Source organism: Variovorax sp. LG9.2, from assembly GCF_035018885.1.
GTDB lineage: Bacteria > Pseudomonadota > Gammaproteobacteria > Burkholderiales > Burkholderiaceae_C > Variovorax.
In genome coordinates this window covers 1-42,959 of sequence record NZ_JASJXB010000038.1, presented here as the reverse complement: position 1 = coordinate 42,959, position 42,959 = coordinate 1, and the positions used below count along the sequence as shown (strand labels likewise).

Below are 42,959 nucleotides of genomic sequence, written 5' to 3'. Positions count from 1 at the left end.
GTCGTCTTCGTCATCTGCGTTCTCCTTGTCTGAATTGAAACACTCAGCAAGGGGTACGTTTTTCGGGGGCAAGGTCATTCCTTCGAGCACGCGTGTGATGCACCTTCCACAAACCCCCTGTTCACACGACGTCATCACGTTGACTCCGGCACGCGCAAGAACGTTGGTCACAGTGTCCCCCGCTGCCACGACGAGAACCTGTCCGGTGCTGGCCACTCGGACTTCAAACGCGCCATCCAAGTCGGTGTCGATGACGGCGCCGAAAAAGAATTCATAGTGCAAGGATTCTTCGCTCCAGTTCAATCGACGCGCGGTGGAAAGCACGATGTCCATGAAGCCTTTGGGTCCGCACACATAAAGATGCGTTCCAGGCGTCGGACTTTGCAACACGGTTTCAAGGTCGATGCGCTGGTCAGACGGCCCGGCGTCCACGTGCAACGTGGACCGGCCTTCAAACGATCGAACGCGTTCCAGGAAAGCCATACGCTCTTCGGAACGACCGCAGTAGTGCAAATCGAAGCTCTCTTGCGTCAGCGCCAAGCGCTCGGCCATGCAGAGGATCGGCGTGATACCAATGCCGCCAGCGAGGAGCAGATGGCGGTTCGCGTCATGCGCCAGAGCAAAGTGATTTCTGGGCGCCGAGATGACCAGCGTGTCGCCTTCGTGAACAGCGTTGTGCAAACCTTGCGAGCCACCCCGTGAAGCGGGCTCTTTCAGAACGGCGATGCAATACCGGTTTCGTTCTGCTGGCGGATTGCACAGCGAGTACTGCCGCGTGATGCCGGCTGGCAGCGTGACATCTATGTGCGATCCCGCCGCGAACGCGGGAAGTGACTGGCCGTCGATCGCGACCAGCTCGAAGCCGACGATGTCGGCGGCCTCGCGAGATTTTCGATCGACGCGGACAGTAAGCGATGCGGTCGTTGGCATGTAGACAAGGAGTGGTGTCGCAGGGCCGCGGCTGTCACACAGCCCGAGCGAATGCCTTGTGCCGCTTCAACGACAAGGTGAGCACAGCCGACAGCAGAGGGCCCAAAGCGATCAGGAGCAAGCCGCCGGCGTAGCCACCGAAATGGTCTTTGGCGAAGCCCAGCACCAACGGTCCGAGAAAAGCCCCCAGCGCGCCGATCGAACTGATCCATGCGATGCCGGCCGCGGCTCCCGCACCGCTCAGATACTTCGGCGGCAAATTCCAGAACGACGGCGTGGCAGGGTTCATGAGGATCGCGGACATGGCAAGCCAGACCACCGCCACGACCGGTATTTGGGAAAACGCAGCGGCGCCCACCAGGCATGCAACACCCAGCAGGCTGGCGCCAGCGACGTGCCAAATGCGTTCTCCCGTCTTGTCAGAATGCCGCGTCCAGAAGATCATCCACAAGGCCATCAGCACGTAGATGAACGACATCGCCCAGCCCGTGGCCGCGTAACTCAGACCGAGCCCCCGGATGATGAGTGGCATGAATGCCGACGTACCGAACAAACCGACACCGTTGCCAAGATAGATCAGGCCGAGCATCAGCACGATCGGTGACGCCAGCGCACTGGACAGCTTGCTGCGGCCTAGCAACGCAGCGCGCGCGTGTTCTCCGTCGAGTTCGCGCTGCAACCACACCTTGTTGGATGGCGTCAGCCAGGTCACGTCCGCTGGCTTTTCCGGCAGTACGTACAGGATTGAGATTCCTAGCAGGATCGACGGTACGGACTCCACGATGAACAGCCACTGCCAGCCATGCAACCCCAGCCAATTCTGACCGAGCAGCAAACCTGATATTGGCGATCCCACGATCGTTGCCATCGGCACGCCCAGCATGAAGATGCCGATCACCCGCCCCCGCTGCGCAGCGGGAATCCACCGGGTGAGGTAATAGAGGATGCCGGGAACAAAGCCCGCTTCGGCCGCGCCCACCAGAAAACGCAGTACATACAGGCTGGTCTCGGTTTGAATGAAGGCGGTGGCCAGCGACAGAACGCCCCAGCTGATCATGATCCGGGCAAGCCAGCGTCGCGCGCCGAACCGCCTCAGCATCAACGTGCTCGGGATCTCGAAGACAAAGTACCCGACCGAGAACATGCCGACTGCCAGCCCGAAGGCCGTCGCCGACAGCCCCAGCTGCTTGTTCATCTGCAGGGCCGCGAAGCTGATATTTGTGCGATCCAGAAAAAGGAACAGATAGAGCAGTGCCAGGTACGGCGCCAGCTTGGTTGTAAATCGGCTGACGACCGCTTCGCGATGGACAGCATCGGCGGCGGCCATGCTGCCGCCGGGCGGCGCAATGTCGTTGAGAGGGGTATGGATGGCACTCATGGGGGTTGTCTCCGTTTTTATTTTTGCAAACAAGTCCTGCGAGCGGTGCGGGTCCTTATAGGGTCACGCGCCCACGATGTGCTGCCCTGCTTCGAAGACGACGGGGGCTGCATCGGGATCGAAACTGACCCCGACAGGGTCACGGCCTTCAGCCACCGCCTTGACCTCACGTTCCAGCAAGCGGCGCAACATCACGATGCCGCGATCGCTGGTGGCCAGGTGTTCCTCGGAATGCAGCGTGATAGGACCCTGGCCGACCTGCGCTTCATAGTCGTTCGGCCGCGCGCGGCGTTCCTCGGGCGTCAACTCGTCCCAGCGCTTGAGCTTGGCCGCGTCTTTGCCCATGGGCAGCATCACGCCCTTCTCGGTAACCCGGCCGGCGGTGTAGATGCGGTAGTGGGTGTCGTCGATGGGCACAGTCCAGCCGATCGTCTCGACGCGACCGAACTTGCCGACACGCGGGTTCGGCACCACGCGCAACGTGGGCAGACAAACCTCCGTGACCCGACGAAATTTGCGGCCGTCCGGCAGGTCACGGTGCGACACCACTTTGACGCCCAGCGGCGTCGGCTCGAAGATGGCCTGCGGCATCATGTTCATCGTCGGCGTGAATTGGGTGCCCGAGAAGGTGCCGTGCAGGATCGGGACGTGGAAAGGATCCACCACGTTTTCGTAATGCTGCAGCCAGTTGCAAGGAGAGATCACCGGGCCGCCGCTGCCGATGCTGGTGTCGTCCACGTCGATGAACTCGCCCTCGTCCAGCACCTCCAGGCATTCATAGCGCGGCAGCGTCGGCTTGCGTTCGGGTGGCCCCATGTACACAAAGATGAGACCGTACAGTTCTTGTACCGGGTACCACGGCTGGCGCACTTTGTCCTTGGCACGCCCTCCTTCCGGCTCGCAAGGTTGGTCCAGGCAGTGCCCCTGAACGTCGAAGAGCCACCCGTGATAGCAGCACCGGATGCCCTCGTCCTCCACACGCCCGTTATAGAGCGTCGTGCCGCGATGGCAGCAACGCGAATGCACGAGACCCGGCCGTCCACGCTTGTCGCGAAACAGCACGAGGTCTTCGCCCAGCATGCGCACTTCGCGTGGCGTGTCCGTGGCGTGGTTGGCCAGGCCCACAGGATGCCAGTAGCGGCGCATCAGCTCACCCATCGGCGTGCCGCGACCGACCTCGGTCAGGTTGGCCCGGTAAGTGGGTTCGGGCAAGTCGTAGCCGCTACCGGTCGTATCGGCAGCCGCATCGGGTTGGAGCACAGCAGACATCGTGAATTCCTTGTTTGTTGGACACAGGCCGTCGCCTGCATTTAGTTGCCAAATCAACTTCTTTAATAATATCTGGTCTATCGTTGCTTCGGCAAGCACATAGCGTCGGTAATATCCCCAGTACCTATCGCACTCACGCGTCGCAAGACGCGTTGCACTGTCACTGTCGCCATGCCTAGAAAACCCAAAGCGCCCACGTATTCCGTTGATACGCCATTTGCCGACCTGCCGACGTTGGCGCTGGAGCGCCTTGCGAACACCTTGTCCAAGCATGGAGAGTTGATGTACTTGCGGTTGTTCGGCCGACATTTGAGCGAGTGCCGGGTCCTTGCGATCGTTGGAAGCCGCGAACCGACCAGCCTGAGCGAGGTATGCGAACAGCTTGATCTGGACAAGGGCCACGCCAGTCGCCTGGTCAGCAAGCTGGTCTCGGCGGGTCTTTTAGAGAGGCACACCGATTCGACCGATCAACGCTCCGCTTACCTGTTGCTCACCGGTGCAGGTCGCGATGTTGCGGCGCGCATTCATTCCGCCGCAGCAGAGCGCAATAGCGAATGGGTTGGCGGTTTGGGCAAAGACGACTCGGCCGCATTCATGGCGGCCATGGGAAAGATGACATCGCGAGCCAGAGAAATGCTGAACGAGGAGGTAGCGCGTTCAGGTCGGGAAACGCCCGTTTTGAAGAACGCAAGGGAAACCGGCGCGACGATCGCGAAGGCCAGCAAGTCGCTGGTGATCGAGCGCGTCGTCCTGGAAGACCTGCGTGGGCAGTTGGACCGGCTGCTCGGCAAGGAAATTGACATGCAGCGGTAATGCAAGCGCGGCTTCCCCGTCATTAGTGGGTTGCCTTCGCGAGTCTGCCGTTTATGTGTATGCGCCAAAGCCAGATCGACCCACGCTGCCGACAGTTCGCTGACCCTCCTTATGGACTTTAAACGGAGCAGCGGCTAGCGTTTCCGCGAGTTGTACCCGGGTCACTCCCAGTCCGGCAAAACAGGCTCAGGCGAGGCAACGCCCTGTCGGCGCCAACACAACGCTCGCAGCGAGACGTGGTTCGGGTCGCTGAAGGTGAAGCGACTGCACGGCAAACGATTCAAGACAAAGCGCGAGGCAAAGGACGAAACCATCGATTGGCGGCTCTAGTACGCGACCGGCTGCACTCGACGCTTGCCTATGTAGTCCGATGCAGTTCGAGCGAGACTGGCCTGCCAATCAACCGCAGCAAGCCAACTCATGAACCGGGCTAAGGATACGGATTCCAGGGGCAAGCTGACACGTAAGTCTTGACCGTACCGATCGGCATGCCGGTGTGCGACGCGACTTTGCAGTGCGTCATTTCTCTGAGGAACGCAAGGCTGAGCACACAGCGCTCGTGAAGGCAATTGTGGCGATTGAGCCGAACGGACCGCCGATTGAATCGTCCCCGGTTACTGGGAGCCGCCAGCAACTTGCTTGAGGCATCGCAGACATACCAATTTCGTATGCGCCGGCTATAGCGGACGCGGAGGAGCTGCAAATTGAAAAGCAAACCGCGCCCGAGACGCAGGGTCTCATTGCCCGCTGGGAGCAGAAAGCTCCCGCACGCCAACTCGTGAATCTTCAGGGAGTTCCGATCCTGATCCTCGTGGGCGAAGCCTCGTATCACGCACAGTACGACCATGGCACCTCACAGTGGCTGCGCCAGGCCGGCGTACAGCACGACTTCGTACGCCTGCAAGACATTGGTATCCGCGGCAACGGTCACATGATGATGCTGGAAAAAAACAATATCGAAATTGCCTCGGTGGTGAACGACTGGGTACAAGAGACCTGCCCGGCACAGACGGGACGAATTGCGAAGAGTTACCAGATTTGAGAACAAACCCGAAAGTCGCCTGCGCTTTAAAGGACAGCCACTTGCGCAATGGGTTTGGCTACCAGCCCAACGCCGTCAGGAGGCACATGTCTACTCAAAGCAGCGGCTACATCCAAGCGCGCTGGCAGCGTCGATCGGCCACGACACCGAGGTTTTGAAAGACTCGCGTACGTTGCGCGTTCATGATGTCTTCCGACAACGTTGTGCGCTATCTCCTGTATCACGTCGAGGTAATTTAACTACTGAAGCTACGATTCCCCTTGTCTAAAGGCAACCGCGCAAGCAAGGCCGCGATTTGCGGGACCGGTAGGCAGTAGTTCGGATGGTCGTTCCTGATCGCCGCAGAAGGCATTTCCGGGCTTCCTGCAGTCTCGGGCAGCTGCACGATGCCGACACCGCCGGCGGCCTCGATGTCTTCAAGCCCTTTGGTGCCATCGTGTGACCTGCCCGAGAGCACCACGCCTACAACCCGCCGCCCATAGACGGCTGCGGCAGAGGCGAACAGATGGTCTGCCGATGGAACCAGGTTGTCGCCCGAGCCTCCCGGTTCTAAGCTGAGCACATTGGGCGCCCTCATAAGCAAATGATGGCTCAAGGACGCCAGAAAAACCATCCTGGGCTTCAGATGAGTGCCATCACGCGCATAGCCCAAAGGAACGGACGAGTAGCTTTGAAGAATTTCAAGAACGATGTTGGGTGGCTGCCCTTCGAACCTCAGTGCGACCAGGATGGCGCCGTCGTAGTTCGGCGGAAGGTGTTGCAGCAGGCTGCCCAAGGCGGAAATACCACCCATCCCTGCGGCTACCACCACGATGCTGTATGTCTCACTCATTGGCTGGGCTCCTGAAATATCGGTTGTTTGGACCGCATTTGACAATCGACTGCGAGTGGTCAGAAACATTTTAAGCAACAGCGGTCGAGAGAGACGCTCATTTGGCGAGGACCATTGCAAAGTAGCCAAAGACCGTCAGCAGAATCCCGGAAACGGCGTACGCCAAGGGAAACCCGATCCAGGGCACGGTGCTGTCGATTTCCTTGGACGCCTCGCGAGCAGGGCCCGAGTGGCTGCGTGCACCCGCGACACCGCCCATGAGCACGGCCGGATTGATCTTGGAGATGTGAAATCCCACCGCCCAGACGATGAAGGGAGGGATGGTGCATGCAACGAAGCCCAGACCAAAGATCTGCAGTGCCCACCGTGCCGTTCAACTGGGACAGCAGATTGGCGCCCGCATTCACGCCGACAATAGCAACGGAGAAGATCAGTCCCATGTCTTCCAAAATGTTGCGCGCGGCGTTCGGGGTGTTCCCAAAGAAGCGCACTCTGGAGACCAGAGAGGACACGATGATCCCCGACACCAGCAAACCTCCGGCGTTGCCGAGTCCGACCGAGGCGCCGAAGGCGGGGACCTGGATCAATCCGATCAGGAAGCCGAGGATCATCCCCAGGGACAACGTGAGCAGGTCGGTGGCCGTGCTCGGCCTCGCGGCCTTTCCGAGCAGGGCGGTTGCCTTGTCGATGGCACTTCGCAGTCCGACGAGATGCAGGATGTCCATACATTGCAGCCTTGTCTCAAGGCCTACCGGCAGCGGTGCACCGCCGCGCTCCATGCTGACGAGTTGCACCTGTCCGGCGATAGGCGAGTGGCTGAAGTCCTTGAGCGCACGCCCGATCGCATCCTTGTGGGTCACCACGATCTCGGCCTGGTCCAGCGGAATGTTGAGCGCGCGAGCATCAGGCACTTCCGGTCCGATCACGCCCATATGTTCGGTGAGCGAGGCCAGGCTACCGCCCAGCGCGATCACGTCCCCTAACTGCAGCGTTAGCGTGGAATCGGCACCGAGCAGCTTGTCGCCGCGTTCCACATTTTCGATCTGGTATTCGGCAAAGCGCTCCCGCAGTTGCGCGATGGTGTGGCCGTCGAGTTCCGGATTGACCAGCCGGTAGGCCCGCAGATCGAAGGGCCGGTACCCGCTTAGCCCGGCATCGTCGACGTTTGGCACACCATGGGCGACCTCGTACTCTTTCGACGCCTTGCGCGCATCCACACGCCACCAGCGCGGCAGGTACTTGCAGATCAGGATGATGCTATGAAGTGAGGGTTTCATGCGCTCGGAAAAACGAAACGAAGCTCACGAATTCTCGCAATACAACGCGTAAGCGAACCGATTTGGCAATGGTGGCCGATACGCACACCTTGAGTGGTTGGTCTCGGCGTGCGTTGATCGTATGCACCAGGATTAACTTTGGACGGCCCGGCTACGAACGTGAGGCGATTGCTTTGACAATTCGCAAGAAACGCAAAGCTTCGCCCTCGCCTGAACTCACCGAGGTATTAGCTTTTGATGACGTTTAGACGGTCAATCGCGTCTTCCCATTTAAAGCGAACAAGAGATCGCCTTGGCTCCGGACTTCTTTAGTCGATACCCCTCGCACTGGTGCGGCAGCGCACAGACCCAGGAGTCGGTTCGACATAAAAGCGTTTTCTGGGCCCAGCAAGCTCCTGGCACGCGATGCCACATCGGCTCTGTAGTCAGCGCCGTGCGCGGGGTACCAGGCGGCGCACTGAGCTCGGAGCCATCGACGTCTTTCCCGTACAGCCAAGGAGCCCCAATGGAGTGTGAAGATGGTTTTCCTGACCTCGGTCACGTTCGGCCAAGCCCGGCCAACGCACCCGTCGCACGCCACCCTGAGGCTGTCGCACGGCGGCATCTGGTACCCACCCGCCTGGAAGTCCTACCTTTTCTTTGTTCACTGGCCGACATCCTGCGCCACTCGATGGACACGCGCATCTTCATTGACGTTCTCGTGGATCGGAAATGCCTTGCATGGGTGGTAGACCGGCGCAGGTTGGAAAGTGTGCTCCAGCGCTTGACGCAGACGTCGCACTGGGCTGCCATCCACGGCGGGCGGCTGGTCCTGAACGCCACGGTTGGGCCTGCCGGTGGCACCCTTCTCGATGTGTTCGGGACTGCGAAAATCACGAACAGTGCCTATGGCCCTGTGGTGCCCTCTCCCTTTTTCCCCGGCGCCGGAACGTCTGTGTTGACAAACCCCGAACTGGCCGCAGTGGTCAATTTCGCCGAAAGCTCGGGGGGCTTTGCACAGCTGGCAAAGGGACTGTGGGGAGGCACTTCGCTGGCATTGAGCTTGCCCACCTGCGTGGATGGGTAAGGAGGCGCGCACGACCCGTTGCATGGCTTGGCCTTGCAGTGTGGGCCAGCGCACAGTCCGGGGGACGGCAACTGCGTAAATTCGATTCAGAGCGTGCCGGAATGGTCCGGCGCGCCTCCGACATCCGGAAGGAACGCCATGAACCCGCAGCGCGCAAAAGGCCCTCCACCTAAACCAGGACAACACCACCCCTCTCCGCAGGTGGATGCGAGTCGACAGCGGGAGAAAGCCGAATCCACCGAAGTCGAAGGGCGGCACAAGAACTCCGGCCAGAAAGACCACAAGGGCGCGCGCTGAAAGCGTCGCAGCGTAGGCCGAGCGTGCCAAACGCTGGGCGACTTGGCCACCCTGTTCGAGCTTCCTTGCATGGCGTGAACCGCTAAAGATGCCACCGCCGATGTGGCAACAGGCGGCAGGTTCGGGGTTGAGCCCGTGGCGGAGTGTTGAAGTCGGCGGAAAACTGACCTGTTGGGGGTGCGGCGGAATTCCTAGACTGGTTATGCCGCGAGACCCATGCTCTTGCGATATTCAATAGGACTGAGAGAGGCGAGGGAGATCTTGATCCGTTTTTTGGTTGTACCAACGGATGTATGAGGCCAACGTTTGTGTGAATTTCTCAATGCTCATTGACTACCAGTTGCACAGATAGAACCTGTTTTCAGTCGGCCGAAGAAGCCTTCACAAGCCGCGTTGTCAAGTGAGCATCCTTTGCGCGACATCGAACGAATCACCTTCGCATCAGCGATGCGCGACCGCCATTCAGGTCAGCGGTAGTGGGCGAAATCAATCGGTCGTCGTAACACCTTCAATCATGGAGCTGTCGTGGGAAGACCTGCGGGGTGGATGCAGAAGTTAACCGTACGCATGGCGATGCGCCCGCCCGGCGCTCCTTCGCTTCGGCGTGAGGTGGAGCGGCAGTTCTGGAAGCAGATTGCCACCGGAATAACAAGCGAGAAGGCGGCCGAAGCCGTTGCGCAGTAGATTCACCGTGCCACTGTTGATGGACACGTTGTTCCTGTTGCCTGCCACGCCGAGCTAGTCACCGATTCCATCGAGTCCTAGATTGTTGCCGTCGCCGGCGAGGGTCAAGCCTGTGTAACCCCAGGTGTTGATGCTGTTGCCTGAGTCGCTCACGGAGTAGCCTGCGCCGCCCCGCAGGCCGAGGTAGTCGCCGGCACCCGTCAGGCTGATGTCATCATCGCCGCCCGCAACATTCGCTTGGGCGCCATTGTTGACGTAGATGCCGGTGCCCTAACCATTGGCGGTGGTGCCTCCCCATTTATCACCGGTCGCATTAACCCGGCCCAGGTTGCCCCCGGTGTTGCCCAACACGGTCAGCGCACCGGCAACGGTGTTGCTGTTGTTGCCCCCGCCATAAATGCCCATTCTGTCGCCGGCGTTTTCATTTACGCCATTGCCAGAGCCGCTGACGTTGGCATGGCTGTTGGTGTTCAGATAAATGCCGGTGCCCTGACCGTTGCCGTTGGTATTGCCTACGACAACGGCATCACCTGCGCCCGCCGTGATCGTGTCGCCGCCCCCGTAAGCGCCAAGCGTGGCGCCGGTACGAGGGCGGGCGCTCGCGCATTCAGCCGTTTCATCTGGCCATGAAGGTCAAGGTACATGTCTACGGCTATGCCACGGGCGTGTCCTACTCGCGCAAGACCGCCCACAAGCTGCATGAAGACGTGACGCTTCGGGTGATCGCAGCCAGCAACTTCTAAAAGCATCGCACGCCATGCGACTTTCGCGCCCTGCATCTGGAGGAACTGTTGCCATTGTTAGTGCCGGTCGTCAGGCTCGCAGGGGAATTCGGGCTGGTCAAACTGGCCCCTATGGCTGGGGACGGTACCGAGTTGCGCAACAATGCCAGCAAGCACGAGGCGACGCGCTACGAGCGGATGAAGGCCATCCAGGCAGCCAAGCACCGTTTGCAAACGCGCCAGCAAAAGCACGATGACGAAGTGCCTCCGGCACCGGTCCAAGCGGTCAAGTCAAACTCGACATTCATGCGTACCTTCGACAACCTGGCGCCCAGGGCGAAGGAAAACTTCGCCGATCCCGACTCCCCGATCATGATGATCAGCGCGGGCTTCGAGAAATGCTTCAACAACCGGACGACCTTCAACAGTCGCCAGCAGATCATCGTGGTCAGGCAGTGGGCCGCCGACAGTGGTGAGTTGCCCGCAATACTGGCATCGCTCACGTGCAGTACAGAGCAAGAACCCGCGAGCGCATTGGCTGACTCAGGCTAACGCAGCGAAGGGGTGTCGGCACAGCTGAGCGAGTGCGCAAGCTTTGTGGTTTTTCGGTTGACGTCGGTGCTGCTGCGCTGCAACAATGCGCCATCTTAATTTTTGGAGCCCTTTGCGTGGACAGTGCCTTAAGTCGCAGCGATAGAAAACGTGCCCTTGCGGGTGCGGCGCGCCAGGCTCCCTAACGCAAATGCTTTGCGCTGTGGGGCTCCGCGCCGCAGCAGTGAATCACGCCGATCGGCGTGCGTTCTGAACCCAATACACGGTCTCTTCCGATCGTCAGTCCAAGCCTGACATCGCGACATCGCAGACGCGGCTTAAGCTCTATTTCAGGCAAACGGCTCCTTCAAAGCAAAGGAGTTCCCGTGTGCTTCTCGAAGATTCCCAACGCCTTGACCGCAAGGCCGACCCACACTGCAGGCGCGGCGCTGAGTAGCGACAACCGGCTCGCCGTACCCGAGACAAACGTCTACGCGAGTCTGTGGTCCAGCCGGCGGGTGCGCGCGGCGAAGTCGGTCCAAAACACTGGTGTCCCCCAGCGGCGCTGAGCTGGACTTTCAACTTTCGACAGCCCGGAGATCGCCATGGACCCCGCCCCCAGTCCGCGCTTTGGCGCGACCACATCATTCGACCCGATGCCCCTGTACCCGGCGTCGCTCAAGGATTTCCTCAACGCTTGACCGCGCGAGGAGTTGGGCGCCGTGTGCGCTTGAACGAGACTCCTCATGACCCGCGAAGATTTCAAAACTCACCTGCGTTCCGCCCTCGCCGAACGCCGCCCCGTTGTCTTGCGACACCTGCTGGACCTGCACGGTGCGGCGGCGTTTGCCGATGGGCTTGCCGCTTGGTCTCCACGCCTGGTGGCCGACGCGCTTTCTCTATTGCTTCAAACGCAGCGCATGGCCGTGATGCGGCATCTCCCCTTTGCATTGCGCAACCATGAGTTATGCGTCCAAGTCGCGCACCGCCACTCGTCTGGCGGTGTAGCGCCGCTATGCCTGCCTCCGGCACGTTGGGTCGCCTCGTCCACCGCCAGGAGCATCCCATGAATTTCGTCGACAACATCTTTAAAAACTGGTTCGGTGGCTTCCTGTCGCGCCGTCGTGCCACTCAACTGTTCGGGCGCGGTGCGCTGCTGGACACCGTAGGCGGTCGAGGCGCTGCTGAGGCGGTGCCCGAGCATGTCTCGCGCGACATGCTCAAGGCCGCGACCGACGACATACCCGGTTCGCTGGTTCGTCTGGCGTCGCACGAAGACGGGCTGAGTGCCCCCGAAGCGGCCGAGAGGTTGATACGTTTCGGACCCAACGAAGTCGAGCACGAAAAGCCTTTGCCCTGGTGGCTTCACCTGTGGCATTGCTACAAAAATCCCTTCAACCTGCTGCTCACGGTGCTGGCCGGCGTGTCGTTCCTGACCAACGATCTGAAAGCGACGATCGTGATCGGCACGATGGTGGTGCTCAGCACGTTGATCCGGTTCATCCAGGAGGGCAAATCTAACCGTGCGGCTGAACGGCTCAAAGCGATGGTGACCAACACCGCCACTGTGATCCGTCGCGACCTCGGGACCGAAGCGACCGAGGTGGCTGAAAAATATTTTGATCTCCACCTTAACGCCCGGCGTCCGCCGTCCCGCGCCGAAGTGCCGATTCGCGAACTTGTACCGGGCGACCATGTGGCCCTGTCAGCCGGTGACATGATTCCCGCCGACTGCCGCTTGACGACGGCCAAGGATTTGTTCGTCGCGCAGGCTGCCATGACCGGGGAATCGCTGCCGGTAGAGAAGTTCGCTGATGAGAAGTCATCGTTTGCGACGGTTCTGGAGGCGCGCAACCTTGTCTTCATGGGCACGAACGTGGTGTCGGGCTCTGCGACCGCACTGGTCGTCGCCACGGGCAACCAGACCTATTTCGGCACGCTGGCGACACGCGTGACTGCCACCAGCCGGGCACCCACCGCGTTTCAGGCCGGAGTCAACAGCGTCAGCTGGCTTTTGATCCGCTTTGCCTTCGTGATGGTGCCGATCGTGCTGCTGGTGAATGGCTTCACCAAGGGCGACTGGACCGAGGCATTCCTGTTTGCGCTCGCCGTAGCCGTTGGGTTGACGCCCGAAATGCTGCCGATGATCGTGACGTCGACCCTGGCCAAGGGCGCGGTCGTGTTGTCGCGCAAAAAGGTGATCGTCAAGCGCCTGGATGCGATCCAAAACTTCGGCGCGATGGATGTGCTTTGCACCGACAAGACCGGGACACTGACGCAGGACAAGATTGCACTGGAGCGCCAGACCGATGTCTTTGGCAATCCGTCGGACGAAGTGCTGAAGTTCGCTTTTTTAAACAGTCACTATCAGACCGGACTGAAGAATTTGCTCGACAGGGCTGTGCTCGAACACGTTGAACTTCAGACCGAATTGAAGCTGGCGCAGGACTATCGAAAGGTCGACGAAATTCCCTTCGACTTCGAGCGCCGACGCATGTCGGTCATCGTCTCCGAGCGTGACGATCACCACGAGTTGATCTGCAAAGGGGCGGTGGAAGAGATGCTGGCGGTATGCACTCGCGTACGGATAGCCAGCGCCGAAGGACAGCAGGACGTGGCGCTCGATGCACACATGCTCGAGCGCGTGCACACGGTCACGCGTGAACTGAACGAAGACGGCCTGCGTGTGGTGGCGGTGGCGATGAAAGAAACCGTCGCGAGTCACCTGACCTATTCGGTGGCCGATGAATCCGAACTCATCTTGGTGGGATACATCGCGTTCCTCGATCCGCCCAAGGAATCCGCAGCGCCGGCATTGCGGGCCTTGGCCAACAACGGCGTCAACGTCAAGGTCTTGACCGGCGACAACGAGCTGGTCACTGCACGCGTCTGCGGCCAAGTCGGCCTGGCGGTCGGCACCATCTTGCTCGGGCCGCAAATCGAGCGCATGAGCGATGCCGCATTGGCGCATGCCGTGGAAGACCATCAGGTGTTCGCCAAGCTGACGCCCTTGCACAAGGAGCGGTTGGTCCGTGCGCTGCGCGCCAACGGACACGTCGTCGGCTTCATGGGCGACGGCATCAACGACGCGCCAGCGCTGCGGGCTGCTGACATCGGCATTTCGGTCGATTCGGCAGTCGATATCGCCAAGGAAGCGGCCGACATCATCCTGCTGGAAAAAAGCCTGATGGTGCTAGAGGAAGGTGTGATCGAAGGGCGGCGCACCTTCAGCAACATGCTGAAGTACATCCGCATGACGGCAAGCTCCAATTTTGGCAACGTGTTCTCGGTCCTGATTGCCAGCGCGTTCCTTCCATTCCTGCCAATGCTGCCACTTCAGTTGCTGGTGCAGAACCTGCTGTACGACATCTCACAGATAGCGATCCCGTTCGACAACGTCGACGAGGAGCTGGTGAAGAAACCGCTGAAATGGAACCCGGGCGATATCGGGCGCTTCATGGTGTTCTTTGGCCCGGTCAGCTCGATCTTCGACATCACGACGTTCGCGCTCATGTGGTTCGTGTTCCATGCGAACACGCCCGGGCAGGAAACCTTGTTCCAGTCGGGCTGGTTTATCGAGGGTCTTCTGACGCAGACGCTGATCGTGCACATGATTCGAACGCCCAAACTGCCCTTCATCGAAAGTCGAGCGGCCATGCCCTTGTTGGTCATGACCGTGGCAGTCATGGCCGCGGGTGTTCTGCTGCCGATGGGTCCATTGGCCGACTACTTCAAGTTGCAGGCGTTGCCTTTCGGTTATTTCCCTTGGCTGATCGCCACACTGGTGGGCTATGCCGTGCTGACCACTCTGATGAAGCGTTTTTACATTCGTCGCTTCGGGTGGCAGTGAGGCGCACGGGAAATTCGATGCAGGCCTTTGAACAATTCCATTTGCTCGCCCTGGTTGATTCGGCGATCAGCCTGACGGTGGCTTTCCTGCTCGGCGGCGTCATCGGATTCGAGCGACAGGTACGTCAGCGCACGGCTGGATTGCGCACGAACACACTGGTCGCGGTGGGTTCGGCTGCGTTCGTGGTGCTTGCCAACCGGCTCAATGGCCATGAAGGTGCGGTGCACGTGGTGGCTTACGTTGTGTCGGGCATCGGGTTCCTGGGTGCTGGAGCAATTATGAAGGAAGGTGCGAATGTGACCGGGTTGAACACAGCCGCGACGCTTTGGGGTTCGGCCGCTGTGGGTGCTTGTGCCGGCGCTGATCTGATTGGGGAGGCGGTGCTGGCCGCGATCTTTGTGTTGGCCAGCAACACCTTGCTTCGACCGGTGGTGAATCGCATCAACCGCCAACCGGTGAAGGAGGAGTTCGCCGAGGCCACCTACACCGTGTATGTCATCTGTGAGCGGGCGCGCCAGGCGGAGCTACGGGAAAGACTGGTCGAGTTGCTGGAAGGATCGAACTACCCGGTGCGGGACGTTAACCAGCACGCGTTCGGCCAAGGGGACGCCGAAATCGAAGCGACGTTGTATGCGACTGCAGTCGAGGCCTCAGAACTGGACCGCACTATGACGGCCATGGAGGCTGAGCCCGGGGTATCGCAAGCATTTTGGAATGCGCGTTCCGAGGATTGACGCGGCCGGCTGAAACTACCCCAGAAAACGGATCCTTCACCGTTGCAGCTTCAACCACAGATTGGCGCATGAATCTTGTCAACCCCGCGGTGACAGGGCGGAGCTCTGAAATGCGCCTGGACTGATCATCCGGGAAGTCGACCTTCAGACGGTTGGCAATCTGCTCCGGCGATCAGCCATTGACCCATTTGCGGTCACCACGGTGAGGCTTGTTGCGGCCGATGAACGGAGCTTGCCGAGGTCCGGCGACCTCGCGCCCCTGAGCATCGTGGATTCCCTCCAGACGATCCTGGACATATTGGCGCAGACGTGGGTTCATCACCAGCTTGGCTGGCTTGGGCCTTCTGGCCAACAGCTCGGACTTCCACGGCGCAACCGACGCCCGGTACTCGAGCTTGCCACCACGAGTTGCAGCGTTGAGAGTCAGCTCCCGTAAGACCGTTGAGGGACTTCGTCCGATAAGGCGAGCTATCTCCCGCAATCCAACGTCTTGGACCCGCAGTCTTAGGCCCGCACAAGAGCGATCCCTTCTCGCTCGGTGAATGACAAATACCGTCCCGATATGGGATTGGACATGAACAAGGGCATGCCACCACGATGACGGAACCAACGCCCGCCTAGTGGCTGCGACACGCCAACGGCTGCGGCCGCCTTCTCGCTCGTGACTCCGGTGGCAATCTGCTTCCAGAACTTCCGCTCCACCTCACGCCGAAGCGAAGGAGCACCAGGCGAGCGCATCGCCACGCGTCCCGTTAACTTCTGCATCCACCCCGCAGCTCTTCCCGTAACACCTCCTTGATTGAAGGTGTTGCGACGACCGGTTGAATCCGCCGTATGTCGCCCCCTCCGAATGGCGAATGAGATTGGTTACCAATCCAAATGGCCTTCGCATCACGGGATGGTCTTCTGTCGAAGAGCATCCAGAAGTAAAAACTCCGCACCGAGCACGACTGGATCATGAAAGAGAACCACAAAATCAAACATATCGGCTGGCTTCGGGCAGCCGTGCTTGGCGCCAACGATGGCATCGTCTCGACAGCGAGTCTTGTCATAGGCGTGGCCGCGGCAAACGCAAGTCATTCGAGCGTGCTACTTACCGCTGTAGCAGGCCTGGTGGCGGGCGCGATGTCAATGGCAACAGGCGAATATGTGTCGGTCTCGTCGCAGTCGGATACCGAAGCTGCCGCGCTGAATGAGGAGCGCGCCGAGATTCATCAGAACGAGGCCGCTGAGCGCCGGGAGCTGGCAGCAATCTATGTCAAACGCGGTCTTGGCCTCGCCTTGGCCCGACAGGTTGCCGACCAGTTGATGGACCACGACGCCCTGGGCGCTCACGCGCGAGACGAGCTGGGAATCAACGAGATAACGACAGCACGGCCATTGCAAGCCGCCGGAGCCTCCGCGCTCAGCTACGCGGTTGGCGCAGCATTGCCGCTTGCCGTCGTGGCATTCATGCCACCGCCTTCTTTGAGTGTTGCGGTCGCCGTGGCTGCGTTGATGGCGCTGGCAGTGCTTGGCGGCCTTGCCGCCAAGACGGGTGGTGCCAGCGTAGTTCGTGGTGTCGTGCGCGTCACATTCTGGAGCGCCTTAGCGATGGCAGTGACGTACGGAGTCGGCGCGCTGTTCGGCAACGTCATCAGTTAAGTCGTAACGACCGGAGACCCAAAATCCCGGCCTGTGCACCACAAGCATCGGATCTTCGCTCTAACATCGGTGAGTAACTATTAACCCGGGAACCTGCCATGCGATTTCAAACTTCCTCGACGTACCGTTTCTCCCAATGAGCAACCGCCCACTGTCCTCGGACAGATTGCCCACGGCTGCGACCTACGACGCGGCGGGCAAGGCGTTCCACTGGACGGTGGTGGCGCTGCTGGCATGCCAATTTGTGACTGCGTTGCTGCTGCCTCAAATTGAGCTCGATACGCCCCTCGACGCCATGATCAACTTGCATTTCAACTTTGGACTTGCGATTCTTGTGGTCATGGCGGTCAGGCTCATACACCGTCGGATGCGCCCGGTGTCCGTTGCGCCTGGGGCGGCCCCGGCTTGGGAGCGGATGCTGGCACTCGCCACGCACCGACTTTTCTACGCAATCTTGCTGATTGGCCCCTTCCTCGGCTGGATCGCGGCTTCGGCCCATAGTGTGTCGGTGCGGCTGTTGGGTGTTATTGCGCTCCCAGCCCTCGCGCCGCGTAAGGCCGAATGGGGCTTCATCGCCGGCGACATCCACGGATACGCGATGTGGGCGTTGCTTGCGCTGATCGTTATGCACGGCAGTGCGGCCCTGTACCACCATTACGTACTTCGGGACGGCGTTCTCCGGCGGATGCTTTTCAACGAATCCGAAATCCGTCGTTAGGAGAGGTTGCCCAGCGCGGCGCCCAACTGCACGCCGAAGTCTGGACACCACTTTGGATTCAGACCCGATTCTCACGACCTGCCTCTCATTTCTGGTAGCCGTTCAAAGGATTGGCCCACTGCAACATCGCGTCAACAGCGCCACGCGGAGGCATTCAACAAATACCTGCGTGATTGGTCGATCTCATCTCAGTTGGTTCCAGAGTTTGTTTGTGCGGCGCAGCTCGGCAATGCCCGATACCGCAGCTTAGTTGCTGTTGATAGGCGCGTTCGCTGGCCTCATCACCTTGCCGCACGACAGATCTATTGTTCAAAGATCGCTCTGCCCGTTGCCCCGTTCACGTTCATCTGGCTCACCCTCGCGATTCTCCTGGACTTTCTGAACAGCACGAGCTTCTCACGCCCCTGGACGGGAGGTAGCCTTTAGCGGAGGTCTTTTATGGGCACCTCCCGGATTGCAAGAGCATCGTTAGCCACCCTACCCCATCCTCGACCGGTAGATCAAATCCGTGCTCGGCGGCACACTCCGGGGTTCTGTCGCGAAAACAGACAAAGGCTGAAGAAGCTCAAAGTTTGGCTGCGATCACAAAAGCAAAGCGAGCTGGCCCCGCAACAACGAACAGTCTTATAGAGACGGTGACTGCTCCCAAGGCCGACGATATCGCCCGTGAGAACCGAAGAACGTATGAACCGAAGACTCCGGCCCACACCCTTGGCAGAATCCTTTCGCACTGATGGCGCTTTCCGCTGTTCGAGACGACAAGATGCTGGCCAAATTGCCGAACCAGCATAACGTCCATCCCAACCAGATTGGCGACTTGAACGACCAGTTGCTGACCCGCGCTGCCAATGTGCGCTGCGCGAACGACGTCCTGCAGTTCCAATCACGCTGAATCGTCGCAAGGTTCGCCTTTGACCGCATCCTGGTCTGCGGCGGAAGTGGTTCCAACCCTGCAGCGCTGCGTCGTCGATGATGATGCCGCCACGCGCCCACACGAAATGCGCTCTTTTGCGACAAGCAGCCCGAAGCGACCCGGCGCGCAGTTTAAACAACCAACGACCCGACTTTTTGGTTCATCCATGCCGAGTCTTGCCGCGAACCTAACAATGATTTCACACCTACGAACCTGCTCCAGATCATTGTTATTTCTCTCATACAAGGCGCAGCCAAACTGCTGCCCGTCTCCAGTTCCGCGCATGTAATCGTGGCACAGAAGATCATGGGTCTCGATCCAACTTCGCCTCAAATGAACCTGCTGCTGGTCATGCTCCAAACCGGCACGATGTTTGCCGTAGTTGCGCATTACTGGAGATCGTGGGAAACCACATACTTCAGTTTCGCTTCAGGCATTCCGGTCGAACGCGATCAACGTTGTGATTAGGACTGCGCTGACCAGCCTCGTCGGATTGCTACTTCTGCAGCTGCTCAAGCGAGTAGTGGGCTCAGAAATGGGTACCAACAATAAGCTTGACTAACCATTTATCGGCCTCTTTGGTGATGCCTTTGCCGATGCCTAGGTTCACGTCGAAGCCGGTGAATTCATGATCGACAACAGCAAACAAGGTCTTGCTGTTTTTGCTCAAGGAATCGAGGTGTCGAAGCGGCCCCAGTTCGTTGTAGGTTTCAAAACCGATCTGCGTTTTTGCATCGATCGCGTAGGCCACTTTGGCATCCACGTCGAACGTGACCGGGCCACCGCCTCGCGAAATGCTCCAGTCGAAGTTGGGATTGACGGCAAGTGTCCAAGGGCCGGTGCGATAGCCGAAGATGCCCTTGAGTTCGGCATTCCACGGCGTAGGCGACACCCGCAGGTCAGTTCGCCCGACTTCCAGATTCGCACCCCAGAAAAAGCCCTGCTCCTTGTCGTGTGGGGCGATGTACTTGATCCGGAATTTGCCGCCGACAACGCTCGTGTTGGAAGCAGCGGTTCGCGTACCCAACACGTACAGGCCGAGTTCCAATGTGTCGGTGAGCCCGTAGTAGAACTCCGGCGTCAGACGATAGACATGCGCCGGCGGTTGCTCACCGGGATAGCTGGGCTTTGAGTTTCCGGAAAAAACATAGTTGTTGTGAACATCGACGCCGAACTTGCCGGGCTCGCTTAGATCGTCGAGATAGACCTGAATTTCTTCGGGTGCCGCCATCGCTGGCGGGGCCAGCCCGACACCGGCAAAGAGACTCAACGCCCACGCAAAGCTTCGGGCCTTCGAGCGGCGCACGACGCCTGATTCGATGCGCCGCGGGCCGGGCGTGCGGCTTGGAAAAAACTTCATAGCGGGTGGTGACAGGTGAAAGAACTTTGAAAGCAGCTACAACGCCAATGAGTCGCGACGAGAACACCACGAGGCAATTGACTAGCCAAAAGACCTAATAGTCCATCCATGCAATTCAAATGTCACAGCGGAGGTCATAAGACGCGTTTCTAGCAGAGTCTAGTGATGAGCGTGTGTCGCAACTTTAATATGCCCGGAAACGACAGGGCGCACACAGAATATTCGCTCGACAGAATAAAAACAGGACTCATTCATTTAGCCTTGGTTCCGAAACACCAGGTTTTTTTGACTTCTGCACTTCTCGCAGGCATTGAGTTGAAGAAACACTATTGTTGGCGCCGGCGCGTATTTGATCCAGATGCCGACGGTAGGCATGACCCATGCCATCACCTCTCAAACTCAATGATGGCAATGATTTCCATTGCCAGTCTTTGATTCAACGAAACTCCAGCATCCGAGTCAATTACCGACCGGCCGCAACACCGGTTGCTGTCAGGGAAGCCAGCGGCGAGCTAACTCTAGAAGCAGAGAATCTGAAGAATATCTTTGTTCCTCATTTCTGTGGGCAACCCTGTGGACGAAGCAATTTTGAACGCGCACAGCGCCTGGCCCGCCTGCATTTCCTGTCGATTGCACGGTTTTTAAGCAATGCCGCGTTGTTGTCGCTGGGCATGGACGACGGGTAGCAAAGCGGCCATGCAACGAATTGCAAATCCGTGTAGCCCGGTCCGCTCTGATGCTGCGAACCGCTGGTGGCGCGTCTGGTCTAAAAAAGGAAGGTGAGCAGCCTTCACCAAGTCAGGGCCATGCCTAGTTTTTCAAACGCATGTCGGAGTTTTAACGCGATGTTCAAGCGTGCGCACGGCCACTCCAGCGAGGGCAACGGAAATTCAGCGTGACCGCCGTTTGCCGTGTCATTCCGCAGCCGGGCGGTGTGCAGATGGCATCGGTCTTGGGCGCACTGCAACAGTGAACCGACTCAAGGCGTTGTGTCCACGCTCGAGCGGGGATCCGTGCTGCTTGGACTGATCGATTGGTAGGCCAGCCCCGCGAGCGCCACAAGGCAAAAAACGGCGCTGGTATGGAACGTGACCGTCGCGCCGAATCGATCCCACAACAATCCGGCAACGACGCTGGCCACGAGCAAAGCCACGCCACTGACCAAATTGAAGACCCCGTAGGCAGTGCCTCGCAAGTCGGCAGGGGCAGTGTCCGCCACCATCGTGGCGAGCAAGCCCTGAGTGATGCCCATGTGAACGCCCCACAGCGCGACGCCAATCAGCACGACGGCCCAATGATCGCTGGCCGCGAGCACCACATCTGCCACGATCAAGACAACGAGGCCGGTCGCCAGCAACTTGCGATGGCTCATGCGGTCGGAGAGTTTGCCAAACGGATACGCGGCCAATGCGTAGACCAGATTCATCGCCACCATCACCAGCGGCACCAACGCGACGGGCACCCCACTCTGATGGGCCCGCAACACCAGGAACGCTTCGCTGAACCGGGCCAGCGTGAACACCGCGCCAATACACACCACCCACCAGTAAGAGGAGCCAAGGCGCCGGAGATTCTCGCGACCGATCGGATTGATCCGCTTCGCGACTGGCTTGGACGCAGGCTCCCGAAGACCGAATGACAGCAGCGCGACGGACATCAACCCGGGGATCACCGCAACCCAGAAAACGGCTCGGAAATCGTTGGCCCAGAGCAGCATCAAGGTAACGGCCAGCAGCGGGCCCAAAAACGCCCCGACGGTGTCAAGCGACTGGCGTAAGCCAAAGGCCGCGCCCCGCAGGTGCGGTGGCGAGACGTCGGCCACCAAAGCGTCTCGCGGCGCACCGCGTATCCCCTTGCCTACGCGATCCAGAAGCCTGGCCGTCAGCACGAGCCCAATGGACGGAGCGAGTGCAAACAGCGGCTTGGTCAGTGCGCCCAGGGCATACCCAAATACGGCCAGCCCCTTGCGCTTGCCGAGGTAGTCGCTCAGTGTCCCAGAGAAGATCTTGACGATGAGCGCGATTGATTCGGCCAGCCCTTCGATCAAGCCGACCGTAAGTGCGCTAGCACCCAGGGTTGAAACCATGAACAGCGGCAGCAAGCTGTGGATCATCTCGGAGGAAATATCCATCAACATGCTGACGAACCCGAGCACCCATATGCCGGCTGGGATTTGGCGCAGTGTCGCGCCCCGACGGGTTGAGTTCACATGATCCTCAGGTTTCGTTCGTTGTTTTTTACACCCTCAGGGTTGATAGGTGCGGAGGAATATGGGAAGTCGCGCCGACTATGGCTCGCAATGAAATCGTCTCGTCGGGGCAGATAGGGCAAATTTAACGAGCAGTGTGGCCGGCAAAGTGTCTTCACTTGCGTCTAAAGGTGAACTTGACGAACGCGGACGATGACCAATCACCCCGAGGCGATTCAAAACGTCTTGCAGGTGACGCGATGCGTTGGTTCGCCGCGCGCCCACCCTGATCATGACGCTCGGTCAATCCAGGATGACTTGAACGTTGAGCGTTTCGGTTCTTAAGGATTCCATAAGCCGTTGTGCACCAAGCTGGATGGGGCGTTTCAAGAATCACCATCCCGAAAATCAAGTTCCTTCATGCACTTCGGCCCATACGATCAATACCCATTTGGTTTTTCACCGCCTTGCGCCCGACCAGCTGGTCCGAATCGGAGCGGCTGCTGTATTGACTTTGAGCACCATCGGTTTTGCTGCCGAGGCCATTGGCGTGTGCGCGAACGGGTTGGCAATTGCCCTGGACGGCTCCATTCAGATATGGATGCGCGCCTATCGGCGCGTCGGCTTCTGAACAGGTTTTTAACCTGATAACCCAAGCACACAACACTGTCGAGGTGCTACTCCTTGCGCTGACGCTCAGCCGGTACTTCCACCGCGCGCATGAGCGATTTTGGTCAGCTCTAGCTACTATGGTGGTTCCCAGCGGAATGCTGCTGAACCTGCACATGAAGCATATATTTCAACGTGATCGGCCCGAGGGTACAGTGCTTGATGGGTTGTCGAGGGTGCTTAGTTTCCCAAGCGGACACACTATGGCAGCAACGATTGTCTATGGCGCAGTAATCGCTGACCGCCTCTCAATGCAAAAGCAAGACCGCGGACGCGCCAACGCTGTAACTGCATTCCTCACCAAGATCGTGGCAGTGGCCCTGAGTCGCGTGTATCTCGGCGTGCACTATGCGAGTGACGTGTTGACTGCAATGTTCGAAGGCGTCGCCTGGCTGGCTGTCTGCTCTCTTTTCATTCCCGCGCATGCCGCTGCGCCCAATGTCAAAACTCTGTGCAAATGAGATGCAGACTTCTTTTGTGGCTGGCCCTCGCATCGATCCAGGGATGCAGCTTCTACAAGGCCGAAACGCTGCCCAATGCGCCGGAATTTCCTTTGGATGTCGCCGCGGTTGGCGCGCCTTCTTTGTCACCGTTAACCGCGACATTGCTTCCGCCACATCCATTCGATGCATCAGACGGATTGGACATCACCGAGGTCGCGACGCTTGCGGTCCTCAATAATCCCGATCTTCGTGCAGCGCGATTGGCGCTTCGGGTTTCCAAGGCACAAAGCTTTGCTGCCGGCCTTTTGCCCGACCCTCAGATCAATTTCAGTCATGACTTTCCGAAAATCACAGGCCCGGGCATCAGCACAGCATTTCTCGTTGGTCTGAGCTATTCGGTCAATACGCTTTTGGCGCACTCGACCGTGAGAGCTGCCGGAGACAGTGACGATAAGCAGGCCGAGCTGAACTTGGCTTGGCAGGAATGGCAGACGATTGCGCAGTCACGGATGCTGTTTGTACGTCTGAAAGGTGCGGAAGCGAGAGACACTCTGCTCACGCAGACACGCGCTGTCCTGGCCGATCGCGTCGATCGCATGCAGCGTGCACTGACCCAGGGACTGCTGAGCCTTGATGCGGTGACCCCTCACCTGGCCGCGTTGCAGGACATCGAGCGGCAGGTAAGCGATCTGCGACGCCAAACGAATCAGGGCCGCTATGAACTGATTGCGCTGCTCGGGCTGGGACCTGACACCGTGCTCGTCTTGCAAGACAGCCCGGCGCTGCCTTTGATCGAAAGCACATCAATCGACCTCGAATTGCCTGCCCTGCTTGCGGCGCGGCCAGACATCAGGGCATTGCGCGCTGGGTACCAAGCGCAGGACGCCAGATACCGCGCAGCGCTTCTCAACCAGTTTCCGGCGTTCACTTTCGGGGTCCAGCGAGCACGCGATACCAGCAATGCTTACACGCGGGGCTTTTCCATCAACCTAAGCTTGCCGCTCTTCAATGGCGGCCGCGGGGATATACGCGTTCAGGACGCTACGCGCGACAAACTGCGCGCGGACTACCAGCAACGGCTCAACTCCGGCAGTACTGATGTCCACCGGCTGCTCAGTGAACAGGCGATCAGTCAACACCAGCTCGTGGGTGTTGAGCGCGCACTACAAACCTTGCACTCAGCCAGAGACCGCATGCGCGAGGCCTTACTCGCCCACAACGTCGATGCGCTGGCACTTGCAACTCTTGAGACCGCCACGCTGGCCAAGGAAACCGAACGCATCGACGCGTTACAGGCGCTGCAGGAACAACGCATCGCCCTTTTGACCCTCACCGGGAACAGCGGAAATTTGACGCCATGACCCCTTCAAAAAACGACCGCTCTTGCCGAGGAATTTCGTTTTGAACCGTACGACCTTCAACAAGACGACGGTCGCAGTCGTGCTGGTCGCGCTGTGCGGCGCCGCATTGCTTTGGGCTCGAGCAAAAACGCCGTCGACGACGACCACAGCCGATGCAGCCGTACCCAGTGCGGGCGGCGTTGCAAGCGTCGTCACCGCCCTGCCGGCCAAGATGCGCGCGCCTGTGACGACCATTGCGTGGGGCGAAGTGTCGCCCGCGCAAACTCAAACGATCAGTTTTGCGAGGCCGGGCCAGATCGCAGCATTGAATGTCGTCATCGGACAGCGAGCAGCCAAAGGCACGGTACTGGCGCGCCTGACGGCGGATCCACTTGCCGCGGCAACCCTGGAGCAAGCGCGAAGCGCTTCGACTTTGGCGGAGGGCGAAGTCAAGAGAATGCAGGCGCTGTTTGCTCTTCAGCTTGCCACAACATCCCAGGTAGACACCGCCAAACGAGTGGCCCAGGATGCCCGCAGCGCGCTCGACGCACAGCAGGCTTTGGCAGGAGGCCGTGACGCGACCGAAGCCACAGCACCATATGACGGCGTTGTGATGGGCCTGACCGCTGCTCTAGGTGACAGGCTGGCCGCCGGCGCGCCCATTTTGCAGTTCGGACGATCCGACCGGTTACGCGCGCTGCTTGGAATCGAACCTGCGGACGTCGCCAAAATCCATGTCGGTGACCTTGTGACCCTTAACCCATCAAGTTCACCAGGGCCGGACGCGCCCGGCGTTCTCAGCATGGAGGGCAAAGTGAGCAGTCTTCAAGGCCTGCTCGACCCAAAGACTCAGCTTGTGAATGCACAAGTCACGCTCTCGCCTGACGTCTCGCCAATGATCGTGGCGGGAACCCGAGTGAAGGCTCAGATAGTGACGGGAAGCCAGGACGGATGGGCCCTGCCTCGGCAAGCCGTTTTGACGGACGATCGCAGCGCTTACGTGTTTGCCGTGATGAACGATATGGCCCATCGGGTCGACGTGCGCCGCCTGTCCCAGTCGCAAAACGTGATCGTCGTAAGCGGACCGATCACCGAGCAAATGCGAATCGTCTCACTGGGAAATTACGAAATTGTGGATGGCATGAAGACGCAGGAGAAAAAGCCGTGAGAACAGCCGCGTGGTTGCACGGTCACCGCCGCTCTGTTTTCTTCTTTTTGGCGCTTCTGACTTTTATCGGTGCGTTTTCCGCCACACAGCTGCCAGTTTCCCTGTTTCCGACAGTCCAGTTCCCGCGCATCGCGCTGTCCCTGGATGCGGGCGACCGGCCAGCCACGCAAATGGAGCTCCAGGTCACTCGCCCGGTGGAAGAAGCCGTGCGCAGCATTCCGGGCGTACTGAATGTGCGGTCAAGTACCAGCCGCGGCGCAGCCGAAGTGTCCCTGAATTTCGCATGGGGCACCGAAATGGTGGGTGCCACGCTTCAGGTCAATGCGGCGCTGGCTCAGATCCAGACAGGGCTGCCGGCAGGCACACGAATCACCGCTCGGCGAATGGATCCCACGATCTTTCCCATCATCGCCTACAGCCTGACGTCGGAGAGCATCAGTGCCGCAGCGTTACGCGATCTGGCGACATACCAACTCGGCCCCCTCCTTTCGAGCATCAACGGCGTCGCGACAGTGCAGGTGCAAGGAGGCGCGATCGAAGAAGTCCGAGTCACCGCGGACCCCCGTCGGCTCGGGAACTTCGGCTTGTCTATGGATGATCTGGCTAAGGCATTGACCGCCGGCAATGTACTGACGGCTACCGGCCGCCTCGAAGACCACTACAAACTGTTCCTGGTTCTGGCGGACACGCGGTTCAAGGGTCTGGATGAAGTGCGTCAGACTGTTGTTGCCAGCGGTTCGAACGGCGTGGTGCGGGTCAGCGACGTGGCCGACATATCCAACATGCCTCGGCCGGAATATGTGCGGGTGACTGCCGACGGCAAGGACGCCGTGCTGGTGTCCATCCGCCAGCAACCCGGAAGTAACAGCGTCCAAATCGCAACCGATGTGTCTGCAGCCTTGTCCGCCTACGCGCCCAAGATGCCCAAGGGGGTGCACGTAGCAAACTGGTACGACCAAAGCAAGCTTGTCACAGCTGCGGCGACGAGTGTTCGCGATGCCATCCTGATTGGCGTCTGCCTGGCAGCCATCGTGCTGCTTGTGTTCCTGCGCAATCTTCGCCTCACAGCCATCGCCGTCGTTGTCGTGCCTGCAGTCCTCGCAATCACGGTCGTCGTGCTGTATCTGCTTGGCATGAGCTTTGACATCATGACGCTGGGTGGAATGGCCGCGGCTGTGGGCTTGATCATTGACGACGCGATCGTGATGATCGAACACATCGAGCGGCGCATAGAAAGGTTCAAGGCAGGCAACGAAGGGGAACTGGCAGACCGGATCGGCAGCGCGGCCGTCGAGTTCCTGCGTCCGCTGGCAGGGTCGAGCGCCGCGACGCTGGTGATCTTTGCGCCGCTAGCATTTCTGTCCGGCGTGACAGGCGCGTTCTTCAAGGCGCTGTCGCTCACTATGGCAGCCGCACTCGCCATCTCGTTCGTCGTGACATGGCTGGCAGTGCCCCTGCTTGCCCAACGATTGCTGCATGCACGCCCCGCTGCTAAGCAGGATCGTTTGACCCGTCGGTTTCGCATCGTTTATCGACGCTGGTTGCCGAAAGTCCTCGCGCGCCCCTGGTGGGCAGTGCTCTGCGCCTTTGTGCTGATAGCGGTCGGTGGGCTAGCATTTCAACGTGTTGGCTCAGGGTTCATGCCCTCGATGGACGAGGGCGGTTTTATCCTGGACTTTCGCATGGCTCCCGGCACCTCGCTGACGGAAACAGACCGCGTCGCCAAGCAGGCGGAGGAGTTGCTCATGACGATTCCAGAAGTCGATACGTATTCGAGACGCACGGCCACGGGCTTGGGCGGCGGGCTGAGCGAGAGCAACCAGGGGGACTTCTTCGTTCGTCTCAAGGACGGCCCTCGAAGACCGGTGCAGGATGTCATGCAAGACGTGCGCGCAAAGTTCGAGGCCCAGATCCCAGGGCTCAACATCGAGCTTGCTCAGCTAATGGAAGACTTGATCGGTGACCTGACCGCGGTACCTCAGCCTGTCGAGGTCAAGCTCTTTGGAGTAGACAGGGCGGCCCTTGAACAGACCGCTAAGCGAGTTGCTGCACGCGTGGCAAAAATCCCAGGCCTGGTAGCCGTGCGCGATGGCATCAATCCAGCAGGCGACGCGATCAACGTCACTGTCGACCGCACCAAGGCCGCAGCAGAGGGGCTCGATCCCGATGCAGTCGGCAAGACGCTTCAAACCTACCTGACGGGTGCCGTGACAACGTCGTTTGCACGCGGTTCCAACATCACCGACGTGCGTCTGTGGATTCCGGCGGAGCAACGCACAACAGATGACCAACTTGCGCAATTGCCCATCAGGGCGCCGGATGGTCACATGGTGCCTCTTGGCCGGATTGCCGCGTTCGAGACGCAAATCGGCCAGGCACAGATCGCACGCGAAAACCTGAAAGCCATGGTCGCTGTCACTGGACGCATCGAGGGACGAGACCTCGGCTCGGCCGTCGCCGACGTCAAGACCGCAATGCTCGAGGCCAACATTCTCCCCGTGGGGGCCTACTACGAACTCGGCGGCCTGTACCAGCAGCAGCAGGTGGCATTCAAAGGTCTGATGCAGGTCTTTGCCGCGGCCACAGCGCTGGTCTTTCTCCTACTGCTCTTTCTGTTTGAAAGTTTCACTCTCACCCTTTCGATCCTCATTACTTCCCTGGTGTCTGTCTCTGCCGTCTTTATCGGCCTTTGGATAACCGGCACTGAACTCAACATCTCCGCCATGATGGGGATGACCATGATCATCGGAATAGTGACAGAAGTGGGAATTTTCTACTTTTCCGAGCAGCAAGAGCGCATCGACCAAGGCTGGAGTCATCGCCGCAGCCTCGTCGCGGCCGGCCAATTCCGCGCGCGTCCTATCGCCATGACAACGCTCGCAGCCATCTTGACACTTATGCCACTTGCGCTTGCGATCGGAGCCGGCTCTGAAATGCAGCAACCCCTAGCCATTGCAATTATTTCGGGACTCGTCGTGCAATTGCCATTGGTGCTGTTCTTCATGCCGGCGCTTTACCACATCTTTCAGCCCCTGCGGTCTCGACCGGCATCACTCCAAGAACGGCCGCTCGCTGCCACCGTCTCGTGATGAGCAGATCAATGGCCAGCGGCACCCGGTACTTACGCGAATGACGGCGTCGGAGTTGGAATGTCGTTTTACCGCTTATGTCCTCTCATTTCGACCCAGTCCCACTGATCTATTCGCCGCGCAAGTCAGAACGGTTACGGGCAAAACATGCCTCTTTCCAAAGGTAGGCGCAGCATGACAGCTCCACACTCTGCTTTTCCCCCTATGTCAGATGACTACGATCCGTGGTACCAGTGGCTTCGGCATTCTCGACATGGCGATGACGCCGCATTGCAGCAGATTGTTCAAGGAGAGGTGGTCGAGTATGTGAATCGTCTACTGGATGCGATATCGTGGCGTTCAGACATGACGCTGTTGGACGTGGGCACTGGAGAGGGTGCAGTGGCATTTCGTGCCATCGAACGCGTCGGATCCGCACTGCATGCGGTGTTCACCGACATTTCTCCAAAGCTTCTTCGCTATGCCAAGGACAAAGCTTTACAGACTGGTGTAGCTGAGCAGTGTTCCTTTCTGCTGCGGAGTGCGGATGCGCTCACCGACATACCCAGCGGATCGATTGACGTGGTGACCAGTCGCGCCGCACTGGCCTATGTTTCTAATAAATCTGGTGCACTAGACGAGTTCTTTCGGGTGCTAAAACCTGGGGGCCAGATATCCATTGCGGAGCCCATATTTCAGGACGAGGCCCTTGAGCTGGTATTTGCGACGGACTGGCTGGCGCGCCATGCAGAGGCTGGTTCCTCCCCGCTGCCCCTTTTGCTGCGCTGGAGAGCGGCGCAATGGCCCGACACACTGGAGAAGCTCCAGGTCAATGCGCTGATGAACTACTCCGAGCGTGATCTATGGAAGCTCTTCGATGCGTGTGGATTCGTAGGGCTTCACATGGAACTCCACTTTGACATGCGTGCCATGCCCGCAATCAGCTGGGAGTCATTTTTGCGTAGCTCGCCGCACCCTTTGTCTCCGCCTGCCGGGGTCATCCTTGCCGAGAGGTTTTCGCCGGGCGAAAGCGCTTGCATCGAAGCTATCCTCCGTCCGGTGATCGAAGCCGGCAATAGCAAGGCGACCGTCCGACTTGCCTACCTAAGCGCGACCAAGCCAGAATTCCAATTAAACCGCTGAGCAGGTGCTGCTGAAGATCAGGAAAATTTGCAGACGCCTTGAGCGTTAACTGGGACTTAATTGATTCTTAAGCCGGACAGTCATATGGTCCAGCCATGAACGATCAACCCCGTCCGCTGTCTGCGTTATCCAATGCGGTGGCAGACAACAGCGCAACGGAGGGTTTCATCCTGCTTCAAGAAGTAGGATGGTTTCGACCCACGCGTGCTTCTGGGAGCGTCGCCGCGCAGCGACGCCGCACTGGGTCAGAAGAATTGGCGGTATCGTCATTTCGGCCTGTCGTACTTCCACTTGATTGCCTTGGGGTCCTTGGAATGAGCTTTGATGTAGCGCGAAAGCTTCTTGTCGAGATCCCTGACCGGGACGAAGATGCATTGGCTAATCACGTCTCGCTGGATGCGCGAGAACCAGTTCTTTACCTGGTTGAGCCACGAGAAATACGTCGGCGTGCAAGAAATCCGGACCCGGTTGTGTTCTACAAGAAAGGTATGCGGCAGCACAGTCTTGTTGCTGCTGACGTCTTCGCAGATCGTGAATCCCTCGTCGGGCGGGCTGACTGGCGAGCACGTCCTGCAGGTATCCTCAAAAGTGTGCAGCCACCAATCCCGGGATTGTTTCCGGACCGCAACGGCTCTATGGCAGATTCGAAGAATTAGCGGCTTTGGCAGCTCGTCGATGTACATGCGGCGATCACGCGCTGTCGCGGTGACTTGATTGAATGCGGCGTCATGGCAATCATGGAGGTTTTTCATTGGCGTCACAACGACATAGAGCTGCAACATGTACGGGACGACTATGGGCGCCGACGCACCGACCCGCGCGTCCTGGCCTGTGCGATACCGCGACAATCTTACCGACGTCACCCTGGCGGCGTCCTTACAATTCAGACTATGACGAGAGGTCCGTCGCAGTGGAATCATGAGGACGATGCGCATCCTTCTCGTCGAACACGGCTCTGCCGCCAGCGCCTTTTTGCTGACCAGTTTGATCCATTCGGGGCATGAGGTAATCCGAGCGACGAATGTTGAGGAAGCCGATCGAAAGTGGCGCACAGCAAACGTAGATGTGGTCGTGCTCGATCAACTGCCGACGCACACCACCAGTGCGAGTGATCTCGCACGCGAACTGGAGGCGCTGCGTCTGGAGCGCGGCCGCGGCAGTCGCAGGCCAGTGCTTGTACTGAGCGCGCGCAATACGACCGAGGATCGAATCGCGGGGCTCGATGCTGGAGCCGACGACTATCTTGGAAAGCCGTTTGACGTTCGCGAGGTAGAGGCCAGGTTGCGCGCTTTGGTGCGATGTTCGCAAGGCGCCGAAGACGCCGTCGAAGTCGGGCAGCTGAAACTCGATCGTAGAGCGCGCCGCTTCGCCCTCGCAGGCAGGCCGCTCGATCTTCCGGTCCGGGAGTTTCAGGTCCTTTGGGAACTTATGGATTCGCCCGGGAAAGCCATTGCCAAGAACGTATTGTCGGCAGCGCTTTCTTCCAGCGCGAAGGCACTTAGCGACAACGCGATCGAAACTTTTCTCCATCGATTGCGCAAGCGACTACAGGGCAGCGACGTCGCCATCCTTACTATACGACGCGCCGGCTACATGCTGCTCGCACGGACGGCCAGCTCCGACGATCGTCATCGATAAAGTGAGAGGATTTGTCGCGCTAACGGCGGACCGCCCGTCTCCCGCTGCGCAAAGGGAAAAGCTCGTGCGCGATCGAAGCTTTGAGGACGTGATTGCGCGGCAGTGGTTAGGCGGTGGTGCAGCAACCCCTTGCTGACATCGTCACCGTACCGGAACGACGGACGTTCTGCTGGTTTCGGATGTCGCTTGACACCTGGACTGAACAGGCTAAATCTGTCGAGTGAGAACAGTTGTTTCGGCTCGCCGTTGCGGCGTGGGAGCCGTTGTTTTGCGTCGTTCGCCTGTTTGAGTGCGTATTTCGGCGAAGGTGACCGAAGATCTCGGCATGGTAGTCTTCACTCGCGCCTCCAATAATAACTTTTCGCGGTCTGCCGCTGCGTGCGGTGGTAGGGTGATTGGGTTATCGCCTTTGCCGTGCCGTGTCATGCGGAGGTCGTTGCAGCCCGCATTGAACGACTGAGTGGAGCGTTCCAGGACTGCGCATCATCGAACGAACCTGAGAAGCTTGCCCTGTCCTCCGGCTGGGCGTTTTCTGCGAGCACATCAAAGGCCATCCAACGATCCTTGCATTCAAGGCGACTCAAAGAAAATGGAGAGCGGTGTACCACTTTTGCACTTCTGGCGCCTCACCACGCGCTTGGGTGAAGCGCAAATCTTGCTCCCCGCAGCTCTGTTCGCTGCACTGACGCTGTCGGCGCGACCGGCCTCTCGCCCGTTTGTTTACCGGTGGGTCGCATTGCTAAGTGCGGGTGTTGTTGTCACGATAGCGAGCAAAGTCGCCTTCATAGGTTGGGGTGCGGGCTGGGCAGCGGTGAACTTCACCGGAATGTCAGGACACGCGATGCTTTCAACGGCCGTTTATCCTGTGCTTCTCGGAACGTTTGCGAGCTCAGGAGCCGGCACGAGGCGGAACGTTGCGATCGGCGCCGGTTGTTTGCTCAGTATTTTAATTTGTGTCTCGCGCCTGCTGTTAGGCGCGCACTCCTTTGCGGAGGTTCTTGCCGGTGGTTTGGTCGGCGCGCTGATCACTGGCCTCCTCTTCAGCAAGAATCACCAGCCTCTCGAAGCCGTCACTCCGGTCATTCTTATTTTGTTGGTGACGTGGCTCGCTCTCATGTCGGCATTTGCTCCTTCTTCGAGAACATTCTCAGCCGTAACCGAACTGTCGCTCTATATTTCAGGCCAGGAGAGGCCCTACACGAGGAGCCGGATGATGCGAGATTTCCGACGCCAGCAAAGTCGCTGAAAACCTGTTTGCTTTGCGCAATCATGGGTCAAGTGTCCTGGTCAAATGAATTCGCACACTCGGATGGGGGGAAATCAGTTGGACAGTAAACGTGACGAAATCAACCCGAAGAGTATTTGACGCGAGCTTCAAGCTGCAAGTCGTTCAGATGATCCGCGTCCAAGGGCTCCATATCGGCCAAGTATGCCGGGACATGCGATTGGGCGAGACGGCTGTGAGGCGTTGGCTGGCACAGGCCGGTGCCGAACAACTCGGTCAGCCTGGAATAGGCAAGCCCTTGACAGCCGGGCATCAGCGCATCCGTCAGCTCCAAGCCGAGAACGAGCAACTGCGAGGCGATGTGGATACGTTAAAAAAAGCCTCGGCCTTCTTTGCCCGGGAACTGCGATGAGCTTCCAACTCATCGAGCGGCTGCAACACAAGGACAACGCCGTGCCGGTGGAGCAACTCTGCCGGGTGCTGGAGGTCAGCCGCTGAGGCTACTACGCCGCACGCAAACGCAGGCAGATCCCGCCTGCAGTATGCCAAGCCAGCGTGCATTTGAAAGCTGCATTCGCCGCCAGTGGTGGTGCTTACGCAAGCCGTCGTCTCCGGGCGGCAGTGGCCTTGCGAGGCGTCGTAACGGGCCGCTATCGCATGCGCAGTTTGATGCGCCCGCATGGCTTGCGCTCGGCGTGGAAGCGCAAGTTCGTACACACCACCGACAGCCGACATGCATTGCCGATCTGACCCAACGTGCTCGATCGTCAGTTCAATCCGATGCGGTCCAACCCAGCGTGGGTCGCTGACATCACCTACATCAGAACGCGCAGCGGCTGGCTGTATCTGGCTGTATCTCGCAGTGGTGCCAGACCTGTTTGCGCGCAAGGTCGTGGGCTGGGCAATGGCCCCGGACATGCGGGCGATGCTGTTGTGTCAGGCGCTGCAGCTGGCCATCGCACAGCGTCAACCGGCGAGCGGCTTGATCGTACCTTCGGACCGTGGAAGTCAATATGCAAGCAACGCGCATGGAGCCCTGCTCACCAAGCACGGGCTGGTGGGCAGCATGAGTCACAAGGGAAATTGTTGGGACAATTCAGTCATGGAACGCTTCTTCCTGAACTTGAACTTGAACTTGAACCTGAAGATGCAGCGGATCTGGCAGCGAGATTACGCCAATCATGACGAAGCCATGAGCGACATTGCCGACTACATCGTCAGCTTCTACAACAGTGTGCGGCTGCACTCCGCACTGGGCAACTTGCCACCCAATGCCTTCGAGCAGAAATCGGCAATCAATCAACCTATTGATGTGTCAGAAATAACTTGACCGGGGCACGGTGGTGCGGGACATCGTGAAGGCTAGACGCGCACTTGCCGGAGTTGAGGGAGATTTCAGCGCGCATTCGCTGAGAGCCGGCTTCGTGATGGAGGCCGGGCGTCAGAACATGTCGCTGCCCGAGACCATGGCCATGACGGGACACCAGAGCGTCACCGTGGCGATGGGGTATTTTAGGGCAGCGCGCGCGCTGGGGAGCAAGGTCGGGCGGATGATGGACGAGAGTTAACGTCACATGGTGACGCTTCGGGACTTCACTGCCTCACACACGCCATTCAACAGGAATGTACATGATGGTAATATACAAATCATGGTAGACCTGAGCCGTGTGACGGGGTTTGATTGGGACAAAGGCAATGCCCGCAAGAATGAAAAGCATGGTGTTTCCATGGCTGAATCAGAGCAAGTGTTCTTCAATGCGCCCCTGCTGCTCTTGGAAGATGGCGCTCACAGCCGTCAGGAACTCCGCCTCCGCGCCTTGGGCAGAACCGATGAAGGACGCACATTGCATATCACGTTCACTTTGCGCCAGGCCAACTTGTTGATTCGCGTGATTTCAGTCAGGGACATGCACCGAAAGGAGCGAGCCATCTATGACCAAGCAGACTAAAGCGATCCCGAAGTTTGCTACCGAGGCGCAGGAGCGTGCGTACTGGGAAAAGCACGACTCTGCGGACTATCTTGACTGGTCGAAAGCCAAGAAGGTGACGCTGCCCAACTTGAAACCAACGACCAAGACGATTTCGCTGCGCTTGCCCCAGCACCTGCTGGACTCGATCAAGGTCGCGGCGAACGCCCGCGATGTACCCTACCAGTCGCTGATCAAGGTCTGGCTGCAAGAAAAACTTCGCACTCACTGAGCAGACGGCCGGTTATTTTGGGCGTTAGCGCACTCGAACGGTCTGGGGCCTGATCAGCGGCGGACATGCGGACGCTCGACCGAAGAGTTGTCAGGTGATGCGGGGGGTGAGGTGGAATTCTTGGACTACCCGAAAGTAGTTCGGGGATGCGGACGAAATCTTGGATTACCAGGAGGTAGTTCATATATTCGTACGAAGACAGGATATTCGAGGAGTCGAGCTGTGCATCAAGCTCGCAAACGGGTCAGGGCGATCATTCGTCAGTTCGGTTATCCAACCAAGAATGCCCTGAAAGGGCTGTGCCGGGAATTTGAGCGGCGCCTCGATTTGCCTGTGGGCTATGCGGGCCGATGCCCCAAGTATTCACACGCTCTGTGGGCGCCGAAGCCGGATTGACCCACCGTGTCGACATTTCGCTGACCCTCCTCATGGACTTTGAACAGAGCAGCGGCTAGCGATTCCGCTAGTTGTCCCGGGTCACCCATAGTCCGGCAAAACCGGCTTAGGGGGCCAACGCTCGGTCGGCGCCAACAGGCCAAGGTGGTCGGTCTGATGCGCCAGATGATGGTGCGAGGACGCTTTGCATCCGCTACCGGCCAGATCGACCGATGCCATGCAGGGTGGCACTCGGCTTAGCCTTGATTGACCAGCAGGCGTTGCCCGCTGTCGCCGGCCTCGATGACATCGCCAAACGGAGCGAACGCGGCGGCTGACAAGGCGTCAAGCCTCAGCGTGATCGTGCGCATGGTTAGCAGTCCACGTCTTCGAGACCGGATCGAAATGTTTCGGCCGCATCCGGGCTCTGCTTGCCGCGCTTGCTGAAGGCCACGCCCATGGCCAGCGTCTGCGCCAGGCTCATGGCGGCGCACAGCGAGCGAAAGCCAAGCAGTTCGGCATCGTTAACCTCCAGCACCAGGTCGGCGCCCTGCGCAATCGGGCTGAAGATCGAATTTGTCAGCGCAAGTCGCTTCACGCCGCGCCGGCTGAGCTGCTCGCAGACCTGCAGGGTATCGCCGGCGTAGGGCGGAAAGCTCACGGCAATCAGCAGATGGCCGACGCCAGCAATTGAGGCCTGCTCGCTGATGCCGCCGCCCAGGCCGTTGATGTGCACCGTCGGGCAACCGACCCGGTTCAGCGCATAGGCAAGGTAGGCGGCTACAGCATACGACCTGCGCAGCCCCACCACATGCACCAGCGGGCTCTGCTCGATCAGCTCGATGGCGGCCCGCAGTGGCAGTCTGTCGGCGTCGGCGCACAGGTGCTCCAGCGACACCATGTTGGCTTGGCTGAAGGCACGCAGCACCTGCGAAGGATCGTCGGGATTATCCAGCGTCTCCTCGCCACCGAAGTGCCGGATGCGCTCGGGAAAGCTCGGCTGCCCTGCATGCTGAAGCGGCTCGCGAAAAAGCCGCTGCAGGTCGCTGTAGCCTTCGCATCCTAGGGACTGGGCGAGGCGAATGAAGGTCGCGGCTGCCACATTGGAGTTGCGCGCCAGTGTGGCAACCGGGTTGAGCGCCACCTCGTTCGGATGGTCCAGCGCGTAGCGCGCGGCGGCGCGCACGCGGGGCGTGAGCCGCTCACCCTCGCGGCCAATCAGTTCGCGCAGCTCGGCCAAGTTGGCGGGCCGCGCGGGGCGGTCCGGTCTGACGCGGCTGGCCGGTGTTACGGACTGAACGTATGGCGTCACGGGGCGGGCCGGGGCAAGTTCAAAACGCCTGCACGGTACCACGCGGCACAAAGCGCCCCATGCCTTCGCGACCCAGCCATTGCTCGCCGTCTACGATCAACTCACCGCGCAGGAAAACCTTTTTCACCTGGCCGCGCAGCAGCCGCCCTTCAAGCAGCGTGTAGTCGCACTGGCTGTGCAGGTGTTCGGCATGGATCACCTGCGTGGCCGCCGGGTCGAACAACACCAAGTCGGCATCGCTGCCGACGGCAACCGTGCCTTTTTTTGGGAACAGGCCGAACAGCTTCGCCGGCGTGGTCGAAGTCAGTTGCACAAAGCGGTTCAGCGACAGCTTGCCCTGCATCACTCCGATGTCGAACAGGCTGACCAGCCGGGTTTCAATGCCGGGCGCTCCGTTGGGGATTTTCGAGAAGTCATGCCGGCCGCTCATCTTCTGGCGCTGGTAGCCCAAGTGGCCTTCCTTCATGCAAAAAGGACAATGGTCGGTGGCGATGACCTGCAGGTCGTCATAACGTAGCGCGCGCCAAAGGTGCTTCTGGTCGTCCGCTGTGCGCAGCGGCGGCGTCATCACATATTTGGCAATTTGAAACTCGTCGCTGTCGTAGACCGAATCGTCGAACAGCAGGTAGTGCGGGCAGGTTTCGGCAAACACCGGAATACCCTCAGCGCGAGCGGTGACGATGTGCTTGAGCGCCTGGTTCGACGAGACGTGGACGAAGTAGATCTGCGCCTCGGCGAGCTCTGCCAGCCGTATGCCGCGGTGCGTGGCTTCACCCTCCAGGATCGCCGGCCGGGTCAGCGCGTGGTAGCGCGGCGAGGTGTGACCTGCCTCTAACGCTTCCCTGATCAAAAGGTCAATCACAGTGCCGTTTTCGGCATGCAGAGCCACCATGCCGCCCTCGGCGCCCACCTGGCGCAGCATTTGGAAGATGGCCGCATCGTCGGCCATCATCACGCCAGGGTAGGCCATGAACATTTTGAAGCTGGTCACGCCTTCGTGCCGCATGGCATGGCGCACGTCGGCCAGCACCTGCGGATCAACCCGCGTGACGATGACGTGCAGGCTGTAGTCGATGTTCACCTGCGGGTCAGCCAGGCGCTGCGCCCGCGCAATCGCCTCGAGCGGCGAGTCTTCGGCGGTCTGCAAGGCAAAGTCCACCACCGTGGTGGTGCCACCGAAAGCCGCTGCCCGCGTGCCGCTGGCAAAGGTGTCGCAGGTAACCGTCGGGCCGATGATGTTTTGAAGGTGGACGTGGGTGTCCACGCCGCCCGGCAGCACATAAAGGCCACTGGCATCAATGATCCGGACGTCTTCGCCCACGACCAGGTTCCTGCCGATGGCATGGATTACGCCGTCTTGCATCAGGACATCGGCAACATAGTCGTCGGTGGCCGTTATGACGCGGCCGTTTCGGATTAGCGTGATGCTCATGGTGCTTCAGCCCAGGGCTTCGTCAAGATGGCGGATCAACCGGTCGATCTCTTCCAGGGTGTTGTAGTGCGCCATCGATACCCGTACCACGCCGCCCTCACCCTGCAGCCCGAGCGCTTCAATCAGGCGCTTGGCATAAAAGTCCCCAAAGCGGATGCCGATGTTGAACCGGTCCAGGTGGTGGACGATGGATTCCGAGGCGCGGCCTTTGATCATGAAACTGATAGTCGGAACGCGCTCGCCGGGCGTCTGCACCGGCAGGCCCACGATACGAACGCTCGCCTTGCCGCGCAGGTAGGACAGCAGCCGCTCGGCCAGCCGGTCTTCATGTTGCTCAAACAGGTCGAACGCCGCCTGCATCAATTGGCGTTGGCTGCCGGTGGCGCCGTGCGCCGCGCCCATGGCGCAAAAATAGTCCGAAATGCCGATGCAGCCGTATGACAGCTCGTAGTTCACATTCCCGGGCTGCAGCTTGTAGGGCAGCACCTCGGACCCGATGAAGTAATGGTTGAGGCTGGGCAGCGCCAGCAGCATGTCGCGTTTGCCCCAGAGCACGGCAAAGTGCGGACCGAACACCTTGTAGAAGCTGAAGACATAGGCATCCGCACCGCTGGCCTGCACATCGACCAGGCGATGCGGCGCGTAGGCCACGGCATCGACCAGAAGCTTCGCGCCCGCCGCGTGTACCAGTTTGGCCACCTGGGCCACAGGATTGACAGTGCCCAGGATGTTGGAGGCATGCGTCATGGCCACCCAGCGGGTGCGCGGACTCAGGAGTTTTTGCAGCTCGTCCAGATCCAGCGCCAGCGTATCAAGGTTCACGTTCCAGAACCTGATGACTGCACCCGCTTTTTCCAGCCGAGTCCAGCCGCCGATGTTGGCTTCATGGTCGGTGTTGGTAACGATGATCTCGTCGCCCGGCTTTATGCCCGGCAGCAACGCCTGGGTGAATAGGAACATTAGGCTGGTGGAGGCGCCGCCCATCACGACCTCGTCCTCGTGCGCTGCATTAATCAGCTGAGCGACCGAACGCCGCGCCGCAATAACGCGCTCTCCGGCCGCAACCGATTCGGAATAGCTCGCGCCTAGCTGCACCGCGCTGGTCAGCAGGTAGTCACGCACCCGGTCGGCCACGCGGGCGAGCACCTGCGAGCCGCCGGCGTTGTCCAAAAAGGTATAGCCACTGGCCAGCGCCGGAAACTCAGCGCGCACCAAGTCAAGGTTCAGTTTGGTTTGCAACGTGCTCATAAAGAAATTCTCTGGTTTCAATGGCTAACGATGGCCCGCAAGAACGCCTTTGTGCGCTCCTCGTGGGGGTTGCTAAAAAATTCCATAGGCCGGCCCTCCTCAATGACACGCCCCGCTTCCATAAAGATCACGCGGTTGGCGACGCGGCGGGCAAAGCCCATCTCATGGGTGACGACGACCATGGTCACGCCGGACTTGGCCAGGTTCTGCATCACGTCCAGCACCTCACCGACCATTTCCGGATCGAGCGCAGAAGTGGGCTCGTCGAACAGCAACACCTTGGGCTCCAGCGCCAGCGCGCGTGCAATCGCCACACGCTGTTGTTGGCCGCCCGAGAGTTGTGCCGGCAATTTGTGCGCATGATCGGCCAAGCCGACCTTGGCAAGCAGTTCGGCCGCCCGAAGGTCGGCCTGCCGCCGACTCAATCCGCGCACGCGCAGCGGCCCCAGCGCCACATTGCGCAAGGCCGTCAGGTGCGGAAAGAGGTTGAAACTTTGAAATACCATGCCAACCTCGGCTCGAACCAGCGCCAGCGACTTCCCGCGCACCACCGGCTGGCCATCCACGCAAATCTCGCCTTGCTGGTAGTCCTCCAGCAAATTGATGCAGCGGATCAAGGTGGACTTGCCCGAGCCCGACGGGCCGACGACGACGACCACCTCGCCCTCAGCAATGTCGAGATTAATGTCGTGCAGCGCAATGAAGTCGCCGTAGCGCTTTTGTAGCTGACTGATGCGGATCAGCGGCGCAGCGACACGTGCATGCGGCAAGGTTTCGGGTCGCAATGAAGTCTTTGTGGTCATCGGGTCGCTGCTCGGTGGCGCGCTTCAAAGTAGCCGACCAGCCGCACCAGTGGCAGCAGCAGCAGCAGGTAGAGCACAGCGGCGCCGATCAGCGGCGTTGGGTTGGCCGCCAGGGCCTGCGCCTGAGTGGCCTGCTTGAGTAAGTCGGGCATGGCCACAACCGATGCCAGCGCCGTGTCCTTCAGCACATTGATGCAGTTGCTGGTCAGCGGCGGCACCACGATGCGAAAGGCCTGCGGCAGTACCACGTCACGCATGGTGTCCAGGAAACTCAGCCCCATGGCTTCGGACGCCTCGAACTGCCCCTTGGGCAGCGCTTCGATGCCCGAGCGGAAAATCTCGGCGGCATACGCGGCCGACACAAGGGACAGCGTCAGCACCGTCGATGCGAACGACGACAGGCGCACACCGACAAATGGAAAGGCGTAGTAAACCAGCACCAAAAGCACCAAGATCGGAATCGAGCGGAACACGTCGATGTAGATGCGAGCCGTGGCACGCAAGGGCGCCGGGCCGTACAGCCTGACTAGCGCCAGCAGCAGACCGCCGGCCAGGCCCAGCAAAATGCTCAGCGCGCCCAGCATCACGGTTATGCCCAGGCCCTGCATCAACATGGGCAGCGCGCCGCGCAGCACGCTCCAGTTGAAAAAGGTGTCGATTAGATCCATGCGGAAGGGCCCGTCCTCTGGCTTACGTCGTTGCCGGATTCAGGTACGAGGGGCGACAAAGAAGCCCCCCGCCCTGGCCTTGCTGCTGTGCGGATTGACCTGCACCGGCTCGTCGAGCCGACCAGGCAATGGCTTACTGTCTGGGGACGTCCATGACCTTGGCGCTGGACGACTCGGCAGAAGGCAGGGTGCCGAACCATTTCTGGTGGGTTTTTGAAACGAAACCATCCTTTTTCATTTCCGTCAGGATGTCGTTGAGCCGGGTGCCTTCAGGCCAGTTCTTCGCCGTCATGAAGGAATAGCGCTCGCCGGTGGGAATGCGCGCGGCAATGCGGTACTGCGGCTTGTCCTTGATGTAGTACTCAACCGCCGGAATGTCGCTGATGTAGCCGTCGATGCGGTGCGCGGCAAGGTCCAGCATGGCGGGCGCCAGGCCTTCATAGCGGGTAATAGTGGCGATCTTGAACTTGGCGGTATTTTGCGTTGCGTACATGTCGCCGGTGGAGCCGGTGTCCACGCCGATCGTCTTGTCGGCGATATCTCCCAGGCTGTTGATTTTGGTGGCTTTCAGCACCGACAGCGACTGGTCGCTGTCGTAATAAGGCTGGGCAAAGGCCACCGACTCCAAGCGCTTGGGCGTAATGGTGATGGAAGAGACACCAATTTGGATGCGGCCCGATTGCACTGCCGAGAACAGGCCATTGAACGGAATATTTTCAATCTGCACCGTTTTGCCAGCGCGTTTGGCGGCTTCGTTAACCAAGTCGATTTCAAAGCCGACGATCTTGCCGCTCGCGTCCTGGAATTCCCAGGGCACGTTGCCGACGTTGGCGCCCACCGTCCAGTCGGCTGCCATCGCAGGCAGCGCCGAGCAAGCCGCTAGGCTGAACATCGTGACGTAGTGTTTGAATTTCATATTTTCTGACTCCAGTGACGTGAAAACGATTGAAAAGCCGACCTTTTGCGATGTGTTGGGTGTGTCGTGTTTGAAACTTTAGCAGGATAGAGTATTTGATTCAATATAAAATTCGGATGAATTATTTGAACCAAATTGGTGCGGATTAACTTCGATGCACTAGTTGGGCGCAAGCCAGCCCTCCCCACCTTCGGTCTGAACATCAAGTCCGTGCCGGTCAGTGAACTTGGGCACTGTCATACGATCGAGCGTTGCCAGACGCCCGATCCAGCCACCGAGCACCTCGGCATCGAACGCTCGGGGTGCCACTGGCAAAGGACGAAGCTCAGCGGCCAGCACGGGCGACATGCTTCAGGTGCTCCAGCGTGATGTTCTCGGTGCCGTCCGTGATTGCCAATGCAGCGGCTTCCTTGCGAAGTCGCGAGATCTCTTCGGTCACGCCGTCGCTTGCATAGAGGACGAGCTGAGCGATCGAACGCTGCATCATGTCCGAGGGCTTTCGCAGCGGCAGTACTCGCTCGAAAGCGCCCAGCAGCCGACGGAGGTCATCGCTCTCGCGCCCACCGCAGGATCTCGACCGGCGTGAAGCAGCTGATCATCTGCTGGTTGATGATCAGCGCCACCGGCGCATCGGCGGTGCCGACCAGCACGTTGCTGAGCTTCAGGACATTGGCGAGGAACTTCAGCAGGCTCAGGGAGGCGCGCTGTTGTCGGTAGTTTCAGGCCAGCAGGTGATGCACTTCGTCGAAGACCAGCCGAGTCGATGCTTAGAGATGCGTAATGACGGAAGTGGTCATGCCTTGTTCCAGACTTCGACCGCGAAGCGCCGCACGGTCTTTTCGTAACCAACCTCGGTGGTCGGCGCACTTTTCACGGCCGGTACCCAGGGGTGCGGGGGCGCCTTGAGGTGCTTGCGTGGACTCTCATGGGTCCGGAATCAGCAAATCACATGCCGAACCCACTAGAGCCGAAAGCATGTTGCCGCCGGCTGGCCAGCATCGTGCAGATGGTGTTGCAGGCACAACGCTCCAGGGCGCCGATGCAGCGCATGGCGGATCAGGTCG

General features: G+C 59.6%; 43 protein-coding genes and 6 pseudogenes. 29 read left to right on the top strand and 20 right to left on the bottom strand.

Annotated elements, in window-relative coordinates; genetic code table 11:
• From QN413_RS24270 to QN413_RS24260, 3 genes are all read right to left on the bottom strand, one after another.
• On the bottom strand, positions 1-681 hold a 681-nt coding region (locus tag QN413_RS24270; RefSeq protein ID WP_323499173.1), incomplete at its 3' end, for a PDR/VanB family oxidoreductase.
• A gap of 283 nt (positions 682-964) precedes the next feature.
• Positions 965-2,308, bottom strand: a complete 1,344-nt coding sequence (locus QN413_RS24265) for an MFS transporter (RefSeq protein ID WP_323499172.1) — start codon at positions 2,306-2,308, stop codon at positions 965-967.
• 63 nt (positions 2,309-2,371) lie between these two features.
• Positions 2,372-3,577, bottom strand: coding sequence for an aromatic ring-hydroxylating dioxygenase subunit alpha (locus QN413_RS24260; protein ID WP_323499171.1), 1,206 nt, complete (start codon positions 3,575-3,577; stop codon positions 2,372-2,374).
• Between the two features lie 234 nt (positions 3,578-3,811).
• Between QN413_RS24260 and QN413_RS24255 the strand changes: the two genes are divergently transcribed.
• From QN413_RS24255 to QN413_RS24245, 3 genes and pseudogenes are all read left to right on the top strand, one after another.
• Positions 3,812-4,390, top strand: a complete 579-nt coding sequence (locus QN413_RS24255) for a MarR family winged helix-turn-helix transcriptional regulator (protein WP_323499170.1) — start codon at positions 3,812-3,814, stop codon at positions 4,388-4,390.
• Positions 4,391-4,609: 219 nt separating this feature from the next.
• A pseudogene (locus QN413_RS24250) lies at positions 4,610-4,814 on the top strand (IS3 family transposase); the annotation flags it as partial.
• A 354-nt stretch (positions 4,815-5,168) separates the two neighbouring features.
• A complete protein-coding gene (locus tag QN413_RS24245; protein ID WP_323499169.1) occupies positions 5,169-5,432 on the top strand; it encodes a hypothetical protein in 264 nt (87 codons plus the stop codon).
• Positions 5,433-5,667: 235 nt separating this feature from the next.
• On the opposite strand, the gene QN413_RS24240 is transcribed toward QN413_RS24245, so the two are convergent.
• The 3 genes and pseudogenes from QN413_RS24240 to QN413_RS24230 all read right to left on the bottom strand — a co-directional run.
• Positions 5,668-6,264 carry a chemotaxis protein CheB gene (locus QN413_RS24240; protein WP_323499168.1) on the bottom strand — a complete coding sequence of 199 codons (597 nt, stop codon included), beginning with the start codon at positions 6,262-6,264 and terminating at the stop codon, positions 5,668-5,670.
• Between the two features lie 97 nt (positions 6,265-6,361).
• Positions 6,362-6,574: a hypothetical protein gene (locus QN413_RS24235; RefSeq protein WP_323499177.1), complete on the bottom strand. Its 213-nt coding sequence runs from the start codon at positions 6,572-6,574 to the stop codon at positions 6,362-6,364.
• Positions 6,575-6,686: 112 nt separating this feature from the next.
• A pseudogene (locus QN413_RS24230) lies at positions 6,687-6,875 on the bottom strand (transporter); the annotation flags it as partial.
• A gap of 1,336 nt (positions 6,876-8,211) precedes the next feature.
• On the opposite strand from QN413_RS24230, the gene QN413_RS24225 reads away from it, so the two are divergent.
• On the top strand, positions 8,212-8,607 hold the full coding sequence (locus QN413_RS24225) for a hypothetical protein (RefSeq protein ID WP_323499167.1): 396 nt from the start codon (positions 8,212-8,214) through the stop codon (positions 8,605-8,607).
• A gap of 497 nt (positions 8,608-9,104) precedes the next feature.
• Here the strand turns inward: QN413_RS24225 and QN413_RS24220 are convergent.
• Positions 9,105-9,386, bottom strand: a pseudogene (locus QN413_RS24220) (IS3 family transposase); the annotation flags it as partial.
• A gap of 439 nt (positions 9,387-9,825) precedes the next feature.
• Here QN413_RS24220 and QN413_RS24215 point away from each other — a divergent pair.
• From QN413_RS24215 to QN413_RS24195, 5 genes are all read left to right on the top strand, one after another.
• Complete coding sequence (locus QN413_RS24215) at positions 9,826-10,218, top strand: hypothetical protein (protein WP_323499166.1); 393 nt, start codon at positions 9,826-9,828, stop codon at positions 10,216-10,218.
• A 161-nt stretch (positions 10,219-10,379) separates the two neighbouring features.
• A complete protein-coding gene (locus QN413_RS24210) occupies positions 10,380-10,862 on the top strand; it encodes a hypothetical protein (protein ID WP_323499165.1) in 483 nt (160 codons plus the stop codon).
• A 725-nt stretch (positions 10,863-11,587) separates the two neighbouring features.
• Entirely contained in the window at positions 11,588-11,911 is a 324-nt protein-coding gene (locus QN413_RS24205; RefSeq protein WP_323499164.1) for a hypothetical protein, read from the top strand.
• Positions 11,908-14,691, top strand: coding sequence for a magnesium-translocating P-type ATPase (gene mgtA / locus QN413_RS24200; RefSeq protein WP_323499163.1), 2,784 nt, complete (start codon positions 11,908-11,910; stop codon positions 14,689-14,691). The genes QN413_RS24205 and mgtA overlap by 4 nt, the downstream gene beginning before the upstream one ends.
• 17 nt (positions 14,692-14,708) lie before the next feature.
• Positions 14,709-15,425 (top strand): MgtC/SapB family protein, encoded by a 717-nt coding sequence (locus QN413_RS24195; protein ID WP_187051859.1) that lies wholly within the window; start codon positions 14,709-14,711, stop codon positions 15,423-15,425.
• Between the two features lie 106 nt (positions 15,426-15,531).
• On the opposite strand, the pseudogene QN413_RS24190 reads toward QN413_RS24195, so the two are convergent.
• Positions 15,532-16,190: pseudogene (locus QN413_RS24190) on the bottom strand (helix-turn-helix domain-containing protein); the annotation flags it as partial.
• Positions 16,191-16,382: 192 nt separating this feature from the next.
• On the opposite strand from QN413_RS24190, the gene QN413_RS24185 reads away from it, so the two are divergent.
• The 4 genes from QN413_RS24185 to QN413_RS24170 all read left to right on the top strand — a co-directional run bounded on the left by QN413_RS24185 (position 16,383) and on the right by QN413_RS24170 (position 19,168).
• The gene (locus QN413_RS24185; protein ID WP_323499162.1) at positions 16,383-17,069 is read left to right on the top strand and encodes a VIT family protein; all 687 of its coding nucleotides are present in this window, start codon (positions 16,383-16,385) and stop codon (positions 17,067-17,069) included.
• 136 nt (positions 17,070-17,205) lie between these two features.
• On the top strand, positions 17,206-17,787 hold the full coding sequence (locus tag QN413_RS24180) for a cytochrome b (protein ID WP_323499161.1): 582 nt from the start codon (positions 17,206-17,208) through the stop codon (positions 17,785-17,787).
• A 733-nt stretch (positions 17,788-18,520) separates the two neighbouring features.
• Positions 18,521-18,679 (top strand): hypothetical protein, encoded by a 159-nt coding sequence (locus tag QN413_RS24175; protein ID WP_323499160.1) that lies wholly within the window; start codon positions 18,521-18,523, stop codon positions 18,677-18,679.
• A 183-nt stretch (positions 18,680-18,862) separates the two neighbouring features.
• Positions 18,863-19,168, top strand: coding sequence for an undecaprenyl-diphosphate phosphatase (locus QN413_RS24170; RefSeq protein ID WP_323499175.1), 306 nt, complete (start codon positions 18,863-18,865; stop codon positions 19,166-19,168).
• 61 nt (positions 19,169-19,229) lie between these two features.
• Here QN413_RS24170 and QN413_RS24165 read toward each other — a convergent pair whose 3' ends face one another.
• Positions 19,230-20,060, bottom strand: a complete 831-nt coding sequence (locus QN413_RS24165; RefSeq protein ID WP_323499159.1) for a hypothetical protein — start codon at positions 20,058-20,060, stop codon at positions 19,230-19,232.
• A gap of 380 nt (positions 20,061-20,440) precedes the next feature.
• Between QN413_RS24165 and QN413_RS24160 the strand changes: the two genes are divergently transcribed.
• The gene (locus QN413_RS24160; protein ID WP_323499158.1) at positions 20,441-20,746 is read left to right on the top strand and encodes a hypothetical protein; all 306 of its coding nucleotides are present in this window, start codon (positions 20,441-20,443) and stop codon (positions 20,744-20,746) included.
• Positions 20,747-21,039: 293 nt separating this feature from the next.
• Here the strand turns inward: QN413_RS24160 and QN413_RS24155 are convergent, their stop codons facing one another.
• Entirely contained in the window at positions 21,040-22,197 is a 1,158-nt protein-coding gene (locus QN413_RS24155) for an MFS transporter (RefSeq protein WP_323499157.1), read from the bottom strand.
• Positions 22,198-22,573: 376 nt separating this feature from the next.
• Here QN413_RS24155 and QN413_RS24150 point away from each other — a divergent pair, with 376 nt between their 5' ends.
• The 6 genes from QN413_RS24150 (at position 22,574) to QN413_RS24125 (ending at position 30,079) form a co-directional block, all read left to right on the top strand.
• The gene (locus tag QN413_RS24150) at positions 22,574-22,879 is read left to right on the top strand and encodes a hypothetical protein (protein WP_323499156.1); all 306 of its coding nucleotides are present in this window, start codon (positions 22,574-22,576) and stop codon (positions 22,877-22,879) included.
• A gap of 118 nt (positions 22,880-22,997) precedes the next feature.
• The gene (locus tag QN413_RS24145) at positions 22,998-23,378 is read left to right on the top strand and encodes a phosphatase PAP2 family protein (RefSeq protein WP_323499155.1); all 381 of its coding nucleotides are present in this window, start codon (positions 22,998-23,000) and stop codon (positions 23,376-23,378) included.
• 14 nt (positions 23,379-23,392) lie between these two features.
• On the top strand, positions 23,393-24,721 hold the full coding sequence (locus QN413_RS24140) for a TolC family protein (protein WP_323499154.1): 1,329 nt from the start codon (positions 23,393-23,395) through the stop codon (positions 24,719-24,721).
• Between the two features lie 40 nt (positions 24,722-24,761).
• Positions 24,762-25,868, top strand: a complete 1,107-nt coding sequence (locus QN413_RS24135) for an efflux RND transporter periplasmic adaptor subunit (RefSeq protein ID WP_323499153.1) — start codon at positions 24,762-24,764, stop codon at positions 25,866-25,868.
• Positions 25,865-28,957 carry an efflux RND transporter permease subunit gene (locus tag QN413_RS24130; RefSeq protein ID WP_323499152.1) on the top strand — a complete coding sequence of 1,031 codons (3,093 nt, stop codon included), beginning with the start codon at positions 25,865-25,867 and terminating at the stop codon, positions 28,955-28,957. The genes QN413_RS24135 and QN413_RS24130 overlap by 4 nt, the downstream gene beginning before the upstream one ends.
• Positions 28,958-29,161: 204 nt before the next feature.
• Positions 29,162-30,079 (top strand): class I SAM-dependent methyltransferase, encoded by a 918-nt coding sequence (locus QN413_RS24125; protein ID WP_323499151.1) that lies wholly within the window; start codon positions 29,162-29,164, stop codon positions 30,077-30,079.
• A 266-nt stretch (positions 30,080-30,345) separates the two neighbouring features.
• Here QN413_RS24125 and QN413_RS24120 read toward each other — a convergent pair whose 3' ends face one another.
• Entirely contained in the window at positions 30,346-30,861 is a 516-nt protein-coding gene (locus QN413_RS24120) for a hypothetical protein (protein ID WP_323499150.1), read from the bottom strand.
• 145 nt (positions 30,862-31,006) lie between these two features.
• Between QN413_RS24120 and QN413_RS24115 the strand changes: the two genes are divergently transcribed.
• The 9 genes and pseudogenes from QN413_RS24115 to QN413_RS27440 all read left to right on the top strand — a co-directional run.
• The gene (locus QN413_RS24115; RefSeq protein ID WP_323499149.1) at positions 31,007-31,717 is read left to right on the top strand and encodes a response regulator transcription factor; all 711 of its coding nucleotides are present in this window, start codon (positions 31,007-31,009) and stop codon (positions 31,715-31,717) included.
• Positions 31,718-32,306: 589 nt separating this feature from the next.
• Positions 32,307-32,963 carry a phosphatase PAP2 family protein gene (locus QN413_RS24110; protein ID WP_323499148.1) on the top strand — a complete coding sequence of 219 codons (657 nt, stop codon included), beginning with the start codon at positions 32,307-32,309 and terminating at the stop codon, positions 32,961-32,963.
• Positions 32,964-33,054: 91 nt separating this feature from the next.
• A complete protein-coding gene (locus QN413_RS27455; RefSeq protein ID WP_416352244.1) occupies positions 33,055-33,354 on the top strand; it encodes a transposase in 300 nt (99 codons plus the stop codon).
• Positions 33,355-33,497: 143 nt separating this feature from the next.
• A complete protein-coding gene (locus QN413_RS27450; protein ID WP_416352243.1) occupies positions 33,498-33,692 on the top strand; it encodes an IS3 family transposase in 195 nt (64 codons plus the stop codon).
• On the top strand, positions 33,622-34,272 hold the full coding sequence (locus QN413_RS27445) for a DDE-type integrase/transposase/recombinase (RefSeq protein ID WP_416352242.1): 651 nt from the start codon (positions 33,622-33,624) through the stop codon (positions 34,270-34,272). Before QN413_RS27450 ends, QN413_RS27445 begins: the two co-directional genes overlap by 71 nt.
• Before the next feature lie 13 nt (positions 34,273-34,285).
• Positions 34,286-34,510: pseudogene (locus QN413_RS24100) on the top strand (integrase); the annotation flags it as partial.
• A gap of 81 nt (positions 34,511-34,591) precedes the next feature.
• The gene (locus QN413_RS24095; RefSeq protein WP_323499147.1) at positions 34,592-34,891 is read left to right on the top strand and encodes a BrnT family toxin; all 300 of its coding nucleotides are present in this window, start codon (positions 34,592-34,594) and stop codon (positions 34,889-34,891) included.
• Positions 34,875-35,141, top strand: a complete 267-nt coding sequence (locus QN413_RS24090) for a BrnA antitoxin family protein (RefSeq protein ID WP_323499146.1) — start codon at positions 34,875-34,877, stop codon at positions 35,139-35,141. The genes QN413_RS24095 and QN413_RS24090 overlap by 17 nt, the downstream gene beginning before the upstream one ends.
• Before the next feature lie 182 nt (positions 35,142-35,323).
• Positions 35,324-35,513, top strand: a pseudogene (locus QN413_RS27440) (IS3 family transposase); the annotation flags it as partial.
• A gap of 260 nt (positions 35,514-35,773) precedes the next feature.
• Here the strand turns inward: QN413_RS27440 and QN413_RS24085 are convergent.
• The 9 genes from QN413_RS24085 to QN413_RS24045 all read right to left on the bottom strand — a co-directional run bounded on the left by QN413_RS24085 (position 35,774) and on the right by QN413_RS24045 (position 42,560).
• On the bottom strand, positions 35,774-35,887 hold the full coding sequence (locus QN413_RS24085) for an ureidoglycolate lyase (protein ID WP_323499145.1): 114 nt from the start codon (positions 35,885-35,887) through the stop codon (positions 35,774-35,776).
• A 2-nt stretch (positions 35,888-35,889) separates the two neighbouring features.
• The gene (locus tag QN413_RS24080; RefSeq protein WP_323499144.1) at positions 35,890-36,756 is read right to left on the bottom strand and encodes a MurR/RpiR family transcriptional regulator; all 867 of its coding nucleotides are present in this window, start codon (positions 36,754-36,756) and stop codon (positions 35,890-35,892) included.
• 91 nt (positions 36,757-36,847) lie between these two features.
• Positions 36,848-38,260, bottom strand: a complete 1,413-nt coding sequence (hydA, locus tag QN413_RS24075; protein ID WP_323499143.1) for a dihydropyrimidinase — start codon at positions 38,258-38,260, stop codon at positions 36,848-36,850.
• A 6-nt stretch (positions 38,261-38,266) separates the two neighbouring features.
• Positions 38,267-39,508 carry a cysteine desulfurase-like protein gene (locus QN413_RS24070; RefSeq protein ID WP_323499142.1) on the bottom strand — a complete coding sequence of 414 codons (1,242 nt, stop codon included), beginning with the start codon at positions 39,506-39,508 and terminating at the stop codon, positions 38,267-38,269.
• Positions 39,509-39,525: 17 nt separating this feature from the next.
• A complete protein-coding gene (locus QN413_RS24065; RefSeq protein WP_416352241.1) occupies positions 39,526-40,311 on the bottom strand; it encodes an amino acid ABC transporter ATP-binding protein in 786 nt (261 codons plus the stop codon).
• Positions 40,308-40,979, bottom strand: coding sequence for an amino acid ABC transporter permease (locus QN413_RS24060; protein WP_323499139.1), 672 nt, complete (start codon positions 40,977-40,979; stop codon positions 40,308-40,310). Before QN413_RS24060 ends, QN413_RS24065 begins: the two co-directional genes overlap by 4 nt.
• 133 nt (positions 40,980-41,112) lie before the next feature.
• Positions 41,113-41,895 (bottom strand): transporter substrate-binding domain-containing protein, encoded by a 783-nt coding sequence (locus tag QN413_RS24055; protein ID WP_323499138.1) that lies wholly within the window; start codon positions 41,893-41,895, stop codon positions 41,113-41,115.
• Positions 41,896-42,220: 325 nt separating this feature from the next.
• Entirely contained in the window at positions 42,221-42,382 is a 162-nt protein-coding gene (locus QN413_RS24050; RefSeq protein WP_323499137.1) for a hypothetical protein, read from the bottom strand.
• A 58-nt stretch (positions 42,383-42,440) separates the two neighbouring features.
• Positions 42,441-42,560, bottom strand: coding sequence for a hypothetical protein (locus QN413_RS24045; RefSeq protein WP_323499174.1), 120 nt, complete (start codon positions 42,558-42,560; stop codon positions 42,441-42,443).
• Positions 42,561-42,959 lie beyond the last annotated feature (399 nt).

Coding starts and splice junctions, on each gene's coding strand:
- QN413_RS24265 (WP_323499172.1), bottom strand. CDS start 2,308: ATGAGTGCCATCCATACCCCTCTCAACGACATTGCGCCGCCCGGCGGC.
- QN413_RS24260 (WP_323499171.1), bottom strand. CDS start 3,577: ATGTCTGCTGTGCTCCAACCCGATGCGGCTGCCGATACGACCGGTAGC.
- QN413_RS24240 (WP_323499168.1), bottom strand. CDS start 6,264: ATGAGTGAGACATACAGCATCGTGGTGGTAGCCGCAGGGATGGGTGGT.
- QN413_RS24225 (WP_323499167.1), top strand. CDS start 8,212: ATGGACACGCGCATCTTCATTGACGTTCTCGTGGATCGGAAATGCCTT.
- QN413_RS24205 (WP_323499164.1), top strand. CDS start 11,588: ATGACCCGCGAAGATTTCAAAACTCACCTGCGTTCCGCCCTCGCCGAA.
- mgtA (WP_323499163.1), top strand. CDS start 11,908: ATGAATTTCGTCGACAACATCTTTAAAAACTGGTTCGGTGGCTTCCTG.
- QN413_RS24195 (WP_187051859.1), top strand. CDS start 14,709: ATGCAGGCCTTTGAACAATTCCATTTGCTCGCCCTGGTTGATTCGGCG.
- QN413_RS24185 (WP_323499162.1), top strand. CDS start 16,383: ATGAAAGAGAACCACAAAATCAAACATATCGGCTGGCTTCGGGCAGCC.
- QN413_RS24180 (WP_323499161.1), top strand. CDS start 17,206: ATGAGCAACCGCCCACTGTCCTCGGACAGATTGCCCACGGCTGCGACC.
- QN413_RS24175 (WP_323499160.1), top strand. CDS start 18,521: ATGGCGCTTTCCGCTGTTCGAGACGACAAGATGCTGGCCAAATTGCCG.
- QN413_RS24165 (WP_323499159.1), bottom strand. CDS start 20,060: ATGAAGTTTTTTCCAAGCCGCACGCCCGGCCCGCGGCGCATCGAATCA.
- QN413_RS24160 (WP_323499158.1), top strand. CDS start 20,441: ATGCCATCACCTCTCAAACTCAATGATGGCAATGATTTCCATTGCCAG.
- QN413_RS24155 (WP_323499157.1), bottom strand. CDS start 22,197: ATGTTGATGGATATTTCCTCCGAGATGATCCACAGCTTGCTGCCGCTG.
- QN413_RS24145 (WP_323499155.1), top strand. CDS start 22,998: ATGGTGGTTCCCAGCGGAATGCTGCTGAACCTGCACATGAAGCATATA.
- QN413_RS24125 (WP_323499151.1), top strand. CDS start 29,162: ATGTCAGATGACTACGATCCGTGGTACCAGTGGCTTCGGCATTCTCGA.
- QN413_RS24120 (WP_323499150.1), bottom strand. CDS start 30,861: ATGTTGCAGCTCTATGTCGTTGTGACGCCAATGAAAAACCTCCATGAT.
- QN413_RS24115 (WP_323499149.1), top strand. CDS start 31,007: ATGCGCATCCTTCTCGTCGAACACGGCTCTGCCGCCAGCGCCTTTTTG.
- QN413_RS24110 (WP_323499148.1), top strand. CDS start 32,307: ATGGAGAGCGGTGTACCACTTTTGCACTTCTGGCGCCTCACCACGCGC.
- QN413_RS27445 (WP_416352242.1), top strand. CDS start 33,622: ATGGCTTGCGCTCGGCGTGGAAGCGCAAGTTCGTACACACCACCGACA.
- QN413_RS24095 (WP_323499147.1), top strand. CDS start 34,592: ATGGTAGACCTGAGCCGTGTGACGGGGTTTGATTGGGACAAAGGCAAT.
- QN413_RS24090 (WP_323499146.1), top strand. CDS start 34,875: ATGACCAAGCAGACTAAAGCGATCCCGAAGTTTGCTACCGAGGCGCAG.
- QN413_RS24085 (WP_323499145.1), bottom strand. CDS start 35,887: ATGCGCACGATCACGCTGAGGCTTGACGCCTTGTCAGCCGCCGCGTTC.
- hydA (WP_323499143.1), bottom strand. CDS start 38,260: ATGAGCATCACGCTAATCCGAAACGGCCGCGTCATAACGGCCACCGAC.
- QN413_RS24070 (WP_323499142.1), bottom strand. CDS start 39,508: ATGAGCACGTTGCAAACCAAACTGAACCTTGACTTGGTGCGCGCTGAG.
- QN413_RS24065 (WP_416352241.1), bottom strand. CDS start 40,311: ATGACCACAAAGACTTCATTGCGACCCGAAACCTTGCCGCATGCACGT.
- QN413_RS24060 (WP_323499139.1), bottom strand. CDS start 40,979: ATGGATCTAATCGACACCTTTTTCAACTGGAGCGTGCTGCGCGGCGCG.
- QN413_RS24055 (WP_323499138.1), bottom strand. CDS start 41,895: ATGAAATTCAAACACTACGTCACGATGTTCAGCCTAGCGGCTTGCTCG.
- QN413_RS24050 (WP_323499137.1), bottom strand. CDS start 42,382: ATGATGCAGCGTTCGATCGCTCAGCTCGTCCTCTATGCAAGCGACGGC.